Raw genomic sequence first — 57,671 nt, forward strand, 5'->3', positions numbered from 1 at the left:
CTGCTGCACCAGCGGCGGCAAAGCCGGGTGCCAAGCCAGCTGCACCGTCCCGTTCGCCGAAGCCGGGACAAGAAATGCCACGCCCGCCGAAGCCTGCTGGCCCGAAGCCAGGGCCGAAGCCAGGCGCACGCGCACCGCGTGTGGCGAACAACCCATTCTCGACCGGCGGATCCTCCCGTCCGGCACCGCGGCCGTCCAACATGCCGCGTCCGCAGGGTGGAAACGGCCGTCCGGGCCCGAAGCCGGGAGCACGCCAGGGTGGCCCTCGCCCGCAGGGTGGAAACGGCCGTCCGGGCCCGAAACCGGGAGCACGCCAGGGTGGCCCTCGCCCGCAGGGTGGACAGGGCCGCGGTAATAAGCCGAGCGGCAATCGTCCGACTCCGGCAATGATGCCTTCGCACCCGAACCCGGGGCAGATGCCTGCAAAGGCAAGCCGCGGTGGCGGTGGCTTCGGCGGCCGTGGTCGCGGCCCGGGTGGCCCGGGTGGCGGACCGCGCGGTGGTCGCGGCGGACGTCGCGGTGGAACTGCAGGTGCATTCGGGCGACCAGGAGGCGCCCCGCGTCGCGGACGTAAGTCGAAGCGTCAGAAGCGCAACGAGTACGAGGCAATGCAGGCACCATCCGTGGTAGGCGGCGTTAAGCTGCCCAACGGTAAGGGCACGACCATTCGCCTCGCACGTGGTGCATCCCTGTCTGACTTCGCTGAGAAGATTAACGCCGATGCAGCATCGCTGGTCCAGGCGTTGTTCAACCTCGGCGAAATGGTGACGGCAACTGCATCGGTCTCCGACGAGACCCTGCAGCTGCTCGGCGACGAGATGGATTACAAGGTCCAGGTCGTCTCGCCTGAGGATGAGGACCGCGAGCTCCTCGAGTCCTTCGACCTCCAGTTCGGTGAGGACGAGGGCGACGATGAGGACCTGGAGCAGCGCCCGCCAGTGGTAACTGTGATGGGTCACGTCGACCACGGTAAGACGCGCCTGTTGGACACGATTCGTAAGGCCAACGTCGGTGGCCACGAGTCCGGTGGTATTACCCAGCACATCGGTGCCTACCAGGTGCCGGTGGAGCTCGACGGTGAGAAGCGCAAGGTTACCTTCTTGGATACCCCGGGTCACGAGGCGTTTACCGCCATGCGTGCTCGTGGTGCCAAGTCGACCGATATCGCGATTCTGGTTGTTGCAGCTGATGACGGCGTCATGCCGCAGACGGTTGAGGCTATTAACCACGCCAAGGCCGCTGATGTGCCGATTGTCGTTGCAGTCAACAAGATTGATAAAGAAACTGCAGATCCGCAGAAAATTCGTGGTCAGCTGACTGAATACGGTCTCACTGACGAAGAGTGGGGCGGCGACACTATGTTCGTCGATATCTCCGCTAAGCAAGGTCTCAACATCGATCAGCTTCTCGAAGCAGTGCTGTTGACTGCCGATGCTTCGCTGGATCTGCGCGCCAATCCGGATATGGACGCTCAGGGTGTCGCCATTGAGGCTCACCTTGACCGTGGCCGTGGTCCGGTGGCAACCGTTATCGTTCAGCGCGGTACGTTGCGCGTCGGTGATTCCATCGTTGTCGGTGACGCATATGGTCGTGTTCGCCGCATGGTCGATGAGTACGGCAACGACGTCGATGAGGCCGGTCCTTCCCGTCCGGTTCAGGTGCTCGGCCTGACCTCCGTACCGGGTGCTGGTGACAACCTCCTGGTTGTTGACGAGGATCGTACGGCCCGCCAGATTGCAGACCGCCGCGACGCACGTCGTCGTAATGCGCTGCAAGCACGTCGTCGCAAGCGCGTCTCCCTGGAGAACCTGGACGAGATCCTGAAGGAGACCAACACCCTCAACCTGATCCTGAAGGGCGACAACGCCGGTACCGTCGAGGCACTGGAAGAAGCCCTGCTCAAGATCGAGGTCGACGACGAGGTCGCACTGAACATCATCGACCGTGGTGTCGGTGCTGTTACTCAGACCAACGTCACGCTGGCTGCTGCGTCTGACGCCGTCATCATCGGCTTCAACGTTCGCTCCGAGGGTAAGGCCACAGAGGTTGCCAACGCTGAGGGCGTTGACATCCGCTACTACACGGTGATTTACCGTGCTATCGAGGATGTTGAGGCTGCTCTGAAGGGCATGCTCAAGCCGGTCTACGAGGAGAAGGAGATTGGTCGTGCAGAGATTCGCGCCATCTTCAAGTCCTCCGCAGTTGGCCTCATCGCCGGCTGTATGGTCGAGTCCGGCAAGGTCCGCCGCAACGCGAAGGCTCGCCTGGTTCGTGACGGCAACGTCATTACGGATTCGGCGACTATCGAGTCGCTGAAGCGAGAGAAGGACGATGCTACCGAGGTCGCAGCCGGTTACGAGTGCGGTATGGTGCTGTCTTACCCGGACATCCAGGTGGACGACGTTATCGAGGTCTACGAGATGGTCGAGGTTCCGCGCACGTAGCAACGTAAGCTAAACACTGCGTGAACTTTGATAAGGCGCTCCCTTCGGGGAGCGCCTTTTTGCGTATCGTGTTCGTTATGGGCTTCAAAACTAATCTCTTTGCACTCTCAGATGAACTGCCGCGAACGAATATTTTGAATTATCCTCCTGCGAGCGCAGAGGAGACTCTTGCGCAATTGGACAAGATTTGGCCAGGGAAATTCGCCTTTGATTCCGAAGAAACCATTGAGGATGGTCATAATTGGTACTTCCACGCGGTAGCGTTTGGGCCAACGCTGCTTTTCGGGACCGACGACGTATACGACCTTATTGAGGACCCAGCGTTGGCGAACGATCCTCGCGAAAGTTGGTCACTGTGCATCAATAGTGTTGTCGATTTCTGCCACTATAAGACTCCTACCAGGGAATTAGAAGCAAGCTGCGAAGACTATGATTTTGACATGCAGCGGTTTTTCAGCTCTGGACGACTGTTGGATTTTGAGGTACCGTTCGCTAACGGTGAACACGTCGAGGTACTACATCCGACGGATGTGGCTGAATGGGAACAAACCCATGGCAGTGTGGCGCCCAAGGATAAAAATGGTGAGGTAAGTTACCTTTTCCATCCGCTGGAGCTAGGTAATGCTGCGGTTAAATGGATTTTCGGCATCGAGGGAGAAACACCATTGCAGGATAGTGTGATGGATTCACTGCCTGACTGCTCCCATGTTAATGGGTTACCGATGTACAACTTCGTGGAGCGCCGTTAAGAGCGTACGGGTAGGCTGCGTTTCAGCTGCGCAATTCCGTAGTAGCGACTCCCCATGCCGTCGATGACATCGATGGTGGTGGCAGTGTTGTCGTGATGATTAATGGGTTAATAACAAAGGGCGAGCGTGCGGCGAAGCAATTGACTGCACTCGGTAAACGGGTGCGGGCGAAGTCGCGAAACATGCGGTTCGAAGTTGAGTAGTGTTTTGCGTGTTAGTATTAGCAGTCCTTTGTATTGAACCGTTTTGCCGGATCCCAAATGGGTCTTTGTCAGCGAAGGGGCACTTCAGGCCCCACGCTAAATGGGGTCTAGCTACGAATCGTTACGCACAGGTAGAGATAGATAGGGAGTAGCCAAAAATGGCAGATCCAGCACGCGCGCGCAGGCTGTCCAAGCGTATTCAGGAGATTGTCGCCAGCGCAATTGAGCGTGAGATTAAGGACCGGCGGCTGGAGTTTGTGACTATCACCGACTGCCGCGTCACCGGCGATTTGCACGACGCCACAGTTTTCTACACTGTGCGCGGACGTACGCTCGACGAGGAACCGGACTACGAGTCGGCAGCAGCAGCGCTGGAAAAGGCGAAGGGGCAGCTACGTTCCCTGGTCGGTCGTGGCACCGGTGTGCGCTACACACCGACGCTGGCTTTTGAGGTTGACACGGTGCCGGAGATTTCCGCGCACCTTGAGGAGCTGCTCGATAAGACTCGCGCACGCGACGCGGAATTGGCTGAGCAGGCGAGAAACGCAAAGCCCGCAGGCGATGCCAACCCATACCGCGACGAGGAGTAAAACTCTCCACCGGCCACATCTATCGATGAAAGGGGCACCCACGTGACCACTTCTCCGCAGGCTCAGGAGCAGGCAGCTCACCAGCTTTCCCAGGCGATTAATCGCCGCATGTCCAAGCCGATTCAGCAGATGCAGGATATGCTTGCCGACGCCAAGAAGGTCGGCGTCATTGCCCATGTTCACCCCGATGCGGATGCGATTGGTGCTGCATCTGCGATGGTCATGGCACTTGTACAGCGTGGCATTTCGGCTGTAGCCAGCTACGGTGAGAGCGATTTGCCAGCCAAGTCGCTGTTGACCATCCCCGGATGGGAGCGATTTGTCGAGTACACGGACTTGGATGAAGACATTGACACGTGGGTGACTGTCGACTGCGCAAGCCCGGGGCGCCTCGGTGCGCTGGAAGATCGCGTGATGGCCTCCGACCGCGTTATCAATGTTGACCATCACGCGACCAACACTCGCTTTGGGTCCGTCAACATGGTTGACGAACGCGCAGAGTCCTCGACCATGGTGCTCCTGGACTTCTTTGGTGTCTGGGGTATCAAGCTGACCACGCCGATGGCTCATGCTCTCTATGCAGGGCTGTTGACGGACACCGCATCGTTCCAGTTCGGCCATTCCCGCATGCACACTGCAGCGGCGCGCCTGCTGGATAAGGGGCTCAATCCGCGCACGATTGGTGCACAGCTGCTGGAAGAACATCCGTTTGCCTACCTTCCATTCCTGGGCAAGGTGCTTTCCACCGCGACATTGGTGCCCGAGTGGGGCGACGGCGCTGGCCTAATCCACGTCGTCATTGAGCACGACCAGACCGCCGAAGTTGGCCACGATGAGATTGAATCGGTCGTGGACATTGTGCGTACGACTAATGCGGCCGACGTCTGTGCCGTGCTTAAGGAGTATGAGCCAAACCAGTGGGCAGTCTCGCTGCGTTCTCGCGAGCTTGTCGATGTCTCCCAGGTCGCCCTGGAAATTGACGGCGGTGGCCACGAGCGTGCCGCCGGTCTGACTCGGGAGTGCAGCAAGGATGAGCTGCTGCAGGCCATCCTGGACACCAGCGATGTCGCAGCCCAGGCACGCCGAGGCACGAGCGAGGCCTAGGGGATTGTCGGACTCGCGAGAAACTCAGGAGCACACTGAGATTGAGCACACTGGCATAGAGCGAACCGGGCACAGTGCGAAGTCAGATGTCAGCCTTCGCGCAATCGTTTCGCTGGCGCTGCCAGCGTTGGGTGTTCTTGCCGCGCCCGCACTCTATGTGCTGCTGGATACGGCTGTCATTGGTCGGCTTGGAGCTGTCCAGCTTGCGGCGCTTGCCGCTGGTTCGACGGTATTTTCCGTGGTAACTACGCAGCTCACTTTCTTGGCTTACGGCACGACCGCCCGATCAGCGCGAGCCTTTGGCAGGGGCAACGTGGACGAGGCGGTTGAAGAGGGATTGCAAGCGACGTGGGTCGCCATCTTTGTGGGCCTTAGCCTCTTTGCCATCATCGTGGGGTTGGCACCAGTATTTACCGGTTGGTTAGCTCCTCATCCGGAGGTCGCTCATGATGCCGGGCAGTGGTTGCGAGTTGCTGCCTTCGCCATTCCGCTGACGTTGATTGCGCAGGCTGGAAATGGTTGGTTGCGCGGTATCCAAAACACCCGCGCGCCGCTGCTATTTGTGCTCTCAGGCCTTGTTCCGGCCGCCATTGTGATTGTGCCGCTGGTCCGCGCCTTCGGCCTCGAGGGCTCTGCGCTGGCCGTTCTCTTCGGCGAATTGATTACCGGCGGACTGTTCCTCCGCAGTCTTTTCAAAGAGTGCTCTAGCCGCAAGCTTTCCATGCGCCCGAATGGCGCCATTATCAAAAGCCAGCTGGTCCTCGGCCGCGATCTCATCGTTCGCTCCTTGTCCTTCCAGGTAGCGTTCCTCTCCGCCGCAGCGGTTGCTGGCCGCGTTGGGCCGACCACGCTCGGTGGGCACCAGGTCATGCTGCAACTGTGGAACCTGATTTCGTTGGTGCTCGACTCGCTAGCGATTGCTGCACAGACGCTCGTCGGTGCAGCGTTGGGCGGTAGCTCCACGGCCGTTGCCCGCTGGACTGGCAAGCGCGTGACTGTCTGGTCAAGCGTCATTGCCCTCGGCCTAGCGGCTGTTTTCGCAGTAGGTAATGCCAGTATCGTCCGCATTTTTACCGACGCCACAGGCGTGATTGACGCAGTCACCGCTGGACCATGGTGGATTCTCGTCGCAATGATTCCTATTGGCGGTGTCGTCTTCGCGCTCGATGGCGTGTTGCTCGGCGCCGGCGACGCAGCCTTCCTCCGTAACGCCACCGTTAGCGCGGTCCTGTGCGGATTCCTCCCACCGGTCTGGCTGGCGCAGGCATTTGGCTGGGGGCTGACCGGCGTGTGGTGCGGTCTCTTGGCCTTCATGATTCTGCGACTCATCTTTGTCGCTACCCGTTTCCGTGGAGAGAAATGGTACGGCATCAGCTCATGAGTGTGCTTGCCGACGTCCAGGAGTACCTGGCCAGGCATTTGCCCGCCGGTAGCCGGCTGGTTATTGACTCCAATGCCGAGCGTCCGTTTAGTGATGCGGAATTGCAGCAGCTCCGTAGCGCTGAGTTGAGGCTGTCTGATAGTGCAGCACCTGCTCGAATCCGTGATTTCACCCGAGGGCGCCTCGCTGCGCATGAGGCGGTGCAACGGCTAGGAGAGCCTGCCCCACATGGGATTGGCATGTCGGCCACCGGAGCGCCGCTGTGGCCACAAGGGATCGTGGGGTCAATTAGCCACTGCGGCAGGGCCGTGGCAGCCGTGTCCGCGAGCGCTGAACAGCTGCAGGGGATTGGCATCGATGTCGAGGTCGAGCAGACTCTAGAGTTAGGAATCATCGATGCAGTCTTGCTCACTGACGAAGCACGCCTTGACCCGCTGGTGCAATTTAGCGCCAAGGAATCAATGTACAAACTCTGGGAGCCGATAGTCGGGCAGTGGCTGGACTTCGACGAAGTCTCCGTGCAACCGAGGAAGAAACGGATAGCAGCGCGAGGTTTTTCCCGAGGACTCACAGGGGGACCTTTACAGCTAACGTTTCACCGTGAGATTCCCGGCGCCTTCCGCGGAGTAAAGGGCTTCTGGGCTCGCGGTGCAGGCATCGTTGCAACCGCGGTGTGGCTCGAGCAGTCTTAAAATCCTTGAGAGGTAGTCATAGCGTGGCCGGGCGCACCACGAAGACCGTCTTAGCCCGTTTGCCAGATTCTGTGAGTAGCGCCGGAACCTTTCCCGTTGGTGACACCGCCGCATAGACTCCAGGTTTTCCGATCGGCTCCAGCCACTTGCCCTGAGCCAAATCAGCCGCCTGCTGTTCAGTAATTTCGCGGGTATCAAAGCAACGCAGGCAGGCCTCGTCCAGACTCATCGGCAGCAAGGAAGCGGCGCGCTCCGGGACTGGGCGTCGCATCTCCGCAATTTCTGGATGGGCGGTGTCGAACTGCTCGGCCTTCGCCGTGAGCTCGTCGATAGTCAACGCCTCATCAATAGTGAAAACGCCGGCGGCAGTACGCCGCAGAGCAGTGAGATGACCACCGACTCTCAGTGCATCCCCCAAGTCACGAGCTAGGGCGCGGATGAAAGTGCCGGCAGAGCAGTCGACCTCCACGTCGATATCGATGCACTCCCCGGGGCGCGAAGGATCGGAGTCGTGGCGGATGTCCAGAACCTCATAGCGGGTGATTGTCACTGGGCGCGCAGGGATATCGACCTTCTCACCACGGCGGATGCGCTCGTAGGCGCGGACACCGTCAATCTTCACCGCTGATACCGCCGCGGGTTTTTGCATGATTGTGCCGGTGAACTTCGCAATTTCCGCTCGAACCATTTCATCAGTCACCGATGCCGCCGAGGATTCGGAGAGCAACTCGCCCTCGGCGTCGTCGGTAAGCGTGGCAGCGCCGAGTCGAATGGTGGCTTGGTAGGACTTCGTGTCGGCGTGGACATGTGGCAGGAAACGGGTGCCGCGGCCGATGCCGAGGACGAGCACACCGGTGGCCATTGGGTCGAGGGTACCGGAGTGGCCGACCTTCTTGGTGCGGAAGATGCGACGGAGTTTGCCCACTACATCGTGGCTTGTCCAGCCTTGGGGCTTGTCGACGATAACAATGCCGGAGTCTGCAATCGGATCGAAGTCGGTCATAGACGCAATCCTATGTTGCGCTATATGCGGTGTGTTAAACGGTGACCAGTTACACTGGCTCTTTGTGGAGATTTGGTATGGCTTGGACAATGCACCCGAAGACCTGGGGGACACGGTCGTAACCATCGGAGTGTTCGATGGTATTCATCTTGGGCATAAGCGCCTGATAGCTGCTGCGGTCAGTGACGCTCGCGCTCGTGGCGTGAAGTCGCTGTTGATGACTTTCGATCCCAATCCCGTAGCGCTGTTTGCCCCGGATAAGGTGCCGCCGGCACTGTCCACCGTGTCCCGTCGCGCCGAGCTGGCAGAAGCGGAGGGAATCGATGCCATGCTTGTCGTGCCTTTCGACAAGAACTTCTCCAGCATCCCCGCAGAAGACTTTGTACGCACCGTTGTCCGCGACAAGCTGAATGCACAGGCCGTCTTCGTTGGCCAGAACTTCACCTATGGGCAGAAGGCCGCAGGTACCGCCGAGACTATGCCGGAGCACGGCTGTAAGTGTGGGGTCGACGTCACCATCGTCGACCTTCTCGACGTCACTGCCGCGGACTCGACCGAACGTGTTTCGTCGACACGTATTCGCGGTTTGCTTGCCGACGGTGCGGTGTCCGCAGCCGCCTCGTGTCTCGGGTACTTCTACCGTGTCGATGGTGATGTTATTCCAGGTCAGGGGCGTGGAGGAGCGCAGCTGGGCTTTCCGACCGCCAATATTGACTTCGCTGAGGGCCTGGCAATCCCGGCTGATGGTGTCTACGCGGCATGGTTCACGGTTCAGCCGACGGCAGCCCGCCCGGAGCCGGACCCGAAGGGCGATATCGAGTTTGGGGTGCGCTACCCAGCGGCCGTGTCGGTGGGCACTAATGTGACCTTTGGAGACACTGATCGAACGGTCGAGGCCTACGTGATTGACCGTCATGCGGACCTCTACGGCACCGCCGGGCAGGTTGAGTTTGTCGACCGGATTCGCGGCATGGAGAAGTTCGACTCGGTCGAGGAGCTCATTGACCGGATGAACCAGGACGTGGCAGACACCGAAGCCATTTTGGCTAAGACCGATTAGCTGTTAAAGTAAAACGTCGGCTGTGACTGCGGTCCACAAGCAGTTGCGAGGAACCAGTTGCCAGACGCTGTTTGGTTCCGGGAAAGCCGAGAATGTGGACTGAAAAAACGACCATAATTTGATTCAAGGAGTTAGATTTACATGGCTTTGAACACTGCAGAAAAGGCTGAGATTCTCAAGGAGTTCGGCCTGCACGAGACCGACACCGGTTCCCCGGAGGCTCAGGTTGCACTGCTGACCGCACGTATTCGTCAGCTGACCGAGCACCTGAAGTTCCACAAGCACGATCACCACTCCCGTCGTGGTCTGCTGCTGCTGGTCGGTCGCCGCAAGGGCCTGCTGCAGTACCTGCAGGACAACGACGTTGAGCGCTACCGTAAGCTGATCGAGCGCCTGGGTCTGCGTCGCTAAGGTTCTCCCTAATGTCTTGTTTGTCAGAGCTTCATTGGTGTAAGTTGCTCTGTTAATTCAAGGCTTTTAAGCTTTTTAGACTCGCCGTTTGGGTTTCCATTGGATGGAAGCTCACGGCGGGTCTTTTTTTGATCACTTGTCGTTGTGGTATTCACTCATCGATGCGCTGTAGCGTGGCCACAAGTGAATCCCTCATCGACATGTGGAGGGGCTGATCGAAGGCGTGCGCATAAGTGCCGGGGCCCCATCGATAAGACACGGTAATTCGTCGATAAGACACGGTAAACCATCGATGAGTCAAGAAAAGTCATCGATAAGTGCCCCCGCCCCGCAAACTCCTAGAACCCCGCGTAGGTGCAAGAACCCAGATGCAGTGAGAGATCTCCGATCCGTCCAATACGAGAACTTTCCGCGTTAGCTGGTAGAATGCGTGACGCAAACGAAGTTCATTCGATCTTTTACAGGCGACATCGATGATCGCCGCTATTTCTAGGAGTAAGAAACCTATGGCCAACAGCAAGGCTGTTGAATTTTTCTTTGATGAGGATTTCGGTATTACCGAGGCCGTTGCCACCATCGACAATGGTGATTTCGGCACCCGCACCATTCGCTTTGAAACGGGCCAGCTGGCTCGTCAGGCCGATGGTTCGGTGACCACCTACTTGGACGAGGAGACCATGCTCCTGTCCACCGTCACCGCTTCCAACCAGCCCCGCGAGGGCTTTGATTTCTTCCCGCTGACCGTCGACGTTGAAGAGCGTATGTACGCTGCGGGCAAGATTCCGGGTTCGTTCTTCCGCCGTGAGGGCCGCCCGTCTACCGATGCCATCCTGGCATGTCGTCTGATTGACCGTCCGCTGCGTCCGACCTTCGTCAAGGGCCTGCGCAACGAGGTACAGGTTGTTGTCACCGTCATGTCCTGGGATCCGAAGGACCGTTACGACGTTGTCGCAATCAACGGCGCGTCAGCTGCAACTCAGCTTTCCGGGCTGCCGGTCTCCGGCGCTGTCGGTGGCGTCCGCATCGCGCTTGTTGCTGATGACAAGCACCCAGAGGGTGCATGGGTCGCTTTCCCGACCGAGGAGCAGCACGAGCAGGCTCTGTTCGAGATGGTCGTCGCTGGCCGTATCGTCACCCGCAAGCGTCGCGGCAAGAACGTCGAAGATGTCGCCATCATGATGGTGGAGGCCGGAGCAGGGGAGACCGTCGTCAAGCGTATTGCTGACGGTGCACCGGCGCCGACCGAGGACATCGTCGCCGCTGGCCTCGAGGCAGCAAAGCCGCACATCAAGGTTCTGTGTGAGGCACAGAAGGGTCTGGCTGAGCGCGCAGCGAAGGAAACGCAGGAGTTCCCGCTGTTCCCGGCATACAGCGATGAGATTTTTAACGCAGTCGAGAAGAAGTCCGCTAAGAAGCTGGCCAAGCTGCTCACCATTCCGGGTAAGCAGGAACGAGATGACGCCACCAATGAGTACATGGAGGACGTCGAGGGGCAGCTGCTGGAGCGCTTCGTATCCGATGATGTCGACGAGCAAGCTGCATCTAAGCAGATTCGCGCTGCATACAACGCAGTGATGAAGCAGATTGTCCGTGAGAAGATTCTGGCTGAGGGCTTCCGCATCGATGGTCGCGGTGTCACCGACATTCGTGACCTGGGCGTTGAGGTCGGTCTGATTCCGCGTGCCCACGGCTCTTCGCTGTTTGAGCGCGGCGAGACCCAGATTCTGGGTGTCACCACTTTGGATATGCTGAAGATGGAGCAGCAGATTGACTCGCTGACTCCTGTTACCTCCAAGCGCTACATCCACCACTACAACTTCCCGCCGTACTCCACCGGCGAGACCGGTCGTGTTGGCTCTCCGAAGCGCCGCGAGATTGGTCACGGGGCACTGGCTGAGCGCGCTCTGCTGCCGGTCGTGCCGTCCCGCGAGGAATTCCCGTACACCATTCGCCAGGTCTCCGAGGCTCTTGGATCCAATGGTTCGACCTCCATGGGCTCGGTCTGTGCTTCGACTCTGTCGCTGTACAACGCCGGTGTGCCGCTGAAGGCTCCGGTTGCCGGTATCGCCATGGGCCTGGTTTCCGGCGAGGTTGACGGTGAGAACCGCTTCGTCGCACTGACCGATATTCTCGGTGCCGAAGACGCATTCGGTGACATGGACTTCAAGGTCGCTGGTACTGCGGACTTCATTACCGCACTGCAGCTGGACACCAAGCTCGACGGTATTCCGTCGAAGGTTCTGGCCGATGCTCTGTCCCAGGCTCGTGATGCACGTCTGGCCATCCTGTCCACCATGGCTGAGGTCATCGAGTCTCCGGACGAGATGAGTGGTCTCGCTCCGAAGATCACCACCGTTAAGGTTCCGGCTTCGAAGATCGGTGAGCTCATCGGTCCGAAGGGCAAGACCATCAACGGCATCACCGAGGAAACCGGTGCTGATATCTCTATCGAGGACGACGGCACCGTATTTGTCTCGGCAACTTCCGGTAAGGCCGCGGACGCTGCAATCGAGCAGATTAATGCCATTGCTAACCCGCAGCTGCCGAAGGTCGGCGAACGCTACCTGGGCACTGTCGTGAAGACTGTCGCTTTCGGTGCTTTTGTCTCCCTGACTCCGGGCCGTGACGGTCTGATCCACATCTCCAAGCTCGGTGGCGACAAGCGCATCGAGAAGGTCGAGGATGTCATCAATGTCGGCGACAAGATTCAGGTCGAAATCGCTGATATCGACAACCGCGGCAAGATCTCGCTGGTTCCGGTCGAAGACGATTAATGCTTGGCGACGGAGGATGTGCTTTAGGTAGCCTCCAACAACGCGTGTAGCGATGGCGCGGTTAGGTCACAAATTGACCTAACCGCGCTTTTGTTTTGGGTTAATCTCGGGTTTCGAAGGGATTAATTTTCGAACCCACGTGGAAGGTAATTTGCGCATGCAACTTGTCGCGCACGATCATGAATTCATCGACATTGCGGCCGGTGGCTATGTCGCAAGTATTTCCCAGTTCGGTGGTGGACCGAGATCACTGGAGTACTGTGGCCTGCCACTGCTGACTGACTATCCCAAAGGGTTCAATCCACCGTTGTCCGCAGGTACGCTCCTGGCTCCGTGGCCGAACAGGGTCGCTGACGGAGTATTCATCTTTGATGGGGAAGTCCATCGACTAGATATTTCGGAGCCGTCCCGGGCGAATGCTATTCACGGATTTGTTGCAGATCGCGTTTGGTCTGTGGTCGATTCTGATGACAGCAGCGTCACCTTGGGCGTGGAAGTTGAGCCGCAACCGGGCTGGCCTTGGGAACTCGGTATGACCGTGCGCTGGCAAGTCACGTCTGCAGATGGCCTATCGGCGGAGTTCACAGTGCATAATCGCAGCGATAGGGAGTGCCCGTTTGGTCTGGGCTGGCATCCCTATTTAAGCGCGTTGGGCGCTGACTTCGGCAGTTGCACACTACGGTTGCCCGTTGATAACAACCTGCCACTGGAGCCAATTCGAAACTTGCCCGCCGGCCCAGCGGTGCCAGCGGAGACAGTGGTTCCCAGCCTTCGAGAGGGGGTATCCCTGGATGGACTGTGGCTGGATCACTGCTTCTTTGCTGCCGCGGAGGCAGCGGGGAGTCACTCACCGTGCCGTCGTGAAGCACATTTGGTTGGACCAAATGGCAAGGGTGCTGTGCTCTGGGCCGATGATGAATTCCGCTTCTTCCAGGTCTATGTTGCCGACGCTGGACGACGAGAAGGATTTCCTGGGCACGGGAATGCGATTGCGGTGGAGCCAATGACATGTCCGCCGGATGCGCTACGCTCCGGTACCGGTTTGCTGCGAGTTCAGGCTGGAGAGACAACAACTCTTGCCATGGGACTGCGCGCGGAAACGGGCGGAAAATAGTTTTCCCAGCGCAGAAGAGTGCAGCCCCCTCAATCGGGTTAAAACCTTCTTAATTAATTCACCTGGAATTAAGAATGGAAAATACACTTGGGGACGAATGTAAAAGAATAGGTCTTCCTTTTGTTCCGGATAGTGGCTATCTGGCCCCACACTTCGGGGTAGGTCGAGCCACTTTCACGGCCTTGATGGGCGTGCACCAGCCAGGTGCCGAGAAAAAGAAATCCCAATTCGTGCATTTCCTGAATACGTTTTGACTCCCTAATTGTGAGGAGGCCGTCGTGATAGTGGCGCAATCAGCCCTACGGCTCGAGGCATCATGGGTGGATTACTCCATTGTTGCCCTATACTTCCTATTCGTCCTAGGCATTGGCTGGGCTGCACGAGCCAAAGTGTCCAGCTCCATTGACTTCTTCCTCTCTGGGCGCTCACTGCCGGCTTGGGTGACAGGGTTGGCGTTCGTCTCAGCCAACCTAGGCGCAGTGGAAATCGTCGGTATGTCCGCAAATGGTGTGGAATACGGTTTCCAGACCATGCACTACTTCTGGATTGGTGCGGTTCCCGCCATGGTGTTCCTGGGCATTGTCATGATGCCCTTTTACTATGGCTCCAAGGTTCGCTCAGTACCAGAATTCATGCTGCGTCGTTTTGGTCCCGGAGCGCACCTTGTCAACGCGATTTCATTCGCCGTCGCGCAGCTGCTCATCGCGGGTATCAACCTTTTGCTGCTGGCCAAAGTGGTCAATGCGCTACTCGGCTGGCCACTGTGGCTGACATTGGTCGTCGCTGCAGTCATTGTGCTGTCCTACATCACGTTGGGCGGACTGTCCGCAGCGATTTACAACGAGGTACTTCAGTTCTTCGTGATTGTCGCAGCTCTAATGCCACTGACTCTAATCGGTCTGCACAGCGTCGGCGGCTGGTCGGGGCTTAAGGAAAAAGTTGCCACTGAATCGCACTTCCACACCTGGCCGGGCACGGATATTTCTGGTTTTGACAACCCGGTAGTTTCAGTCATCGGATTGGTATTCGGTTTGGGATTCGTGCTGTCCTTTGGCTATTGGACAACGAACTTCGTGGAGGTTCAGCGATCCATGGCAGCCGATTCGCTGTCGGCCGCACGCAAGACTCCAATTATCGGCGCGTTTCCAAAGATGTTCATTCCGTTCATCGTGGTGCTGCCGGGCATGATCGCCGGCGCGACTGTCGCACCCATCATGGATCAGACTGCCAAGCCTAACGACGCAATTCTGTACCTAATGAGAGATTTGCTTCCCAACGGCCTGCTGGGCATCGCTATTGCAGGGCTACTAGCAGCCTTTATGGCAGGTATGGCGGCGAATATCTCCGCGTTCAACACAGTCTTTAGCTACGACATTTGGCAGACCTACGTCGTCAAAAATCGAGCAGATGATTACTACCTCAAGGTTGGTCGTATCGCTACCATTGGCGCGACCGGCATCGCAGTGTTCACCGCATTGATTGCCGATAATTTCGGCAACGTCATGGACTACCTGCAGACGCTATTCGGCTTCTTCAACGCACCGTTGTTCGCTACCTTCCTTATCGGTATGTTCTGGAAGCGCATGACGCCGACAGCAGGTTGGACGTCTCTGCTCGCAGGAACGGGTGCTGCGATTTTGTACTGGTACATCTCCGAGTTCACGTCGGCAAGCGCAACCATCTTTGAGCTGCCGGGGCAAGGCACTGCGTTCGCTGCCGCCTCCGTGGCATTCGTCGTCGATATTGTGGTGGCTGTGGTCGTTTCGCTCATGACAACGCCGAAACCCGATGAGGAGCTGGTGGGCTTCGTCAAGTCCGTCACGCCGAAGGCTCACTTCACAGACGCTGCTGAGGCAGAGCTGCCATTGTTACAGCGAACTGTTCCGCTGGGTATTTTGTGCCTGGTGATGGCCGTAGTTCTTAACATCGTTTTCGCATAGGAGCTAGTGAGAAATCATGTCACGGACACACAACAATTCAACTGTAGAAGCGACTATCAGCACCGGTAATAAGAAAGCAGGTGCCTTTGACATTCGCAATGTCATTGGGGCGCTGCTTGGTCTTTACGGCATCATTTTGCTGCTGTCGTGGCTGTTCCTCGATCCTGGAGTTAACCCGGAGACCAGTGTTGCCAAAGAGCCGATGTATAACCTGTACAGCGGCATAGCCCTGCTTCTCTTTGCAATCGTTTTCTATGCCTGGGCAAAACTGCGCCCAACGGTTGTCGAAGAATCATAAGGAGTAAAAATGACAACCGATGACCAGCCTTCTCACGCTTTTTCGGTAACGCGCACTACGCTTGCCGACGGTCGCGAGCTAATCTACTTCGACGATGAACCGGACTATGTCTCGGGCAAAAAGACTCGAAAGTTAACCGACGAACGTGATTTGCCACAGGCGATTACGGAGTCGGAGCTGCGCCAAGATCCGCTGACAGGTGATTGGTACTGCTACGCGGCGCACCGCATGAACCGCACCTTTATGCCTCCTGCTGGTGAGAACCCACTAGCTCCGACGCTGCCGGAACAACTTCCCACAGAGGTGCCTGCCAGTGACTACGACGTGGTGGTTTTTGAAAACCGCTTCCCTTCGCTTTCCATGCACATGGAAGTTCCGGATGACTTTGCCCAAACTGTCGACGGCGCCGAGATTTTCCCGCGGAAGCCGGCCTTGGCTCGGTGCGAGGTTGTCTGCTTTACCCCGAATGTTTCGGACTCCTTCCGGGATCTGACCTTTACTCGTGCTCGCACCGTTATTGAAGCGTGGGCGCACCGCACTGCGGAACTCAGCAAGCTCGAAGGTGTGAGGTTGGTGTTCCCCTTTGAAAACAGGGGCAAGGAAATTGGGGTAACGCTGCAGCATCCTCATGGGCAGATTTACTCGTACCCGTATCTGCCCCCACGTGCGGCAGCCATTGTTTCACGCGCGAAAGCCCACTTCGAAACCACCGGTCGTGACCTCTTTGAGGATGTCCTGGAGGCCGAAAAGGCTTCAGGTCGACGGATCATCGCAGAAGGGGAGTACTTCACCGCATTCGTCCCAGCTGCAGCTAAGTGGCCAGTCGAAGTCATGATTATGGCTAACCGCGCTGTCGGTAGTTTTCAGGAGCTGACCGATGCGGAGAAGGACGAACTGACAGCAATGTACCTTGACCTGCTGCGACGTATTGACCGATTCTTCCCCGGCATCGACAAAACGCCGTACATCGCAGCATGGAACCAAGCTCCGGTAGGCGAGGATCACCAGTTTGGCCGCCTCCACCTGCAGCTCTATTCCATGATGCGCTCTGCAGGACGCATGAAGTTCCTCGCGGGTTCAGAGTCCGGGCAAGGAGCCTGGATTTCGGACACGACCCCGGAGGCAATCGCTGACCGCTTCCGGGAAGTTGGCCAGACTCGCTGGCTTCCCACTCGCTCCCATAAACAGGCGGTATCTGACGTAACTGAGCAATTCCGCCGCAGTTTCGGTTCGGAACCACAGGGCGTCTTCCGCGCCCCAGGCAGAGTCAACCTGATTGGCGAGCATGTCGATTATGCCGGTGGTATCTGTCTGCCATTCGCGTTGGCACAGAGTACTTTCGCAGCGGTGGGTGCCCAGGCTGCTGGTGACTCGTGGACAGTGCGAGTTGTTTCGGACTTGATGGACAAGGACGACGCCGCAGACGGTGACAAGCCGGTTGCTATCGCAATGTCCGATGTCGGTCCGAACTCTCCTGCAAATTGGACGGGATACGCAGTTGGCACTATCTGGGCTATGCGTGAGGCAGGGCTGTTGCCCGCGGATTGTCCAAGCCTTGACATTGCGATTTCCTCCGATGTTCCGATCGGTTCCGGGCTCTCCAGCTCCGCCGCTCTGGAGTGTTCTGTCGGCGTTGCAGCCTTTGAGCTCGTCCACGGGCGCGCACCAAACGATGAAGAGCAGCAGGGAATTGTTGAGGCGGCTATCCGCGCAGAAAATGAGGTCATTGGTGCCTCTACCGGCGGTCTGGATCAGCGTATTTCCATCAAGGGCAAGGAAAACCACGCACTGGTCATTGATTTTGCGAAGAGTTCTGACCAGCTTGTAAAGGCTGCTTTCGCAGACGAGGACCTAGAGGTTTTGGTAATCAACACCAACGTTCGGCATAGTCTCTCGGATGGTCAGTATGCGACGCGTCGCGGAATCATCGATGCCGTGACAAATGGTCTTGGGGTATCTGATTTCCGCGGTCTGGATGATGCAGTTGGTGCTGCTATCAATTGGGCGAAGGAGAACGTCCCAGCTGAGGCAGATAGGGATCAATGGGTTGATACCGTGGCGCGCCGAGTACGTCACGTTGTTACCGAAATTGACCGGACGGCACAGGCGATTGAAAAGCTTTCCGAGGGGGACTTCGAGGCCTTTGGCACGTTGATGGTGGTAAGCCATCTTTCGCTGAGGAATGACTACGAAGTTTCCTGTCCAGAGCTGGATCTTGCTGTGGACGTAGCGCTTGAGCAGGGGGCGCTTGGTGCCCGAATGACTGGCGGTGGCTTTGGCGGCAGTGCCATTGCGCTGCTGCCACACGACCGTGTCAGTGCTGCAGCGAATGCAGTTGCGTCGGCCTTCCGTGACAGAGGAATGCCGGAACCGGAGTTTTTCGTTGGAAATCCCGGGCCGGGAGCAAGCCGCCTAGTTTAGGCGGTATTCCCCCCCCGGTCTTGGGGGGGGCTACTGTAATGCAATCTTCTTCCGCTGCGGCTTGAGCAGCGTGGTGAGGAAGATTAGCACCACGGCAAATCCCGCGGCGGTAAACATCGCAATGCTATAGCCACGAATCAAGTCGTCGGCGGCAGGAGCTGCTGCACCAGTGCCGGACAGGCCAGTGGCAATAACAGCTGACAGCGCCACAAACAGTGCGGTACCGACAGCGCCGGCAACCTGCTGTAGCGTGTTCATGATTGCTGAGCCATCCGGGTAGAGGCGCTTCGGAAGATCACCAAGACCGAATGTGAACAGCGGAGTAAACAGCAGCCCCAGGCCAATCTCAAGGACGATGTGGCAGGCGACAATCCACCATAGCGGAGTCGATGCTGAGATGAAGCCGAGCCCGAAAAGACCGAGGGCAAGGACAATGGAGCCGGGAATTGCCAGTGGGCGCGGACCATAGCTGTCAAAGAGCCGGCCGACAGCCGGTCCCATCAGACCCATAACCAGTGGACCAGGCATCACAATCAAACCAATAGTCTTGACGTCGACACCTCGCAGATTGAGGTAGAGCGGCAAAATGATGATCACACCGAACATCAGCATGAAACCAATGGTCAGAATGATTGTGGACAGCCTAAAGCTCTTTGTGCGGAAGGTTCGAAGATCCAGCAGAGCTCGGTTGTGCGGTGCCAAACGGCGCTGGCGCATGATGAAGAACACCAACAGCACGATGCCGACTGCGCACAGGATTCCGTCGATAAGCGAAAACTCTGCGCCTACGCGGCTCAGCGCGTACACCAGCGGGCCGAATGCGCCGGCACTGAGGAACACCGAGAGGATATCGATGGGCTTCGCGGAGTTTTCCTCAATATTGGGAACGAGGATGACGCCCACTACCAGCACAATTAGGCCGAGCGGCAACATCGTGTCGAAAAGCGCATGCCAATTGTTATTGGCAATCTCCAGAATGAGACCGGAGATGGTCGGTCCGATAGCAGGCGCGACAGCGATGACCACGCTCATTCGTCCCATCATGCGCCCGCGCTCATGCTCCGGTACTACGTTGAGCACCGTGGTCATCAGCAGCGGCAGCAGCACTGCGGTACCGGACGCTTGGACAATGCGTGCGAGCAGAACGATCGCGAAGTTTGGCGCGAAAGCACCGATGAGAGTGCCCACGACGAATAGTCCTTGACTGACCGCGAAAAGAATGCGGAACGGCACTGCCGAAATGAGAAATCCAGTGACCGGAATGACAACTGCCATGGTCAGTAGGAACGATGTTGTCAGCCAGCCTGCGGTAGCTGCGCTGATTCCGAGGTCCGCCTTGACGACGGGAATTGCGACGCTCATGACCGTCTCGTTCAAGATAGCCATGAATGCCGCAGCTAGTAGCACGTAAATGGCCATATAAGCACTTTTGGGCGCATCGGCCTGTGGTGCCTCCGAACTTGGGCTGAGTTCGGAATCTTCAGATTCAGAAACCAATTGAAGTCTCTTTCTATATATCGGTACAGAAATAGGTAATTGTCGAAGATATGGAATCTTAGCGCAACAAAAACCCCGTCGTAAGTCGACAAAAAGGCAAAGCGGACGGGGGCATTGGCACACAAGTTGGCCAACACATTCTAAGGTAAGGGAGAAAGATAAACCCGTTGGGAAAGGACAATAGCTGTGAGCAATATCAAGGTCGGCGTACTTGGCGCCAAGGGCAAGGTAGGGTCCACCATCTGCGAGGCAGTCGAAGCCGCCGACGATTTGGAGCTGGCAGCGGGTCTCGACTCTGGCGATGACCTGAATGAACTTGTCACCGCTGGTGTGCAGACCATTGTTGACTTTACTCAGCCCGACGCTGTGATGGGCAATCTTGAGTTCTGCATTAAGAATGGCATCAACGCCGTCGTGGGTACTACGGGTTTTACCAAGGAGCGCCTCGATCAGGTGCAGCGCTGGCTTGACGACGCCGCCGGTGAGGCCAATGTTCTTATTGCACCGAACTTCGCAATCTCCGCGGTACTGACGATGAAGATGGCGGAGCTAGCCGCTCCGTACTTCGATTCCGCTGAAGTTATCGAAATGCACCACCCTTTTAAGAAGGATGCCCCCTCGGGCACCGCTATCCACACTGCTGAGGCTATTGCTCGTGCTCGCAAGGAAGCCGGCATGGGGGAGCAGCCGGACGCCACTGAGCAAACTCTCGATGGTGCTCGCGGTGCTGAGGTCGAGGGCATTCCGGTGCACGCAGTCCGTATGACCGGTTCGGTGGCTCACGAGACCGTTATCTTTGGTGCAGAAGGGCAGTCGCTCACCATCAAGCAGGACTCCTACTCGCGCACCAGCTTCGTACCAGGCGTTCTGCTGGGTGTGCGCAAGATTGAGGATTTTCCGGGCCTGACTGTGGGACTGGAGCCGTTCCTGGGACTTTAATGGCCGGGAGTTAACTGAAAATGTCTGAAAATGTCACTCTCAAGGCGCAGCTAATCGCCGCGACCAACTTCTTCCCGCCGGAGGACATCGACTTTGATACCGATGCCGATGGTGGGGAAGCATTGATTGAGTTCTCCGGCAGGGCTTGTTATGAAACGTGGGACAAGCCCAATCCACGAACGGCGACGAATAGGGGATATCTGCGACATGTGCTTGAGGTAGGCCACACCTCACTTTTTGAACACGCAAGTGCAAGCATCTATGTTCGTGGGCTGTCGCGCTCGTGTGCACATGAACTCACACGGCACCGCCACTTTTCCTTTTCGCAGTTGTCGCAGCGGTTTGTGCCGGCCAGTTCCAACAATGTTGTGGTTCCTCCCGCAATTGCGGAGGACCCGGATCTGTTGCGAGTTTTCGAAAGCGCGGTTGATCAGTCCCGTTTCGCCTATGGTGAGTTATTAGACGCACTGGAAGAGAAGTGGGCCGACGAGCCCAACGCTATCTTGCGGCGAAAGCAGGCACGCCAGGCAGCCCGGGCGGTTTTGCCCAATGCCACCGAAACTCGAATCGTGGTTACTGGTAATTTCCGGTCTTGGCGCCACTTCATTTCGATGCGTGCGACTGAGCATGCCGATGCTGAAATTCGGGAGTTGGCAGTGGCTTGCCTGCGGGAGCTGCAGCGCTGTGCTCCTGTTGCTTTTGGGGATTTTGAGATTAACACTCTGAAGGATGGGTCGGTCGTCGCGTCGAGTCCTTACGCCTTCGAGGGGTAATCGCACGTACAGTGTGAAGATATAGTCGATTGAGATTTTTAAGAAAAGGTAGTCAACAATGAGCACAGGAATTGCGTCAACTCGCGGTGCTGACATTTTCGGCACCGTCGCCGTAGCTATGGTGACCCCTTTTGATAAGGACGGAAACCTCGATGTCAAGGCGGGTGTGCAGCTCGCTGGTCATCTTGTAGACGGTGGCTGCGATGCACTCATTCTGGCCGGTACTACCGGCGAGTCGCCTACTACGACGGTTGAGGAAAAGCTTGAGCTTCTCCGAGCTGTCCGTGCAGAGATGGGTGACGAGGTTAAGCTCGTGGCCGGTGCCGGCACCAATGACACGGCCGGGTCCATCGAGCTGGCAAAGGCTTCTGTGGAGGCGGGCGCGGATGCGCTGCTCGTCGTCACGCCGTATTACTCCAAGCCGTCCCAGGAGGGGCTGTACCGTCACTTTACGGCAGTGGCTGACGCAACCGAGGCGCCGGTGTGTCTGTATGACATTCCACCGCGTTCGGTTATTCCGATTGAAGTTGATACCATTTACCGGTTGGCGGAGCACCCGAGAATCCAGGCTGTTAAGGACGCCAAGGGGGATTTGGGAGCTGCCGCCGGCATTATCGCTAATACTGATTTGGCGTGGTACTCCGGTGACGATGTGCTGAACCTTCCGTGGCTGTCTATTGGCGCCACCGGGTTTATTTCCGTTATTGGACATGCAGCCCCGCAGCTGCTGGCTGAGGTGCGCTCTTGCTTTGACAAGGGAGACCTTGCTGGTGCGCAGGCTGCCCACGCGAAGATGACTCCGCTGTTTGCCGCTCAGGCTGCACTTGGCGGTGTAAGTTTTGCTAAATCCGCTCTGCGTCTGCAGGGCATTGAGATAGGAGATCCACGCTTGCCGCAAATTGCAGCAAATGACCAGCAGCTTGAGGTGCTTGAAGAAGCTATGCGGAAGGCAGGTGTTCTGTAGTGGCTGAAGGACGCAATCGCGCCCGCAAGGTAACTCGTAAGGCTGGTCCGCCTTCCGAGTCCGACGTGGCTGCAGCAGAGCAGTCCAATAACTCTGCATCCAAGGGTTCCGACAAGGGTGGAGCTAAATCCAACGGCTCGAAGTCCTCGCAGCGTTCCGGTGAGCGTAAGAACTCCGGTAACGCTAAGAAGTCCCAAGGTTCCTCGAATTCTTCCAACCGCGGTTCCCGCGGTGGTCGCGGTGGCCGTGGAGGTAATCGCGGAAATAGTTCGAGGGGTGGCCGTGGCGGACGCGGTGGCAACCGTCGTAACGTAGTCCAGTCGATGCAGGGTGCGGACTTGACCCAGCGTCTTCCTGCACCGCCGAAGGCCCCCAAGGACGGCCTGCGCGTGGTTGCACTGGGCGGTATTTCCGAAATCGGTCGCAATATGACCGTGTTGGAGTACAAGAACCGCCTGATCATCGTCGACTGCGGCGTGCTGTTCCCGAGCTCGGATGAGCCGGGTGTTGACCTGATCCTGCCTGACTTCTCCTACATGGAAGACAAGTGGGATCGCGTGGAAGCTCTCGTGGTCACCCACGGTCACGAGGACCACATCGGTGCTATCCCTTGGTTGCTCAAGCAGCGCGCGGACATCCCGATTATTGCTTCTCGCTTTACCCTGGCACTGATTCAGGCCAAGACACAGGAACACCGTCAGCGCCCGAAGGTCATCGAGGTCAACGACACCAGCCACATTCAGCGTGGCCCGTTCGATCTGCGTTTCTTCAATGTCAACCACTCGATTCCGGAGTGCCTTGGCATCGTCATTAAGACCGGAGCCGGCATGGTCGTCCACACCGGTGACGTGAAGATGGATCAGACCCCGCCGGACGGAAAGCCGACTGACCTGCCGGCGCTGAGCCGCTACGGTGATGAGGGAATCGACCTCTTCTTGTGTGAGTCCACCAACGCTACGATTCCGGGCTTCTCGGGATCCGAGGCGGAGCTGGCTCCAACTCTGCGCCGTCTGATTATGGATGCCAAGCAGCGCGTTATCGTCGCGGCCTTCGCATCGAATGTTTACCGCGTGCAGGCGGTCATCGACGCAGCTGTTAAGGCTGGCCGCAAGGTTGCCTTCAACGGTCGCTCTATGATTCGCAACATGCGCATCGCGCAGGAATTGGGGCTGCTGACCGCTCCGGAAAATACCATTGTGGAAATGAACGAGGCCGCTCGCATGGCGCCCCACAAGGTCGTGCTGGTGACTACCGGTACGCAGGGTGAGCCAATGGCTGCGCTGTCTCGCATGGCCCGCCGTGAGCACCGTCAGATCACCGTCCGTGATGGCGACCTGATTATCCTCAGTTCTTCGCTGGTACCCGGTAACGAAGAGGCAGTCTTCGGCGTTATCAACATGCTGGCCCAAATTGGTGCCACGGTTATCACCGGTAAGGATGCGAAGGTTCACACCTCCGGTCACGGCTTTGCCGGCGAGCTGCTGTTCCTCTACAACGCAGCTCGTCCGTCGAACGTCATGCCGATTCACGGTGAGTGGCGCCACCTCCGTGCCAACAAGGAGCTGGCTGTGTCCACTGGCGTGAAGCCAGAGAACGTTGTCCTGGCTCAGAACGGTGTGGTAGTCGACCTCGTTGATGGCCGCGCTCGTGTAGTTGGCCAGGTTCCGGTCGGTAACCTCTACGTCGATGGCGTCACCATGGGTGACGTCGACGCTGACGTGCTGGCAGACCGTGCTGAAATGCGTGAAGGTGGTCTTATCACCGTCACAGCCGTCATTGATAACCGCACTGGCCGCCCGTTGGAGAAGCCACGGGCTCAGGCTCGCGGTTACTCGGACGACGCCAAGGAAGTGCTCGAAACCGTCGAGCAGGTCGTTGACGATACTCTCTTTGACCTGGCTGGCAGTGGCGAGAACAACCCGTACCGTATGGCTCAGGAAGTTCGTCGCCGCACCGAGCGTGTCATTAACCAGAAGTGGCGTCGCAGCCCGATGGTTGTTCCGACAATCGTGCCGATGTCCTCTGAGGCAGCCGAAGAGGTTACCGATGAGGAAATCCAGGAGTCGCGCGAAAGTATCTAAATTTCTAGAGCGTCTTTTAGCGTAAGAGCCCGCATCCACCTACAACCGTGTGGATGCGGGCTTCTCCGTGCCTGGTCTAGGCTGGAGCTATGACTTTTGCTGAACGGGAACGTGAAGACCTAGCTAATCTACTGCTCAGCGTCGGCCCCGACGCCCCGACCTTGTGCGAGGGGTGGACGACCCGGGATCTTGCCAACCACCTGTACATTCGTGAAAACCGTCTGGATGCCGCGGGCGGGATGTTCGTCAAGGCGCTTTCGGACCGCCTCGATGCTGTTACCGCTGAGGTCAATCGAATGCCCTACGTCGAAGTGGTGGGGAAGTGGGGTAGTGGTGCTCCGCGATGGAATCCAATGAACTGGGCAGACCGCTACGTCAACGCTGCGGAGAACTTCGTCCATCACGAGGATGTCCGTCGTGCCCAGGAAGGCTGGACCGTTCGTCAGCTGCCGCCCTCCGGAGTGTCGGACCTGTGGCGTCTGGTCACTACTGCCGGCCGTATGATGTTGCGCGGTTCGACCTCGACCGTGGTGCTAATGCGTGACGACGGAGTTGCGGTGACCCTAATCGACAACAGTGCTAAAGGTGCTCCAGTTGTGACTGTCCGCGGAAGCGTCGGGGAACTGGTGCTGTGGCTCTATGGCCGTGACGAGGTACGCGTCACCATCGACGGTGACGAATCGGGCATCAAGCGCAACAGTCTTTAAAATCACGTTCTCAGTTCTGGACGGTCGCGACAGCACGCCTGTTAAACAATGACACGCGTGTGACTAATGTGAAAACGATCCGGTGTTAGCTGTAAGGTAATGGTCATGTCTGCGACCAGCCGAACCAGAACTGACAATCGTCGTGGATCTTCCCGCTCTGCGGAGACAGATGCCACGCGGCGATACCCCGTGCACAGCGCCACGGAGGAATTCGAGCGCACTCCTAGCGCCATGTCGTTCGTGGCCAATAGCTTGGCCAGCGCCTGGACTGAAACTGCCCGCGGCGTGGCCGGTCTTGCCCGGCGGGTCAGCGGTCGCAAAAATAAGCGAAACGAAGAGGAGAATATGTCGCGGCGCGAAAGAGACGCCGATTTTTCGACGAAGCCCCGTAGGAAGCGTCGTAAAGCAGCTAGCGGCTATGACGATGTAATTGAACCGCCGGCACCGGCCTCCGTGCCAGCTGACGAGTTCGACGCAGACTTCGATGAGGGTGGCGAACCGGGATCGAAGGATGGCCTCGCACTACTCGTGCTGGCGTTGGCGATTGTGCTCGCTGGCTCGACATGGTTCCACCTGGCAGGGCCAGTGGGGGAGTTCATTGAAACGGCAGTGCGCACGCTCATTGGTATCGGCGCTTTTGTACTTCCGGTGCTGCTCGGTGTTGTTTCCGTATTAATGATGCTGGATGCTATGCCGCGCCGTGAACGTCTGACACCTACCATCACTGGAGCTTCGCTGATCGTGGTGGGGCTGCTCGCAATTGTGCATATCGGCTCGGGTCGTCCTGCGGACTGGCAGGGGCGACGTGCAGCTGGTGGCGCAATTGGTGGTTATATCGGTTCGCCGCTAGCAGCCGGGTTTACCTCGTGGGTCGCCGTGGTTTTGTTGCTGGGTATCGTTTTTTACGGCGCTCTGGTGCTCTCTGGCGCGACGGTGCGCCAGCTTATCGATGCCACTAAGGAATACTTCAACTTTTCCGAGTGGTCTTCGCGTCGTGCCGGCGACGAGCCGGAATCGGACGATCCCTACGGCAATGTCGATGACATGCTGGAACGTCGTGCGAGCTGGGATTCCGATACCGCATATGCCGATGAGGACTTTGACCAGCCGACGCAGCTAATTGAGCGTCGCCCAAGCCACAGCAGCCGCACGCAACATTCCTCGTCTCGTTCGACCGGTCGCCCTGCTTACCGAGCGTCCCGCCGTGGCGCGGATAGCCGTATATCCGCACCCGAACCCGCGCCTTACGACGAACCGGATACTGACGGTAACCTCTACGATCTTTTGGACGAAGAGCCGCAGAGGAACCGACAGGCTCCGCGACGTGCCCGTCAGGTTGAGGATGTCGACTACGATTCGGCAAAGACCACAGTGTTCGATGTCCGGAATGGGGCACCGCACTCCAATCGAGTTTCCCCAGTGGAGCCGGCGTTTCCGGCAGCTGAGTACGTGGAGGAAGCTCAGTCGGATGCAGTACATCGCGACACCGCTGAGACAGAATCGACTATTCCAGCTGTCGGGGGCACGAACTACCACGCTGTCGACGAGGATTATGACGAGTACTCCGAGTACCCGACGCAGGAGGCTGCTGCAGCTAATAACAGCGAACGGAATTGTGTTTCCGATTCCCGAGCTCCGAAACAGCCCGCTGTTCAACCTGAGGCCGTAGAGCCGGCGAGCGCGCCGCAGGGCGAGTCGTCTGTCGATGATTCGCGGGATGCAGTGTCTGAGGCTACCCGCCGCACAATGGATGCCATTGCCGCTCGTTCTGGTATCGATGCCTCTAAGATTCCGGCCACAACTCCGAAGTCTGAATTGGAAAAGGATGCCGAGGGTACTTCCGGTTCGTCGGCACGCACGCCGGAATCTGACTACCACCTGCCATCGACTAATTTGTTGATTCCAGGTGAGCGTCCCAAGACACGTACGGCGACGAACGACCGCATGATTGAGGCGATTACTGAAGTATTCGCAGAATTCAAGGTCGATGCTGCGGTGACTGGTTTCTCTCGCGGTCCGACGGTGACTCGCTACGAGGTCGAGCTTGGCCCGGGCGTGAAGGTCTCGAAGATCACGAACCTGCAGTCCAACATTGCCTACGCGGTAGCGACCGACAATGTCCGCTTACTGACTCCGATTCCGGGAAAGTCGGCCGTTGGTATCGAGGTGCCGAACAACGACCGTGAGATGGTTCGGCTTGCCGACGTACTCAACGCGCCCAAGACCGTTGCGAACGATGACCCGATGCTGATCGGTCTCGGTAAGGATATTGAGGGCGAGTTTATCTCGCACTCCATCCAGAAAATGCCGCACCTTCTCGTTGCCGGTTCGACCGGTTCGGGTAAGTCCGCGTTCGTAAATTCGATGTTGGTTTCGCTGCTGACTCGTGCGACCCCGGAGGATGTCCGCCTGATTCTGGTGGACCCGAAGATGGTCGAGCTGACTCCATATGAGGGGATTCCTCACCTGATTACGCCAATCATCACTCAGCCGAAGAAGGCCGCGGCGGCTCTGCAGTGGCTGGTTGAAGAGATGGAACAGCGCTACATGGACATGAAGGCCGCCCGCGTCCGTCACATCAAGGACTTCAACCGTAAGGTCAAGTCCGGTGAGATTACGACCCCACTTGGCTCGGAGCGCGAGTACCGTCCGTACCCGTACATTGTCTGTGTCGTTGACGAGTTGGCAGACCTGATGATGACCGCACCCCGCGATATCGAAGATGCGATTGTGCGCATCACGCAAAAGGCCCGTGCTGCCGGTATCCACTTGGTGCTGGCTACGCAGCGTCCGTCTGTGGATGTGGTCACCGGCTTGATTAAGACGAACGTGCCATCGAGACTGGCATTCGCTACCTCGTCGCTCACGGACTCCCGCGTCATTCTTGACCAGGGCGGTGCTGAAAAGCTCATTGGTATGGGCGATGGCCTGTTCATCCCACAGGGTGCAGGCAAGCCGCGACGTCTTCAGGGGGCCTTCGTCACAGACGAAGAGATTCAGGCAGTAGTCGATGCAGCTAAGGCGCAGGCCGAGCCGGATTACACCGAGGGTGTCACGGAGGATAAGAGTGCTGAGGCTGAGCGCAACATTGACCCCGATATCGGAGATGACCTGGAAGATTTGCTTCAGGCAGTCGAGCTGGTGGTCACCGCACAGCACGGATCGACCTCGATGTTGCAGCGCAAGATGCGAGTCGGTTTCGCCAAGGCCGGTCGACTGATGGATCTGATGGAAACTCGCGGAGTGGTTGGACCGTCAGAGGGATCTAAGGCACGTGAGGTGCTGGTCAAACCAGAGGAGCTCGAAACCATTAAGTGGATGATCAAGGGCGCAAACCCGGAGGATGCTCCTAAGGAAGAAGTAAACGTAGTCGACGCTGATCCGAATCAGTCTATGGCGTAGGACGACCCAGCCTTACCGCCGTTTCTGATTGCGTGTATAGTCGGCACACGTGGAGGGGAGTATCCCCGGTAAAAGTGGATGTTTTCCGCTAGCCCGTGACGGTTATCGTCAGCACGGATTGGACGCACAGACTCGTCTTGCGCACATCGAATCCCGGTGCCGTCACTTTTGCCACTATGGCAGAAGCAGGAGAGACCTCCGGTTCATGTTCGCACGACCGGAGGTCTTTTTTTAATATGCATGTCCCCGCATTGGTATGGATTATCACCATTGTGGTCGTCATGGGTTTTATCGCCTTTGACTTCTATGCACACGTTCGCACGCCGCATAACCCAACTATGAAGGAAGCCGGCATCTGGACCGCTTTCTACGTAGTCTTGGCATTAATTTTCGGCGGAATGGTGTGGTTGTTATGGGATCACCACCGAGGCATTGAGTTTCTATCGGGCTATATCACCGAAAAGGCGCTCAGCGTAGACAATCTATTTGTCTTTGCACTCATCATCGGCGCATTCAAGATTCCGCGCCAGTACCAACAAAAGGTTTTGCTGTTCGGTATTGCGATGGCGCTGGTATTCAGAGGCCTGTTCATTTGGGCTGGTGCGGCAGTTATTGCCAAGTGGTCTGACGTTTTCTACCTGTTTGCAATCTTCCTGATTTACACGGCTATCAAGACGGTGTACGACGAAGCCGTCGATAAGCCGGAACCCGATCCGTCGGATATGAAGCTGATTCAATGGCTGCGTCGAATCGTCCCAATTTCGGACCATTACAACAAGGACAAGCTGACCGTTAAGGAAAACGGCAAGCGTTACTTGACTCCACTTGCCATCGCGCTGGTGTCCATCGGTTTTATCGATGTGATGTTTGCGTTTGACTCTATCCCGGCTATCTACGGCCTGACGGATGAGGCATATATCGTCTTTACTGCAAATGCCCTTGCTCTCATGGGGTTGCGACAGATGTACTTCCTGCTCGACGGTCTGCTGGATCGCTTGGTGTACCTGGCTTATGGCCTGGGTGTCATCCTGGCCTTTATTGGTGTGAAGTTGCTGTTGCACGCACTGCATGAAAACAACCTGCCGTTTATCAACAGCGGTGAGAACGTGTCGGTGCCTGAAGTATCGACCTGGGCGTCGCTGGCGGTCATCGTCATCGTTCTGGTGGTGACTGTCCTGGCATCGTGGCTCAAGAGCAAGCGTGATGAAAACATGGGTGCGATTGCCCTTCCGCGTGTTCACCACGATGATGATGGAAGCCGCGATGGCCTCGGCTCTCACGCCTCCTCTACTTCTGTCAGTGAGGGGTCAACGTCGGCCGGAAGCGAAACTAACGGTTCACACACCGGTAAGAACGAGCCTGGGCGTTAATCGAACACGATTGTGAGATAAGGTAACAACTGTGACTGCTCCAAGTGCTGATACAAGCCGTGTTTCCAACTGGAACTTGCCCAATTTCCTGACCGTGCTTCGCATCCTCGGAGTACCGGTGTTCCTGTGGGTACTTCTTCAGGAGGGCGGCGAAGCCACCAATTGGCGCTGGTGGTCGTTTGTCGTATTCGCGCTTCTGATGGCGACTGACAAGTTGGACGGGCACCTCGCACGTAGCCGTAACCTCATTACCGACTTTGGCAAGATTGCCGATCCGATTGCCGATAAGGCTCTAATGCTGGCTGCGCTGATTGGTATGAACATCATCGACATTCTGCCGTGGTGGGTGACTGTCATCATCGTGATTCGCGAAGGTGGCATCACCATCTGGCGTATGTTCGCCCTGCGTCAGGGGCGTGTTGTTCCGGCTTCTCGGGGCGGCAAGATAAAGACGGTCCTGCAGTCTGTAGCAGTGGGGCTCTTCCTGATGCCAGTGGACTGGTTGTTCTGGCCGTCCTGGATTGTGATGGTTGCCGCCATTGTCGTCACCGTCGGTACTGGTATCCAGTACATTGTGGATGCGCGAAAGGTCTCGTAGAGAAATTAAGTGGAGGGTAAAGCTGTGAACACAGTCGAACGCCTCGCCCAGAGCGACGAAAACGCTGACGGTGTCGATGGCGTTTCGCTTCAACTCGTCCAAACGCTTACGGCTCGTGGCGAGACTTTTGCAGCCGCAGAATCACTTACCGCAGGTCTTCTCTGCGCTACAGTTGCCTCCGTACCGGGAGCCTCCGCCGTTCTCCGCGGTGGCGTGGTCACTTACGCCACTGACACGAAGGCGTTGCTTGCCGACGTGCCAAAGGATGCTTTGGCCGCATATGGCCCCGTGTCCGAGTTGACGGCCCGGTATATGGCACTTGGAGTGGCAAATAAAGCAGTGGCGGACTGGGGGATTTCGCTAACTGGCGTTGCTGGTCCAGCGATGCAGGATGGGCACCCAGTAGGTGAAGTCTGGTGTGGTCTGAAACCGCCGGGAGTTTCGTACCTTGATGGGGTAACTGCTGTTAGGTTGCCGGTGAATAAAGAGGGGTCGCGCGCGGAGATTCGTCGTCAAGCAGTGGTATTGGCGTTAGAACTGTTGTTGCAGAATCTCGACGGTGAGTAGAATTTTTGAAAATTGGGAACAGGTCGGCCTTCTAAAGCGTTAGAGAAAGTGATGACCAACAATACTGCACTTATGACCATTCGCTACCCAGAGGTAGATAGCGCTGCCGCTTTCGAAGCTTCCATGGATGCCACAGCACCGTCGGCGCGGGTGGCTGTAGGGGAGCAGCCTGGATCGGTTGCAAAGTTAACGGCACAGGATTTGGCGGAACGGGGAGAATCCCGTGAGCCACTCCTGCGAGAGGCACTGGGGGAGACGCTGCGTGATATCCGTTCGCGCAGTGGACAGACGCTGCGTGAGCTTTCTGAAAATGCGGCTATTAGCCCTGGTTATTTGTCTGAGCTTGAGCGTGGACGGAAAGAAGTCTCATCTGAGCTGCTGGCGTCGGTATGCGCGGCGCTTGGTGTGACGGTGTCGGATTTGATGATGGAAGCAGCCACAGCGATGGCCCTGCATTCGGCGAGCCCAGAATTGGCAGCGATGTAGAAATTGGTTGCGGCGGTGGAATTTCATTCCATTGCTCCGGTACTTAGCACCCGAAGACGCTCGGCTTTAGTTAAGATTGGGTGCGCGATAAGCACAGACCTGCTTTGAGGTAGTTGCAATAAGAAAGGTGTATGGGACGCTATGGCTAATCCATTTGTAAAGCTGTGGAATTACTTGATGGCCGCTTTTGATTCCAAGATTGAGGAAAACGCTGATCCGAAGGTGCAGATTCAGCAGGCTATCGAGGATGCCCAGCGGCAGCACCAGGAACTATCGCAGCAGGCAGCGGCGGTGATTGGTAATCAGCGCCAGCTGGAAATGCGCCTTAACCGTCAGCTCGCTGAGATTGAGAAGCTGCAGGGGAACACTCGTCAGGCATTGCAGCTCGCTGACAAGGCTCGTGCTGAGGGGGATACTGCCAAGGCTACGGAGTATGAGAACGCAGCTGAGGCTTTCGCAGCTCAGTTGGTTACTGCTGAGCAGTCGGTAGAAGATTTGAAGGCTCTGCACGATCAGTCGCTGCAGCAGGCGGCTCAGGCTAAGAAGGCCGTCGAGCGTAATTCCATGCAGCTGCAGCAGAAGGTCGCGGAGCGCGCAAAGCTCCTCAGCCAGCTGGAGCAAGCAAAGATGCAGGAGAAAGTCTCTGAGTCCCTGCAGTCGATGAATCAGATTTCTTCGGGGGCTACACCTAATCTGGATCAGGTTCGTGACAAGATTGAGCGTCGTTACGCTAACGCTCTTGGTCAGGCCGAGCTAGCTCAGAACTCGGTTCAGGGGCGTATGGCTGAGGTAGAGGCCGCAGGCGTTCAGCTTGCTGGGCACTCTCGCCTGGAGCAAATCCGCGCAGAAATGAACGGTGGCAACGAGCTCTCTGGTGGCGAGGCTCAGAAGTCCATCGAGGGAAGCGCTGCCTCCAACGTTGACCCTGCTGTTGCTGAGCGCATGCGCCAGCTGCGTGAGGGCAATTAATTCTCCTACTCACCTTCACCACGTGCGATTAGCGAATCACCCATTGCCTTCGAGCGATTAATGGTTCGGATGACCACAGGTACGCCGAAGGCAATGATTGAGCCGGCAGCCCCTCGTGCTTTTCGAGCCTCCAGTACCTCGGCAGCGGCCATAACCTGAAGCGGAATCATACGCAGCGTCAGCGATAGTGCGAGCGCGATGGTGTCGACTGGTAGGCCGAAACGGGCGAACGGCTGCATCGCAGTGGTCAAAGTATCCATGATGTCGCTGACGCGGGTCGTCAGCGTTAGCAATATTGCCGCTGCGATTGCGGCGAGAAGCGCGAGGAAGGTCGTCAGCGCTTGCTCACCCCCGGCGCGCCACCACAGGAGAAGCGAAAGCAGCGCCAAAATGACTACGGCTCCACGGAGCTGTCGGAAAGCAACCATTGGTGGCACCTTGGCCACCGCATAAGCGAGGGTGACAATTGCCAGGGCAATCGCCCCGCCTAGCCAGGTATCCACGAGAATCCCGGTGAGCAATAAAAATGCGATGACAATGATGAGTTTGGGGGCCGTCGGGAGCCTGTGCACAGGCGACTTATGGTTTAGGTAAAGCCCTAACGGGACATCGGCTGGATGAATCATGAGCGGCCTTCTTCCGCACGAGTCATATCGCTGACGTATCGGTCAATAACTTCCTTCGGCGCACCGTCGTCGACGATTTCTCCTGCGCTTACACGGATAACTCGGTCGAAGTCCATAAGAAAATCCAGATCATGAGTGACCACGATAATTTGCTGCTCAAGCTGGGCGAAAATACTCCGAATGTGGAGACGATTGCGCAAGTCGAGGAGCGTAGTGGGCTCATCGGCAATAATGGTCGTGGGATTAAGAATTAACACTGCCGCCAGCGCCAGTAGCTGTTTTTGTCCACCCGAGAGCAAGTGTGGCGAGGCGTCAGCATGATCGGCAAGCCCAAACCGCTCGAGGGCTTCCTGCACCAGCTGGTTGCGCTCATCCTTTGGTAGTTTTCGCTTGCGTAGTGAAAAGGCAATGTCCTCTGCGACTGTAGGCATCACAATTTGATTATCCGCATCAGAAAAGATGAAGCCGACATTCTTGCGAATTGCCTTTGCCTGCTTTGCGACATTCATGCCCTCATACGTGACCGTGCCACCAGTGACCGGGCCCAGGCCGTTAATGAGTCGCACCAGCGTGGACTTACCGCCACCGTTTTCGCCGATAATGCCAATGCGCTTCTCTGTGAGAGTTAGCGTGGTCGGCTTCAGTATCTGGCGTCCCGAATAGGTTGCGGAAGCGCGGTCAAAAGCGATGGTGGGCATAGTGCGACTCGAGACCCTTTCTAATTCTGTGGGGTTAATTGCCCGAGGTGGCTGCTTCCTTAACCAAACGACTTTGCTTACGGTTGGCAGCGTCGGGAAGCAAATCAGGGAAAGCCTGCAGTACTGCAGTAGCAATAAGCGCGGCTACGACAACCTTTGCCACGTCGCCTGGGATAAACGGGACGTTCGTAATCAGTGCGTCGGTGAAGCTAAGTCCCATACGCCAAGCCAATCCGACAGATCCGAAGAAGTACTGTAGTAGAACTCCAACGAGGCCCGCGCCGATGAAGACGCTGATTCGTGAAACTTTCGCCCGTGGTGCTTGCTGGGCAATCGCGCCGATTGCGAAACCTGCAATTAAGTAGCCGACAATGTAGCCCACGGTAGGGCCGGGAAGTGCGGCGAGAAGTGGTTTCCAGCCCGCCATGTTTGGGACGCCCACGAGACCAACAGCCAGGAACAGGGTAGTGGCGAGGCCACCGCGTTTGAATCCGAGAATCATCCCGGCCAGTGCGATGCCCATGTTCTGTAGCACGATTGGCACGCCGAGGCCGCCAACGGGAATGGCAATGCCGCCGAGCACGATGATCAGTGCTGCGAAAGCAGCGATAAGAGTGAGGTCATACACCTTGGAATTATTCACAGCTCTCATCTTAAACCCATGAGTTGAGCACTGTTCAGGCAGGGGAGCGGGGATTAGGTTATGAAAAGAGGGTGGCCAGGTAGGTATCAGTGACAGGTATCTTGTACGTTGGTCTCATGCGATTGGCCGATTTTCACAACTTCGTCAACCACGAATTTGGGCCTCAGCACGGCCCGTGGCTGTTGCATTCCCACGTACTGATGGAATATGGAAAAACTCCCGCGGAATTGCTCGAGGACGGGGTCGAACCTCGGGATATCTGGTGGGCGCTGTGTAGGGAACACGATATTCCCGAAGACCGCTGGTACGGTCCTGACGAATAGGTTCCGGCGTAGACGACGGTGAATGCTTGCCGACGGCTCTTGCGTGTCGTTGCCATTCGAACAGGGTTTCGCATATTATCGAAAGTGCTGATGAAGTCAATCCGTCTGATTCGGTATAACTTCCGGGTGTAACCGGCAGTAGAGGTGTCGCGGACCAATTTGGAACCGGAACGGCTAGTTTCGCGCCTAATTAAGTGTGAGCGAAGTTTCTGTTTTGGATGAAAATCGGGAGACACATTCTCTGAGTACGGCTCCAGAACCCGATACCGTACGCGACAATGACCGCGACAATGACAATGAGGAAGAACAACGAACTATGGCTCGTAAGAAGGCTACGGCTTCGAACCAGGGCAATGATCGCCTGAAGGCGCTCGATGTAGCTCTGGCGAATATTGAGAAGGACTTTGGTAAGGGTGCAGTTATGCGCCTGGGGGACGACAATCGTCCTCCAATTCAGGTTATTCCCTCCGGCAATATCGCTATCGACGTGGCCTTGGGCCTGGGCGGGTTCCCGCGTGGTCGTATCGTAGAAATCTATGGTCCAGAATCCTCGGGTAAGACCACAGTCGCACTGCATGCTATTGCAGAGGCGCAGCGGCAGGGCGGTATTGCCGCATTTATTGATGCGGAGCATGCGCTGGATCCGGTTTATGCGCGCAAGCTTGGAGTAGATACGGACAACCTTCTGGTATCCCAACCAGATACCGGTGAGCAGGCACTTGAGATCACAGATATGTTGGTGCGTTCCGGTGCTATTGACATCATTGTGGTTGACTCGGTGGCCGCGTTGACTCCGAAGGCTGAAATCGACGGTGAAATGGGCGATTCCCACGTTGGTCTGCAGGCGCGGTTGATGAGTCAGGCGCTGCGCAAGATGACGGGTGCGCTGTCCCACACCGGTACCACTGCCATCTTCATTAACCAGCTGCGTGAAAAGATTGGCGTCATGTTCGGCTCTCCTGAGACCACCACGGGTGGTAAAGCACTGAAGTTCTACGCTTCCGTTCGCTGTGACGTACGCCGAATTCAGACGTTGAAGGATGGCCAGGATGCGGTGGGTAACCGCACGCGCTTGAAGGTAGTCAAGAACAAGGTGTCGCCGCCGTTCAAGCAGGCAGAGTTTGACATCATCTACGGCGAGGGCATTTCGCGTGAGGGCTCGTTGATTGACATGGGCGTTGATAACGGCATTGTCAAGAAGTCCGGTTCGTGGTTTACCTACGAGGGCGATCAGTTGGGGCAGGGCAAGGAAAAGGCTCGTATGCACCTGCGCGAGAATCCAGAAATTGCCCAGGAAATCGAAGTCAAGATCAAGAAGAAGCTCGGCGTCGGGGAATTCGCGGAGGTCGAGGACGAGACCGATATCGATGCCCCTGTCGATGTCGTGCCGGACATCGACTTCGATGATTTGGAAGACTAGCTAGCTCGAGGCGTAGTGCCGCGACACACGAAAAGTGAGGACCGTGGAGGATCGTAACGGCCGCGATGTGCGGGAGACTATCGAAAAGCTTGCTCAGCAAATTGCGGAAGCTGACGGTAGTTCGCTCTACGATGCGGGTCGTGAGGAATCCAAGGCCCCGATTCGTGCTAAGGCACTGCGCTTGCTCGATCAGCGAATGCGTTCCCGCAAGGAACTCGTAGAAAGGCTCGAGGCAGTCGAGGAGTTTCCAACCTCGATGATTGAAGAAGTCGTTGATGACCTGACCCGAAGTGGATTGGTCAACGACGAGCTTTTCGCATCCGAATGGGTGCGGCAGCGCTTTGCCAGTCGCGGCAAGTCGAAGATGGTTTTGAACCGGGAGCTGCAGGAAAAGGGCATTGATGTTTCACTTCGTGCAGATGCGTTGGAGCAGATTACGCACAACGCGGAAGAAGAAGTCGCCCGGAAGCTAGCGGCGAAGAAAGCGGCCACTATTAAAACAGTGGCACCTGACTTCAACTCCAAGCAAAAGGATTTACGCAAAGTCGTCGGTGTGCTGGCGCGGCGTGGTTTCCCCTCTGAATTGTCCATGAGCATTGCTCGGGATCAGTTAGAAGAGCGATACCGGGAACTCGAAGAGGACACAGATTAGCGCCGGTGCCACCGCACGCCGGATTAGCACGCCGGCTGCGGACCCGTCAGGTTTAAAGGGGTCGCTGATTGGGGAAATGGGCCATAAACAGCTAACCTAAACTGCCGTGACTACCCCTTCTTTGAACTCTCAGCAGCAGTCTTCGCCTCGCACATATGAGGTACGTACGTTCGGTTGTCAGATGAACGTCCATGACTCGGAACGACTGTCTGGCTTGCTGGAAGAAAACGGTTATGTAGCGGCTGCAGAAGGCGATAATCCTGATCTGGTCGTTTTCAACACCTGTGCCGTTCGAGAGAATGCGGACAATCGCCTTTATGGCACGTTGGGACAGCTCAAACCAGTCAAGGATGCTCACCCAGGCATGCAGATTGCCGTCGGTGGCTGCTTGGCCCAGAAGGATAAGGACGTCGTCGTAAAGAAGGCCCCATGGGTGGACGTTGTCTTCGGTACGCATAACTTGGGTTCGTTGCCAGCACTGTTGGAACGCGCCGCTCATAATGACCGGGCTGAAGTCGAGATTAAGGACGCGCTGGAAGAATTTCCCTCGGTGCTGCCGGCCAAGCGTGAATCCACTTACGCAGGTTGGGTGAGTATCTCCGTAGGCTGCAACAACACGTGCACCTTCTGCATCGTCCCCAGTTTGCGTGGTAAGGAACGCGATCGTCGTCCAGGCGAGATTCTCGCTGAGGTGCAGGCACTCGTGGAGCAGGGCGTTACTGACGTCACCCTCCTTGGACAGAATGTCAACGCCTATGGTGTTAACTTCGCCGACCCTGACATGGAACGCGACCGCTCGGCTTTTTCCAAGTTGCTGCGCGCCTGCGGCCAGATTGAGGGGTTGGAGCGCGTGCGCTTTACGTCTCCGCACCCAGCTGAGTTCACCGATGATGTCATCGACGCCATGGCGGAGACACCGAACGTGGTTCATCAGCTACACATGCCACTACAGTCCGGTTCCGACCGAGTGCTGAAAGACATGCGCCGTTCCTACCGCACCAAGAAATTCCTGGGAATTCTGGAGAAGGTTAGGGAAAAAATGCCGGATGCCGCCATTACCACTGACATTATTGTCGGTTTCCCAGGCGAGACTGAAGAGGACTTCCAGCAAACTCTCGACGTGGTGGAAAAGGCTCGTTTTAGCTCGGCGTTCACCTTCCAATACTCGCCCCGCCCGGGAACTCCGGCGGCAACCATGGCGGATCAGGTTCCACCACAGGTTGTGAAGGAACGCTATGGTCGGCTGCTAGCGCTTCAGGAGCGTATTTCCGAGGAAGAAAACGCTAAGCTAGTCGGCCGGGAAGTCGAGCTGCTGGTCAGCCAGTCCGATGGCCGTAAGAATGCGGAGACTCATCGCATGTCTGGTCGTAGTCGGGATGGCCGCCTGGTGCACTTCAGCCCGTCGGAAAGCGAACCAGGCATCGTCGACCGCAAGATTCGCCCAGGTGATTACGTGACAGTACGCGTGACCGACTCCGCACCGCACTTCCTCATTGCTGACTCCGGTGTGCTCACACACCGCCGCACTAAGGCGGGGGATAATGTAGAGGTCGGCCAGACTCCGACGACCGCGCCGATCGGAGTTGGTCTGGGCTTGCCAAAGATTGGGCGCCCGGAGAAAACGAGTGTAAGTGAGGGATGCGGCTGTGAGTAGTGACAAGGCTTCGCCGGAAAGTGATATGGAATCCACTAGCGAGCAGTCGGTGGAATCCGCGCAGGCGTTGCGGGTTCAGGAGCGCAAGGCCGCTGGCGAGCTGGATCTCGGCCGTGCGGTGATTCCGATGATGGTTGCCGTCATCGGCCTCATTACGAGTTTCTTCCTTCCGCACTCTGGCGTCGTTTTGGGCTTTGATGTGTTGCTGGATACGGATGTTGCGCATCAGTACTTCACGACTCGACCGGAGCGAATTTACTCCATTCTCGTGGTGGTAGGTGTCTTGCTAGCTATTGCCACGCTGATTACGCGGACGACGATTCTCGCATTCGTCACCTGGTTTTTTGCCTGTATTCAGATGGTCTACTCAGTCTTCGCTGGCTGGATGCGTCAGTCTCGTCCACAGGAACTGGCCGGCGAGGGTATTTCTTTCGGCCTGATGCTCGGTATTTTCTGCAGTTTTCTACTGGCCATCTCCGTGACTTTCATCGCTTTCCGACGTAGTAAGGAGCAGCTCGCAATCGCGACGAAACGTCGCAAGCACGCTGACACCGATCCGGTACTGCGCGCGCAGCAGGTTTACCTGCGGGCGGGCCTGACACCGAATACGACAACGGATGTTGAGGTCGTCGACGACCGCCGTGAACGTGCTCGCCGACGCAATCGCGGCCAGCAGGGCAGTAGTGCGGACAATGTCTCTCAGCAGACCGGCGAACAGGACGAACAGGTCAGCGACGAGTAGTGAGACTTTTTAACTAGCGCAGTAAGTAAGGGGCTCTCTTCCACTCCGGAAGAGAGCCCCTTACTTTTAACCATCGACGCGTTGCCAGCGCGTAGCTGAGCCAGGATTCTGTTGCGGACGCCGGAGAGCGAGAACATGCTTCCCCGACACACAACTAGCTTCTGTTAGAGCTCCTTGAGAGTCTCCGCGGCCTGCTCTGCCCACTGTCGCCACTGTTCGGCCTGCTCCCGAGCCTTGGCTGCCTGAGAAGCCTTGCCCTTCGCCTCGAGTTCGGCGGCCTTCTGCTCAAACTCCGCTGCGCGGTCGGCGAACTGCTGGACGCGAGCCTGTGCTTCGGGGTCGGTACGGCGCCACTGCGAATCGGCAGCATCGGAGACGCGCTTTTCCAGTGCGCCAATGCGGTTTTCATACTCACGCACACGACCACGCGGCACAAAGCCGATGGCCTCCCATTTCTCCTGCAACTGACGCAGTTCGTTGCGAGCGTGATCGAGGCCCTTGGACGGATCAATGCGGTCTTCGTATTCAGCCAGCAGTGCGTCCTTGGCCGCAGCGTTTTCCTCGAACTCCCTGTCTCGAGCTTCGTTGACCGCGTTGCGAGCACCAAAGAACTCATCCTGGGCGGCCTTGAACTGCGCCCACAGCTTGTCATCGACCTCGCGCGGGGCTCGACCAGCGGCCTTCCACTCAGCCATCAGGTCACGGAAGGCAGCAGCGGTGCCACCCCAATCAGTGGAGGTCTTCAGGGCCTCAGCTCGCTCAATGATGTCCTCCTTAACGCGGCGAGCAGCCGCACGGTTGCGGTCCAGTTCCGCAAAATGGGCACCGCGGCGGCGGTTGAAAGAATCACGCGCGCGGGAGTAACGGCGCCAGAGCTGATCATCAGTTTTGCGGTCGATGCCGCGAATCTGCTTCCACTCCGTGAGAATCTCGCGGATACGGTCGCCGGCGACCTTCCACTCGGTGGAGTTCTCTGCGAGCTCTTCGGCCTCTGCGGCGAGCTCTTCCTTACGTGCGATGGCGTTCTTACGGCGCTCTGCCTTGTCGTGAGCGACTTTTTCCTCTGCGACGTGGGAGGTGGCAATGACCTCTGCAAGGCGCTTATCCAGCGCATCGATATCGCCGAGGACCGTGGCGGTGGCAAGGCTCTCACGCAGTTCAACTGCGTTGTGAGAAATGGTCTTTGCCTCCTGCGGGTGGGAGACTACACGAGATTCCAGTAGCTCGACCTCGGTGGCCAGATCCTCGTAGCGCTTGCCGTAGTGGGCATAACCCTCTTCTACGGTGCCAGCCTGCCAGGAGCCAATATTGCGTTCGCCGGCGCTGGTGACCAGCCAAACAGTGCCGTCTTCGTCAATGCGGCCAAACTTCTTTGGATCATTGTGGACGGCATGTGCCACAGCGGCCGACCCCGCAGGCGCTGGAGTAGCTCCAGGGGCCTTACGATGAGCCGGCATTGAGCCTGGTCGAGGTCCCGGACGTGGACCCGGGCGTGGACCTGGCTTAGGGGAATTGCTGGTACCGGTCATAGTGGGTAAACCTCTTCCAATCTTCATGCAGAACTGCCGCGCGACACGGCTGCCATCAAACACTTACGGTATGTGCTCGAGTATCCCAAAAATTTTGGCACAGCGCGCGTAACACCGCCGGAATAAGGCATCGACTAGCCCCTCACGGTAGCGTTGAGGACGTGAATTCGCGTTTGCCTCGGCTTGTTATCGTTCCGCGTGCGCTCCTCATCGTCGAGGAGCTGGGTGGTTTTGCACCTATCGCCACGGAATTGCGCCGTCATGCCCGTGAAACCGTCGCGACGCTGTGGACAGATGACGAACCCGGGGAGCCCGGCGCGGTCGCTATTATCACTGGCAGGATGCAGGCGAAGTCCCCGCACCAGACCAGCGCACCCGGCAGTTTTTCTCCGTATGGGGTTGATGTCACGGTGTCAGGCGGAACCGAATTACCTGAGCTGCTGGGACGCTGGCTTATCGAAGACTACGCGCGACGGAATTCTGAAGGACCCACTGGCCGCGTCATTCAGGCAACGTGCTTCGACTCTATCGCTGAGGCACTCGCTGCCGGTCACACGCGTCTGCTTGTGCTTGTCGACGGCGCATTCGGCCTTGCGGACGATTCCCCGGTCGGCGTAATTGAAGGTGCAGCGGAGGTTGATGCGCTGTGCAGTCTGATTGCTGGTCAGGACTGCTCAAGTATTAACGTGGAAAATATTGTGTTTCCAGCTCCCGGCGCGTACGCAGCCGAGTTATGGCAGCAGCTGAGTAAAGCTGCTGAAAGCTGGAAGGGGTCTGGATTGACCGTCGTAAAGCGTTCTTACTATGACGGGGCGCCTTATGGAATCGGCTACCACATGGCCAGCTGGCGGTGTGTTGCGAAGTAAGAGCGCGCGTTTTTAGTTTTTGTGCAGGAGTGTGAACTGGGTAGTGACGGCTTTCGAGAGTGAGAGCTTGCCGGTGCCGATTGCGGTGGTAGGGCCGACGGCGTCGGGAAAGTCGGATTTGGGGCTGGTACTTGCGGAGCAGCTTGGCGGTGAGGTCGTCAATGTTGATTCGATGCAGCTCTATCGAGGAATGGATATCGGAACAGCGAAGCTGTCGGTGGACCAGCGGCGGGGGATTCCGCACCACCAACTCGATGTGCTGAACGTGACGCAGCCGGCGAGTGTGGCGACGTATCAGCGTGAGGCGGTCGCGGATGTTGAGGCCATTCGCGCGCGGGGGAAAGTCCCCATCCTTGTCGGCGGGTCGATGATGTATGTGCAGGCGTTGGTGGACGACTGGCAGTTCCCACCTACGGACCCTGAGGTACGTGCGAAGTGGGAGGCAGTGCAAGACGAGATTGGTCCGGCGGCGTTGCACGATCGGTTGGCAGAGATTGATCCGGATGCGGCGGCAATTATTGAGACCAACGACCCGCGGCGCACTGTCCGGGCTTTGGAGGTCATCGAGCTGACAGGTAAACCTTTTGCAGCGTCGAAGCCGTCGATTGATAAGCCACCGCGGTGGAACACTCGCATATTGGGGTTGCGCACGCAGGCGGAATGGCTAAATCCGCGGATTGAACAGCGTACGCGGGGCATGTTTGCCGCTGGCCTGGTGGAAGAAACTGAGAGTTTGATTGCGCAAGGGTTGCGCGAAGGTGTGACCGCTAGTCGCGCGATCGGCTATGCGCAGGTGCTGGACTACTTCGATGGGGTTTACGACCTGGATACGGCTTGTGAACGCACGATTACTGGTACGCGCAGGTATGTGCGACGTCAGCGCTCCTGGTTCAACCGTGATCATCGGATCATGTGGCTAGACGCTGCCGGTGACGTGCCGGGACAGGCGTTTTCCGCACTTGGTCTGTAAGAGATTCGGACCTCCCGCTAGCATCAAGGGCATGGTTTCATTTGCCAAAGGCCACGGTACGCAAAACGATTTCTTGATTTTTCCAGATGATTTGGTGTCGATTGATTTGACCGAATCACTGGTCGCAGCAGTGTGCGATCGACAGCGAGGTCTTGGCGCTGACGGCGTCCTGCGGGTTGCCCGTGCGGGGAAACTCGTCGATGCCGGTGTTTTGGCGGCATTGCCGGAGGGCGTTAAAGCCGACGATTGGTTTATGGACTACCGCAATAGTGACGGTTCTATTGCCGAGATGTGCGGGAATGGTGTCCGCGTCTTTGCACACTATATTGCCGCGATTCACAGCCCGGACAGTGTCGTCGACGGAACTTTGCGGGTGGGCACTCGAGCAGGGCTGCGCGCTGTTTCGATTGATGAGCACAGCCGCAGGCACGCGGTCGTTGGGGTGGATATGGGCCAGCCGGAAGTCCTCGGCCTCGCTACTGCGTTCATTGGTTCGGGCAACAATGCCCAGAAATTCGCCGGGATTGGTGTCGACGTGGGAAATCCGCATTTGGCCTGCGTCATGCCTGGCCTAAATGCCGCCGCTCTGGCGGAGCTGGAATTGGAAGCGGCGGGTAGTGTCGCGAAGCCAGTGCGTGCCGACGAAGCCATGTTCCCGAACGGCCTCAATGTGGAAATTGTCACCCCGCTGGATGCCTGTGATTCGGTGTCCATGCGAGTAATTGAACGTGGAGTTGGTGAGACCCGCTCGTGTGGCACCGGTACGGTTGCGGCAGCTATTGCCGCGCTGGCCGATGCCGGCCGGACTGAGGGGGTTGTGACAGTCAAGGTGCCCGGCGGTGTGGTGACTGTGGATGTCCACAAGGCCAGCAATGCGGATGGGGACTTCTCGGCGACCTTGACCGGACCGAGCGTGATTCACACGCTCGGCGATATTGAGCTGGAAGCCCTGTGACTGGTAGCTATTGCTGCAGGAGCACTAGCGGGGTAGTGGAAGCGGTGGGGAATCAGCGGACTAGTGTCCGCCGCAGCCACCGTCGCCACAACCACAGCCGCCATCGCCACAGCCGCCTCCGCAACCTTGAGGCGGAATGATCTCACCGGTCAGTGAGAAAGTACCGGAAACGACCATGCCTGGCTGGGGAGCTTCGTCGCCGCCGGGGACAAGTACGTCCATAGGAGTCGGCAGAGCAAGGTTGAGCACCCAGAACTTCTTGCCGGTTAGCTCATTGACATGCTTGCGGGAGTTATTGATAACACCAGCCAGTTTCACGGTTGCGCTAGGCGATGCCTTCCCGACCTGATCTCCGACAATTGCCTTAGCACCTTCGAAGTCCAATGTTGTCGGGGTTGCCCCGGTGCGCTTCTCGTACTCTTCGATGGATGCGTCGAGGGTGAAATCAGTTGCTAGAGCTGATAGCGCGACATGCTCAAAAGTCTGAGTTCCGGCATCAACAATCATTGGCCCCTGTGACAGCAGGCAGGTAGCGACCTCGATGACCTTGTCAAAGTTATCCGAGGAGGGATCATCCTCGACGATTTCCACGAGCGCCAAGACATCGTCCACGCTGGATACATGGGCAGTGACGGTCGGGCTGCCCGCGAAGCCGGCGTAGGTAGAAAATGGTTCAACACCCAGGATGTGCAGACGCGCACCAGAGGAATCTTCGAAACGGACCAGCTGGCCACCGCGGACCTCGCCGATGACCGACAGATTGTCACTAGCGATCGCGGCTTCCATCGCGTCTCGCCAGCTGGGGTAGTCCATGCCAATGCTTCGCAAGTCAGTAGTCATACTTTTCGATGATACTTCCCACATCTTCATCTGCGAACTAACGAATCGCACGTGAGCACATTGTGCTCTGGGGTACCTAGAAGCATTCCTGCACGCCGCGGCAACTATTCGGATGGGACTAACAATTCTGCCACGCTAAATAGGTAAAGGTTAAGTGTGGCATAAATAACTTTCCTTAGGTGTGCCGGGTTTATTCCATTTAGGCATGCCTAAGAGTAAGCTCATCTCTGTAAACACGATTTGCTTAGCTTAATTCTTATCTATATAAGCGAGGTTTCTCATGCTCGGATTGCGGTCTCGAAAACAGTCGGATGACATTCAGTCGCTTGCCGACGTCCCGGTGGGGGTAACCGTCACTCTGGGAGCGTCGCATGTGGATGAGCGCCTGTGCCGCAGGCTTTCGCAACTGGGGCTTCGCCCTGGAATGAGTGTCACTGTGGGACGGAGTACGAGCGGCGGTGGGCGAATCGTCCATGCTGGCGCAACGCGCTACGCCATCGATGCCAGCACGCTGCACAAGATGTCCGTCGTGGGTTAGGTCCCCTACATCTCTTTTCTCACCTCCCTTCTGAAAGTAAACAATGACAACACCTATGGATTCCTCAACGCGAAAATTCGCATCTACGCCCAGCTGCCATGCTTGCAGTGGCGGAGCGCCAGCAAAGGATGGTGCACCTGTTGTCGCAGTGGTCGGCGCACCGAACTCCGGTAAGTCAACACTGTTCAATAGTTTGACTGGTGCGAAAGCGCAGATGGGCAATTGGCCTGGTACGACCGTAGAGGTCAGCCGCGGCGCGTGGAAGACCGATGCCGCTGAGTACGATGTCATCGATTTCCCGGGTGCTTACTCGCTGGATGCCATGAGCCCGGACGAAGAGCTCACTCGCGAGATGCTCATCGAGAAACCGGAAGAAGAACGCCCGGATCTCGTCGTTGTCGTTGTCGACGCCACGGCACTGGGCCGTGGTCTCTACATGGCCGCGGAATTGGCGGAACAGCCCCAGCGCATCGTTCTGGCTCTGACCAAACTAGATGTTGCCAAGGCCAAGGGCATCGATGTGAATCCGGACGCATTGCAGTCAGCTATGGGGATGCCGGTGGTGGCGCTGGATCCCCGTCGTAAAGCGGGAATGGCGCGGTTGGCCGACGCGGTAGCAGCGGCTCTGGACGGATGTAGTTCGGTGTCGTCACCGATTCGCCAGGTCGATGGTGAATCGATTGAACGCCGGGACGACGCACGCTTTGCCGCGATTGATGCGGCGGTTGCGGCATCTACGGGCGGGGTGGAAGATCGCCAGACTTTCTCCGACCGCATTGATAACGTGGTTCTTCACCCGGTGCTCGGACCGATTGTGTTCCTGGCAGTTATGTGGGCAGTCTTCCAAATCACGACGACGGTAGCAGCACCGTTGCAGGACGGTTTGGAAACCCTTATTACCGGTAATTTCGCAGATTTGGTTACCCGTGGATTAGAAGCGGTGGGATGGGACCATCCGATTGTCACCGGGCTGCTTGTAAACGGCATCATCGGTGGTGTCGGCATGGTGCTGACCTTCGTTCCGCTGATGGCACTCATGTTCCTGTGTCTCGCAGTACTCGAGGATTCAGGGTATATGGCGCGTGCAGCCGTGGTGGCTGACCGTGTCATGCGAGCAATTGGTCTTCCGGGTAAGGCATTTATTCCGCTCATCGTCGGCTTCGGGTGTAATGTGCCAGCGATTTCGGCGACACGTGTGCTGAGTAATCCGCGCCACCGCATTTTGACGGCATTACTGGTTCCGTTTACCTCCTGCTCGGCGCGCCTAACCGTGTATGTCATGTTGGGTGCGGTGTTCTTCCCGGAACACGCGGGCACAGTCGTTTTCGCTATGTACGTGATCTCGATTCTGCTGATCGTTCTGACCGGCCTTGCACTGCGTAAGACCCTGTGGCGCACCATGCCGTCGGAACCGCTGGTCATTGACCTGCCAACCTACCAGCTACCGACCGCACGGCTGGCACTATCGGTGATGTGGATGCGTCTGAAGGGCTTCCTGCAGACCGCTAGTGGAATCATCGTCAGCACCGTCATCGTCGTATGGCTTTTGATGTCTATCCCGGTTGTCTCCGGGCACTCCTTTGCCGATGAAAACCTGGCACCGCAGGACTCCGCATACGGTGCAGTCAGCGAAACTATTGCTCCTGTGTTTAACCCGGCAGGTTTCGGTACATGGTCTCTGACAGGTCCGTTGGTGACGGGCTTTGTGGCCAAGGAAGCCGTCATTTCTACCTGGGCACAGACCTATGCAGTGGAGGACGTCACCGATTCCGATTCGAGCGAACAGGCCTCCAGCCCGCTCGCGGAGAATATTCGACGTGACTTTGACAATGCATCCGATGGACATGGATTGGCAGCAGTCTGGGCCTACATGATCTTCCTGCTGGCTTACACACCGTGCGTGGCTACGCTCGCGGCACAACGCCGCGAGATCGGCTTGAAGTGGACGGGCTTCGGTTTGCTAGCGCAGCTGGTCGTTGCATGGGCACTGGCCGTGATTGTTTTCCAAGGGTTAAAGCTGTTCCTGTAAAGCCTCGTTGATTCCTAGTAGCTTCGGCAAAGCTACTAGGGCACACTTGCGAACTAGAAATCAGATCCAACAAGAATCGCGATACGGAAAGGAGCTATCGCCGTGGGACTCTTTAGAGCCAGGAAGAATACGACGGTTACTCGTCGGCCTTCAGAAGCCGTTCAGGATGCAATCGCGCAGGGCATTAGCTCCCGACGCAAAATCTGCGAAATCACCGGCCTCCAGCGAGCAACGGTAGACCTCATCCTTGACCGCATGGAACACACCGGCCAATTGCGACGGGAATCCCTCGGTGGCATGTGCCCAGGCGGAGGTTGTTCCAACTGCGGGATGTCCGACAGCGGTACGTGTACTGGTGGTAGTTCTAACAGTGGTCCGGTCGCGCTGGTTCTGACACGCAGGCCACCTTCTGCAGCCTAAGTCTTGAGCTTCGGCTCGGTATTCTCCGTGCACAATGCGGAGAATTTGGCTTGTCATGCGACAATAGCAGCTAGTATGACGAATTTTTCCAACAACTTTGATGAGGTCAGCGACGAAACGTCGCAGCAAGCTCGCACCTCGCACGAGATGGACGATTTTTTCATCGACGCTAATGATGCTGGCGAGAACGCCGATAGTGCCTCCGGGGATGCGTTCGCAACGAACGTCGGCACGCAAAGGGAACCTACCGTCGGTGATTTGGATTTGGAGGCGCGTTCCTCACTGCGCCGGCTGACCAGGTCAGTAGCACATACTGAATCCGAAGAGGTGATGGTCGAGTACCGTCAGCTCCGACTGGAGCGCGTTGTGTTGCTCGGTGTCTGGACATCCGGGACCCTTCAGGAAGCCGAAGTGGCGATGGAGGAGCTCGCCGCACTGGCAGAGACTGCAGGTTCGGAAGTTTTAGAGATGGTGCTGCAGCGTCGTGATAAGCCGGACCCTGGTACTTACGTGGGATCCGGCAAGCTCAACGAGCTTCGCGATATTGTCGCCTCCACCGGCGCAGATACAGTTATTTGCGACGGTGAGCTGTCTCCCGGCCAATTGGTGGCGCTGGAGGATCGCCTTGACGCCAAGGTTATTGACCGCACCATGCTGATTCTGGATATCTTTGCTCAGCACGCGAAGTCCAAGGAGGGCAAGGCGCAGGTCTCGCTGGCACAAATGCAGTACCTGTACACGCGTCTGCGCGGCTGGGGCGGCAACCTATCGCGTCAGGCTGGTGGTCGCGCGGGCTCCAACGGCGGCGTGGGTCTGCGTGGTCCGGGTGAAACTAAGATCGAAACCGATCGTCAGCGCCTACGCCAAGATATGGCGCGAATCCGCAAGGAATTAGCTGCCATGAAGACTGCGCGTGAGATTAAACGCGCACGTCGTAAGGCTGGACACCTGCCGCGCGTGGCAATTGTCGGCTACACCAACGCGGGTAAGTCTTCGTTGCTCAACGCACTGACAGGCGCTGGTGTGCTGGTGGAAGACGCGCTGTTTGCGACGCTGGATCCGACGACTCGTCGCACCAAGCTTCGCGACGGTCGCACGGTGATTATGACCGATACGGTCGGATTTGTTCGCCACTTGCCGACGCAGCTCATTGAAGCTTTTCGCTCGACTTTGGAAGAGGTGCTTGAAGCCGACGTCATCATGCACGTCGTAGACTCCTCTGACCCATTCCCGCTGGAGCAGATTAAGGCTGTCAACAAAGTCATCACCGAAATCGCGGAGGAAGAAAAGGCCGAGATTCCGCCCGAGCTGTTGGTAGTCAACAAGGTGGACAAGGCCGATGGCATTACCCTGGCGCAACTGCGCCACCAGCTCGATGATGCGGTCTTTGTCTCTGCGCGAACGGGTGAGGGGATTGGTGAACTGGAGACCCGACTCGAGCTTGCTCTCAATGAGTTGGAGTCTCACGTCCATATGTTGATTCCCTATGACAAGGGCAATATTGTCTCCACGCTCCACGAAGATGCGACTGTGCTGTCGGAAACATGGACGGAGCAAGGCACCCAGATGGATGTGCGTTTGCCCACTAGCCTCGCGGATGAACTGTCGGCATACCGCATCGAACCTGCAGCGGATCCTCACTTCACGGCGGATGCGAATGAGGATAGTAGCAACGACGCCTAGTCGGAATAGGGAGAGCGGAGTTGGAATAGGGAGAGCGACAAAGAGCTCCGGCAGTCCTGGGTTTAATGCGGTATCCGTGGCGTGATCTGCGGTGGGCATCCACTAGCATTACAACCATGAATTCTACTTCTGACGCGGAGACCCAACAGGGAACCTCCGCAAATCCGCCTGCTGAAAACGCCGAACGTGGCCGTCTTTTCGGTTGGGATATTCACGGTGACGGTCGAAAGATTGCACCGGGAGCCGTGGTGGCTCCCAACGAACGCCTCGATTGGCCTCGTACAATTGGCATTGGCGCACAGCACGTCATTGCCATGTTTGGTGCAACTCTTCTGGTGCCGCTGTTGACTGGTTTCCCAGTCAATACCACATTGCTGTTCTCGGGTATCGGCACGATTGTCTTCCTGCTAATCACCCGAAACCGCTTGCCCTCTTACCTGGGCTCGTCGTTTGCCTTCATCGCACCACTGACCGCGACACAGGCGCAGGGTATTGGTGTTCAGCTCGGTGTCGTGCTCTGCGCCGGCATCGCGCTCATGCTCGTTGGCTGCGTTGTAAAGTTCGCCGGCAAGCGTGTCCTCGATGCAGTGATGCCACCTGCAGTAACCGGTGCCATCGTCGCTCTCATCGGACTTAACCTGGCGCCTGCCGCCACGGAGAACTTCGCCACTCAGCCGTTGGTCGCATTTGTCACGATGGCATCCATTGTCTTCGCAACCGTCGCTGGCCGCGGTATGGTCAGCCGTCTGGGTGTCCTTATCGGCGTACTAATCGGTTGGGTCTTCGCCGCTGCCACTGGAAATCTCTCGCCCGAGGCTACAGAAACTGTCGGCAATGCCGCCTGGATTGGTCTGCCCGCATTCCACGCGCCGGAGTTCCACTTCAATGCGATGCTGATTGGTCTGCCCGTCATCGTAGTACTCATCGCAGAGAATGTCGGTCACGTCAAGGCTGTTGCTGCCATGACCGGCCGAAACCTCGATGACATCGCTGGCGATGCTCTTATTGCAGACGGTCTAGCCACCACCATCGCCGGTTCAGCTGGTGGTTCTGGTACCACTACCTACGCTGAAAATATCGGTGTTATGGCCGCTACCCGTGTCTATTCGACCGCAGCTTACTGGGTGGCAGCTTTCACCGCCATTGCACTGGCTTTCATTCCAAAGTTCGGCGCACTCATCTTGACCATTCCTACCGGCGTGCTCGGTGGGGCAACGATGGTGCTCTACGGCCTGATCGGTTTGCTCGGTGTGCGCATCTGGATGGACGAAAAGGTCGACTTCAACAACCCGGTTAATCTCACCGCTGCCGCCACCGCGCTGATCGCGGGTATCGGTAACCTCACCCTCGACATTGGTTCGCTGACGCTGGAGGGCATTGCTTGGGGGTCGGTCGGCATTATTATCGGCTATCCAATTTTGAACTGGCTCTACAATCGCATCGGCGAGAACCGCTCGTAGGCCACCCGTCCAGGGTAGAATCTCGCACGAATGCTTAACGACGGACCCCGTGACCGTTGCCACGATGTTTCCTCGTTAAGCTGATTGCTTTTAATCGCTCAGGTCTTGGGCGATGAGTTCGGCGATTTTCTCTACCGCAACCGCGTTGCTACTGGTCACAGTGACTTCATCGCCGAATTCGGCACCGAGTGCCATGAGCATCAACGAGGATGAAGCATCGGCCGGTTCGTTGTCGGGCTCGTCTGAGTCAAGGAGCTCGACCAGAATTTCTTCCTGAAAACGGGAGGCACGCTCAGCGATGACCGTTGCAGGGCGGGCATGAATACCCACCTTGGAGCCGACGTGGACATGTTGAGTAACCATGCGAGCGGCATCCTGCCTTTCTGCTTCTCGATTTCCTCGATGCCATTTCTGAGCTTAATAGGTTGCCCGGATGGGTTGGGGAATGTTTGCTGAAAATCGTAGAAATGCTCGTTGGGATGAACCAGCCGGTGCGGTAAAAACTACGCTTCCGCTGAAATGTCTGCTTCTAGGTTTTGATTATCGGTGCTGACTTGCCGCGGCCACAGGCTTTTAGCTGCCACAACGAGAATTGCTGCCACTATGCTGCCCAAGACGATTGCAGCAAGCCATGCGACAGGGTTGTCGATTGCAAACAGCACAAAAATACCTCCGTGCGGAACACGTGTGGCCGCACCCAAAGCCATTGAGGTGCCACCGGTGACGGCACCGCCAATCACAATCGACGGAATCACACGTAGCGGATCTGCGGCGGCGAAGGGAATCACTCCCTCTGAAATGAAGGCCGCACCGAGCACCCAGCCCGCTTTGCCGTTTTGACGCTCCGCCGAACTGAACAGCTTTGGTCGGAGTACAACTGCCAGAGATGTAGCCAATGGAGGTACCATGCCCGCCGCCATCACAGCGGCCATGACCTTCCATGATGCGGGATCTGCTGAGGCGATGTTTGCGACGGCAAAAAGATAAGCAGCCTTGTTGATCATTCCGCCCATATCCACGCACATCATTGCGCCGAGAAGACCACCGAACAGGAACGCCGCCGTCGTATCCAGTGATTGCAGCCACTGCTGCAGAGCCGTCATCAGCCACGCCAGCGGCATCCCGAGCAGCAGGTACATGGTGAGCCCAACGGACATAGCGCCGAGCATAGGAATCACGACAACCGGCATCAGCGGTCGCAGCCAGTCCGGGACTTTCATCCTCAACAGTAGGGCTACAACTAGTCCCGCCAGGATGCCTGTCACCAGGCCCCCAAGGAAGCCGGCGCCAACCGTGACCGCGATGGCACCGCCAATAAAGCCTGGTGCAATGCCGGCTCTGTCAGCCATGCCAAAGGCGATATAAGCACTCATTACAGCCACAATGACCTGCATGCCGTGGTTGCCAATGGCAAAAAGCGCCGAGCCGAGATACAGCCACAGCCCACTACGATCAATTAGCACGGTGCCGAGATCTTCTGTCGGCACAGCAATCGGGGCATCGAGTCCGATAATCTCCGGCAGCCGCAAATCCCTAGTCACGGCGTCAGCTACTACACCAACCTGATGACCGCCGACGAGGAATCCCAGCGCAATCAACAACCCCGATGCGGCCACGAACGGCACCATATAGCTGACACCGGTCATAATGGCATCACGAACCCAGTGTCCGAAGGCTTTGTCACCGCCTAACGATGATTTATGTGCCCCCACCTTCGTAGTTGCTTGTACCCTCTCAGATGAAGGGTCTGCGCCTGTAGTACCGGTTTGCGAACCGGCCTCCTTGTCGTGGTCATCCTTAGGTTGCGGCGCCTTTCGGTCGTAGGCGCGAACCCGTGATTGTTCTGCTTTTGCCTTCGCTTGTTTAATAACCGCAGTAGGTTCATTGACTGCCTTACGAATTGGCACTTTGACCTGTGGTTTATCGCTGAAGCGCTTAAGCCCCGTAACCCCAATATCGGCTGCGATTACTAGCACGTCGGCCCGGACAATTGCCTCTGCGGGGGCTTCCTGGGTTCCTGCCGAGCCCTGCGTCTCTACAGTTAGTGTGACATCAGACATGCTTTCTGCCGCGCCAGTAAGCGCTTCGGCTGCCAAATAAGTGTGTGCGATGCCCGTGGGGCAGGCCGTGATGGCGACGATATTGGTCTTCGCCGGAGGTTTTTTCGCTTTCCGACGAGGCGCTTTGGTGACGTGCTCGCTAATGATCCGGGCAGTCTCTTCATCGCTTTCAGCACCGCGAAGAGCTGCGCGAAACCCCTTATCGCGAAGTGCTTTTGCGAGTGCGGCCAGAATATCGACGTGGACATCGCTGTTACTAGATGGGACACCAATGAAAAAGAGCAGGTCCGCCGGCCCATCTGGTGTGGTGAATTCTGTAGCGCTGGTTAAGCGGGCAAACATCAGGGTCGGCTTCGACCAGTCCTCATGGCGGCAGTGGGGGATGGCTATCCCTCCCGACAGACCTGTCGGGGCCTTCTCTTCGCGTTCGAGGGCTGCTGCGACGATGCCGTTGCTGTCGGTGGCGCGGCCGGTCTCTACAGCTTTAGCGATGAGATAGTTAAGGATCTTCTCCTTTTGCGGACCGATATCTAGGTCAAGGAACACTGTCGACTCATCGGCTAGGTCTGATGCAATAGCGGAAAAATCTGCCGAAGAAGACATGGTTTTCTAATGCTCCTTATCTAGGCATCGAAAAGCTAAGTGTCGAGCTGCCATAACCGGCCGGCCTCGGGGTGAACCTGTTCTGGATAGGGGATGGTCGTACCGGGAAGACTGGTTGCCGCCGCCCCATAAGCTACGGCGGTGGTTAGTGCATCTTGGTAGCTATCACCGCGTTCGCGGGACATAACGTAGCCGGCCAAAGCACAGTCTCCAGCACCGACCGTCGACTGAGCGACTATCGAGGGGGAGGTAGCAGCGAAACAACCGCCTGACTTCACTGAAAGCACCGCCCCTGCTTCGCCGAGAGTGGCCAGGACTTCGGAAACGCCAAGCTCGTTCAGCGCACGAGCAGCCTGCGCTACGGGAAGATAGTTCCCTTCGGCTGCAGCGGCCTCAAGTTCTTCGCCGTCCTGATCAATGATTTGACCAAGTTCGTAGGCGTTCGGCTTCATCAAAAAAGGTCGCACCTTTGGAAATGCGCGAACGACCTCAGTCAGTGGGCCGTCGCTCGTATCCATAGCAACACGAATATTCGGGTTGACCGAATACACCGCCTCGGTGCATTGAACGTAAAAATCCCTGGGGACACCAGGGGGCAATGAACCTGCGAAAACTACCCACGTGGCGTGTTTAGCATGGTGGATAAGTTTCTCCAGGACACGCCTACGGTGCGCTTTCGTCAATGTCATGCCAGGGGAATTGAGCTTGGTGGTCGTCCCATCTGGCTCTGCGAGTGTGAGATTAACGCGGGCTTCGTTAGTCGTGTTGATGGCTTCATGGGGTATGCCAGAGACTTCCAACAGGCGCGTGAATTTTCCGGAGTCCGATGCCGGGTAGAGCGCGAGCGTCTTTTCTCCGGCGTAGTGCAACGCCTTGGACACATTAATTCCCTTGCCACCAGCCATGTCCTCAGCCATTGGTAGGCGGAACACGCCACCTCGCTTGAGCTCCGTATCGAGTCGAGCAAGTCGATCGATTGACGGATTTACAGTCAAGGTCAGGATCATGAAGCAACCACAACCTCGACACCTTGCTCCCTGAGATCGTTGACGAACTGTTCCGGGGCAGAGGAATCTGTAATCACGACGTCGATATCTTCCAATGCTGCAAAGCTGACGAGAAAGTCGCGGCCAAGTTTCGTCGAGTCCGCCATAACGATGACCTTGCGCGCATTCGTAATCATCGCGCGCTTTACCGCCGCTTCCTGCGGATCAGCAGTAGAAAGACCGTGGTCAATTGTCAAGGCATTAGAACCAATGAAAGCGACATCGGCACGCATAACCGCGAGAGTGCGGAGTGCCGTATCGCCAGCAACCGCCTGAGTAATGACGCGAACTTGGCCGCCAAGGAGTTGAAGCTCAATGCGGTTCGATCCTGCGAGTGTGATGGCGTTGGGAAGAGAGTTTGTGACAACCGACCAACGGCGGTTATCAGGGGAGTGGACCATCAGCTCTGCAAGAGCCTCGGTGGTAGTTCCAGCATCGAGAAAAATTCCACCACCAGAGTCAGGCAGAAAATCCGCAGCACAGCGGGCAATAGAGAGCTTCGCGTCCTTTTGCGCGTTCTTTCGAGCGGCAACTGAAAACTCAACAGTCTGAAAAGAACGAGTAGCCACAGCGCCACCGTGTACGCGGTGAACTGCGCCCTCTGCATCCAACTGAGCTAGGTCACGGCGAATCGTCTCTGCTGTGACATCGAAAGCTTCCGCAAGATCAGCGACCGTCACGCGCCCTTCGACTGCTGTCAAAGACGCAATCTTCCGGCGGCGTTCCTCTGCGTACATTCCCCGCTCCTTAGCTGTTAAGAAATTTCAGCTTTACTATCTGTTCCCAGTATGCCCGTTTATGTCTGTTTCGGGCAACGAAAATGTGGGAAATTAGAGGCTGCGTAGGACGCTGACAATCTTGCCGAGGATTTTGGCGTGCTCCGCGGGGAGTGGGTCAAAGGCGCGATTATGGGGCATGAGCCACTTGCCAGCAGCGTCTTCGTGCCATTCCTTGACTGTTGCTTCATCTTCAAACAGGGCTGCAACGAAATCTCCCTGTTCGACCACGTCTTGGGAACGGACTACCACCCAGTCTCCGTCGAGAATGCCCGCGTCAACCATGGAATCACCCACGACCTTGAGTAGGTATAGCTGACCAGAGCCCGTAATCTCCATCGGAAGTGCCATGTGACTTTCCACATGCTGCTCCGCCAAAATAGGGTTGCCAGCCGCAATCTGTCCAACGATAGGAACGAAGATTGGCTCTGGCATGTCCTCTGGCATCTCGGGAGTTTGGGTGGTGCCAGTAGCCTTTGGCCCAGGCTTTACCGGAGTGAAAGTGCCAGCGGAGGACTTCGAATCCCTTACGTTTACCGCGCGGGGTTTGTGTGGGTCGCGGCGGAGAAAGCCCTTCTTCTCCAACTCCTTGAGTTGGTATGCCACCGACGAGGTGGAATTCAAGCCCACAGCATCCCCAATTTCTCGAATGCTCGGTGGGTATCCGCGAAGTACGACGGCATCCGAAATGACGTCAAGAATCCGACGCTGCCGATCGGTGAGTGTTTTAGGGTTCGCTTTCTTCTTTTGAGCCATGGAACATCCCTTCTCAAACTCTTTCGAATGAATCATAACTCAAAACTGTTCGAATCGTCGAGCATCGAACACTGTGCGCCCTTGAATTCTTTAGAAAACGTGTACATTATCCGTGCTCGGAGGCGGTGATGATGTCGAAAATCGAAAATAAATCCGGATAGCAGTAGACAATATTCGAACATGGTGTTATAAATCGAACATGACAAGTTACTCGAACAGTCGTTTGATGAAAGGGTCTAGACGGATTCTCCGCATCCGCCCTTGGACATAGTCTCCACAGCGTCGGGAAACGGTCGTACAACTCTTATTCTCTCCAGGCCGGCAACGGTGGGAGAGTCAACGTTGGAAAGGGAGAAAACATGATGTCTACGGTTTCAACCGCACTTGGTGTTAGCAGCACATCTGATATTGACTTTTCTCAAGTTTCCGAGCTCCCTGCTCGGACGACACGGAAAGCCCCGTTGGTGTGGGGTGAACGTAGTGCGTCTTGCACACAGCACATCGTTCGGCCCGGTCAGCGTGCACGTATTGCACAGCGCAATCGAAATGGGGCTTCATCGGCGCGAATGCGGAGGGACAGGTCGCGGCCCAGTCATGTCTCGGTCAACTACGGGCGTCCGTCTCTATCCGTTAGCAGGGCGCAGCAGTCCAATCGTAGTGATGTATCCGCAGGCACTAACCTGACTCGCCTGATGGCGGTATGGGCTCTAGGGCTTGGTGCTTTCTTCGGAGTTTTCGGCAGCATGGTCTTTGAACAGGGACAAAGTGAGGCGGTCGAAAGCACCTTTACGTCTACGTACGCTTCCTACTCCGCGCAATAATCATTCCAGTTTCCGGTGTTGGGGTGGGACGTAGACTGGAGACCGTGTATTGCCAGTTTTGTCATCATGATCAGACACGAGTCTTGGACTCACGGTTGATAGATAACGGTATGGGGATTCGTCGCCGAAGGGAATGCCTGAATTGCGGCAAACGTTTTTCTACGATTGAACGCTCGCAGCTGATGGTCGTTAAACGGGATGGAATCCCTGAGGAATTCAACCGCGAAAAGGTTATCCAGGGTGTTCGACGTGCGTGCCAGGGGCGCGAAGTATCAGAGTCTCAGCTGAAGAAACTTGCACAAAAAGTGGAGGAGAGCCTCCGCGAGAAAGGCACGCCCCGGGTGGACTCAAACGATATCGGCCTTGCCATCCTTGAGCCGCTCAAAGAACTGGACGAAGTTGGCTATCTCCGCTTCGCTTCGGTGTACAAGTCCTTTTCCTCCGCGGACGATTTCGCGCAAGAGATTGCCAGCATGCGCAAGGGGAAAGGACCGCAGGCTAATGGCAACGAGGTTAAAAAGAACTAACGCAGTTTATCCACACGTTTCTTTATTCGAGTCAGGGATACGCTCTGGGCGGTACCCAGCCGTTGTGCGAAAAGGCTGACGCGCAGCTCTTGAATGAGCCACTGAATATCCCGTACCTCCGCGGAATTCGAACGTGCCTTAGGCAGCTGCTGAAGCTTTGCCGCCAAGTATTCGCGGGCCTCAGTCACCTCATCTTCACGTTCGGCATCACGGTCCGGGTCACGGTTCATTTCCTCAAGCCGAATCTCCATCGCTTGGAGATAACGTGGCAAATGTCGTAGGTGCTGCCAACCGTGCCTTGCCACAGCGCCCTTAGGGAACATGAACTCCAGCTGGCGACGCATATCGTCAATAGCATCGCCTTCCCACTTGTTTAGCTGATTTACCACCGAGACATAACGAGGCATTGCCTGGGCAACGCCGACGACCAATTGGCGCACCTCTGAGGCGACTCCAGAACGAACGTGTTCGAGTAGTTTGTCGAATTCCTTCGGATC

Annotated in this window: 51 protein-coding genes (1 of these 51 running past the window's edge); 37 read left to right on the top strand and 14 right to left on the bottom strand. The window is 57.1% G+C overall.

The features are described from left to right. The 6 genes from infB to ADM64_RS02015 form a co-directional block, all read left to right on the top strand. Window positions 1-2,444: translation initiation factor IF-2 (gene infB, locus ADM64_RS01990; protein ID WP_049193009.1), on the top strand; the 2,444-nt coding region annotated here is incomplete at its 5' end. Between the two features lie 20 nt (window positions 2,445-2,464). Further along, on the top strand, window positions 2,465-3,193 hold the full coding sequence (locus tag ADM64_RS01995) for a hypothetical protein (protein WP_048733528.1): 729 nt from the start codon (window positions 2,465-2,467) through the stop codon (window positions 3,191-3,193). A 361-nt stretch (window positions 3,194-3,554) separates the two neighbouring features. Beyond that, window positions 3,555-3,986, top strand: a complete 432-nt coding sequence (gene rbfA / locus ADM64_RS02000) for a 30S ribosome-binding factor RbfA (RefSeq protein WP_016422588.1) — start codon at window positions 3,555-3,557, stop codon at window positions 3,984-3,986. 42 nt (window positions 3,987-4,028) lie between these two features. Next, window positions 4,029-5,090 (top strand): DHH family phosphoesterase, encoded by a 1,062-nt coding sequence (locus ADM64_RS02005; protein WP_049193010.1) that lies wholly within the window; start codon window positions 4,029-4,031, stop codon window positions 5,088-5,090. 4 nt (window positions 5,091-5,094) lie between these two features. Beyond that, a complete protein-coding gene (locus tag ADM64_RS02010; RefSeq protein WP_080985594.1) occupies window positions 5,095-6,471 on the top strand; it encodes an MATE family efflux transporter in 1,377 nt (458 codons plus the stop codon). After that, entirely contained in the window at window positions 6,450-7,163 is a 714-nt protein-coding gene (locus ADM64_RS02015; RefSeq protein WP_049193011.1) for a 4'-phosphopantetheinyl transferase family protein, read from the top strand. Before ADM64_RS02010 ends, ADM64_RS02015 begins: the two co-directional genes overlap by 22 nt. Window positions 7,164-7,179: 16 nt before the next feature. Here the strand turns inward: ADM64_RS02015 and truB are convergent, their stop codons facing one another. Further along, complete coding sequence (truB, locus tag ADM64_RS02020) at window positions 7,180-8,166, bottom strand: tRNA pseudouridine(55) synthase TruB (protein WP_016422592.1); 987 nt, start codon at window positions 8,164-8,166, stop codon at window positions 7,180-7,182. A gap of 64 nt (window positions 8,167-8,230) precedes the next feature. Between truB and ADM64_RS02025 the strand changes: the two genes are divergently transcribed. From ADM64_RS02025 to galK, 7 genes are all read left to right on the top strand, one after another. After that, entirely contained in the window at window positions 8,231-9,226 is a 996-nt protein-coding gene (locus ADM64_RS02025; RefSeq protein ID WP_049193032.1) for a bifunctional riboflavin kinase/FAD synthetase, read from the top strand. 141 nt (window positions 9,227-9,367) lie between these two features. Continuing rightward, window positions 9,368-9,637: a 30S ribosomal protein S15 gene (rpsO, locus tag ADM64_RS02030; RefSeq protein WP_016422594.1), complete on the top strand. Its 270-nt coding sequence runs from the start codon at window positions 9,368-9,370 to the stop codon at window positions 9,635-9,637. 506 nt (window positions 9,638-10,143) lie between these two features. After that, window positions 10,144-12,411, top strand: coding sequence for a polyribonucleotide nucleotidyltransferase (locus ADM64_RS02035; protein WP_048733516.1), 2,268 nt, complete (start codon window positions 10,144-10,146; stop codon window positions 12,409-12,411). Window positions 12,412-12,568: 157 nt separating this feature from the next. After that, a complete protein-coding gene (locus tag ADM64_RS02040; RefSeq protein ID WP_049170826.1) occupies window positions 12,569-13,525 on the top strand; it encodes an aldose 1-epimerase family protein in 957 nt (318 codons plus the stop codon). A 278-nt stretch (window positions 13,526-13,803) separates the two neighbouring features. After that, window positions 13,804-15,465, top strand: coding sequence for a sodium:solute symporter family protein (locus ADM64_RS02045; protein WP_172954607.1), 1,662 nt, complete (start codon window positions 13,804-13,806; stop codon window positions 15,463-15,465). 16 nt (window positions 15,466-15,481) lie between these two features. Then, window positions 15,482-15,763 (top strand): hypothetical protein, encoded by a 282-nt coding sequence (locus ADM64_RS02050; RefSeq protein ID WP_049170832.1) that lies wholly within the window; start codon window positions 15,482-15,484, stop codon window positions 15,761-15,763. Window positions 15,764-15,772: 9 nt separating this feature from the next. Continuing rightward, window positions 15,773-18,184: a galactokinase gene (gene galK / locus ADM64_RS11210; protein ID WP_080985596.1), complete on the top strand. Its 2,412-nt coding sequence runs from the start codon at window positions 15,773-15,775 to the stop codon at window positions 18,182-18,184. A 30-nt stretch (window positions 18,185-18,214) separates the two neighbouring features. Here galK and ADM64_RS02060 read toward each other — a convergent pair whose 3' ends face one another. Beyond that, window positions 18,215-19,603 carry an MDR family MFS transporter gene (locus tag ADM64_RS02060; protein WP_224433133.1) on the bottom strand — a complete coding sequence of 463 codons (1,389 nt, stop codon included), beginning with the start codon at window positions 19,601-19,603 and terminating at the stop codon, window positions 18,215-18,217. A 264-nt stretch (window positions 19,604-19,867) separates the two neighbouring features. Between ADM64_RS02060 and dapB the strand changes: the two genes are divergently transcribed. The 11 genes from dapB (at window position 19,868) to ADM64_RS02115 (ending at window position 32,537) form a co-directional block, all read left to right on the top strand. Then, complete coding sequence (dapB, locus tag ADM64_RS02065; protein ID WP_049170836.1) at window positions 19,868-20,620, top strand: 4-hydroxy-tetrahydrodipicolinate reductase; 753 nt, start codon at window positions 19,868-19,870, stop codon at window positions 20,618-20,620. A 20-nt stretch (window positions 20,621-20,640) separates the two neighbouring features. Then, window positions 20,641-21,393, top strand: coding sequence for an FAD-dependent thymidylate synthase (thyX, locus tag ADM64_RS02070; RefSeq protein ID WP_049170838.1), 753 nt, complete (start codon window positions 20,641-20,643; stop codon window positions 21,391-21,393). Window positions 21,394-21,451: 58 nt separating this feature from the next. Beyond that, window positions 21,452-22,357, top strand: a complete 906-nt coding sequence (gene dapA / locus ADM64_RS02075; RefSeq protein ID WP_049170841.1) for a 4-hydroxy-tetrahydrodipicolinate synthase — start codon at window positions 21,452-21,454, stop codon at window positions 22,355-22,357. After that, window positions 22,357-24,438 carry a ribonuclease J gene (locus ADM64_RS02080; RefSeq protein WP_049170842.1) on the top strand — a complete coding sequence of 694 codons (2,082 nt, stop codon included), beginning with the start codon at window positions 22,357-22,359 and terminating at the stop codon, window positions 24,436-24,438. Before dapA ends, ADM64_RS02080 begins: the two co-directional genes overlap by 1 nt. An 89-nt stretch (window positions 24,439-24,527) precedes the next feature. After that, window positions 24,528-25,145 (top strand): TIGR03085 family metal-binding protein, encoded by a 618-nt coding sequence (locus ADM64_RS02085; RefSeq protein WP_049170848.1) that lies wholly within the window; start codon window positions 24,528-24,530, stop codon window positions 25,143-25,145. A gap of 105 nt (window positions 25,146-25,250) precedes the next feature. Further along, window positions 25,251-28,547 carry a DNA translocase FtsK gene (locus ADM64_RS02090; protein ID WP_049193034.1) on the top strand — a complete coding sequence of 1,099 codons (3,297 nt, stop codon included), beginning with the start codon at window positions 25,251-25,253 and terminating at the stop codon, window positions 28,545-28,547. Window positions 28,548-28,783: 236 nt separating this feature from the next. Then, the gene (locus ADM64_RS02095; RefSeq protein ID WP_016422604.1) at window positions 28,784-29,917 is read left to right on the top strand and encodes a TerC family protein; all 1,134 of its coding nucleotides are present in this window, start codon (window positions 28,784-28,786) and stop codon (window positions 29,915-29,917) included. 31 nt (window positions 29,918-29,948) lie between these two features. Beyond that, entirely contained in the window at window positions 29,949-30,515 is a 567-nt protein-coding gene (gene pgsA / locus ADM64_RS02100) for a CDP-diacylglycerol--glycerol-3-phosphate 3-phosphatidyltransferase (RefSeq protein ID WP_016422605.1), read from the top strand. 24 nt (window positions 30,516-30,539) lie between these two features. After that, a complete protein-coding gene (locus tag ADM64_RS02105; RefSeq protein WP_016422606.1) occupies window positions 30,540-31,082 on the top strand; it encodes a CinA family protein in 543 nt (180 codons plus the stop codon). Window positions 31,083-31,133: 51 nt separating this feature from the next. Beyond that, entirely contained in the window at window positions 31,134-31,568 is a 435-nt protein-coding gene (locus tag ADM64_RS02110) for a helix-turn-helix domain-containing protein (RefSeq protein ID WP_016422607.1), read from the top strand. 141 nt (window positions 31,569-31,709) lie between these two features. Further along, complete coding sequence (locus tag ADM64_RS02115) at window positions 31,710-32,537, top strand: PspA/IM30 family protein (RefSeq protein WP_005509356.1); 828 nt, start codon at window positions 31,710-31,712, stop codon at window positions 32,535-32,537. A 5-nt stretch (window positions 32,538-32,542) separates the two neighbouring features. On the opposite strand, the gene ADM64_RS02120 is transcribed toward ADM64_RS02115, so the two are convergent. From ADM64_RS02120 to ADM64_RS02130, 3 genes are read right to left on the bottom strand one after another with little or no spacing between them, the layout of a single operon-like run. Further along, window positions 32,543-33,163 (bottom strand): energy-coupling factor transporter transmembrane component T family protein, encoded by a 621-nt coding sequence (locus ADM64_RS02120; RefSeq protein WP_049170855.1) that lies wholly within the window; start codon window positions 33,161-33,163, stop codon window positions 32,543-32,545. Then, window positions 33,160-33,861, bottom strand: coding sequence for an energy-coupling factor ABC transporter ATP-binding protein (locus tag ADM64_RS02125; RefSeq protein ID WP_049170859.1), 702 nt, complete (start codon window positions 33,859-33,861; stop codon window positions 33,160-33,162). Before ADM64_RS02125 ends, ADM64_RS02120 begins: the two co-directional genes overlap by 4 nt. Before the next feature lie 34 nt (window positions 33,862-33,895). Next, entirely contained in the window at window positions 33,896-34,513 is a 618-nt protein-coding gene (locus ADM64_RS02130) for a biotin transporter BioY (RefSeq protein WP_049170862.1), read from the bottom strand. 80 nt (window positions 34,514-34,593) lie between these two features. Here ADM64_RS02130 and ADM64_RS02135 point away from each other — a divergent pair, with 80 nt between their 5' ends. From ADM64_RS02135 to ADM64_RS02155, 5 genes are all read left to right on the top strand, one after another. Then, on the top strand, window positions 34,594-34,827 hold the full coding sequence (locus ADM64_RS02135) for a DUF3046 domain-containing protein (protein ID WP_005509697.1): 234 nt from the start codon (window positions 34,594-34,596) through the stop codon (window positions 34,825-34,827). Window positions 34,828-35,143: 316 nt separating this feature from the next. Continuing rightward, entirely contained in the window at window positions 35,144-36,247 is a 1,104-nt protein-coding gene (gene recA / locus ADM64_RS02140; RefSeq protein ID WP_049170952.1) for a recombinase RecA, read from the top strand. A gap of 43 nt (window positions 36,248-36,290) precedes the next feature. After that, on the top strand, window positions 36,291-36,899 hold the full coding sequence (locus tag ADM64_RS02145) for a regulatory protein RecX (RefSeq protein ID WP_049193012.1): 609 nt from the start codon (window positions 36,291-36,293) through the stop codon (window positions 36,897-36,899). A 106-nt stretch (window positions 36,900-37,005) separates the two neighbouring features. Beyond that, a complete protein-coding gene (gene miaB / locus ADM64_RS02150; protein ID WP_049170866.1) occupies window positions 37,006-38,553 on the top strand; it encodes a tRNA (N6-isopentenyl adenosine(37)-C2)-methylthiotransferase MiaB in 1,548 nt (515 codons plus the stop codon). After that, window positions 38,546-39,295 carry a hypothetical protein gene (locus tag ADM64_RS02155; RefSeq protein ID WP_224433130.1) on the top strand — a complete coding sequence of 250 codons (750 nt, stop codon included), beginning with the start codon at window positions 38,546-38,548 and terminating at the stop codon, window positions 39,293-39,295. The genes miaB and ADM64_RS02155 overlap by 8 nt, the downstream gene beginning before the upstream one ends. 164 nt (window positions 39,296-39,459) lie before the next feature. On the opposite strand, the gene ADM64_RS02160 is transcribed toward ADM64_RS02155, so the two are convergent. Beyond that, window positions 39,460-40,824 (bottom strand): DUF349 domain-containing protein, encoded by a 1,365-nt coding sequence (locus tag ADM64_RS02160; RefSeq protein WP_016422615.1) that lies wholly within the window; start codon window positions 40,822-40,824, stop codon window positions 39,460-39,462. A gap of 161 nt (window positions 40,825-40,985) precedes the next feature. On the opposite strand from ADM64_RS02160, the gene ADM64_RS02165 reads away from it, so the two are divergent. From ADM64_RS02165 to dapF, 3 genes are all read left to right on the top strand, one after another. Beyond that, on the top strand, window positions 40,986-41,690 hold the full coding sequence (locus ADM64_RS02165; protein ID WP_049193013.1) for a hypothetical protein: 705 nt from the start codon (window positions 40,986-40,988) through the stop codon (window positions 41,688-41,690). A gap of 67 nt (window positions 41,691-41,757) precedes the next feature. Further along, on the top strand, window positions 41,758-42,660 hold the full coding sequence (miaA, locus tag ADM64_RS02170) for a tRNA (adenosine(37)-N6)-dimethylallyltransferase MiaA (protein WP_049189646.1): 903 nt from the start codon (window positions 41,758-41,760) through the stop codon (window positions 42,658-42,660). 31 nt (window positions 42,661-42,691) lie between these two features. Next, entirely contained in the window at window positions 42,692-43,615 is a 924-nt protein-coding gene (dapF, locus tag ADM64_RS02175; protein ID WP_049193014.1) for a diaminopimelate epimerase, read from the top strand. A gap of 60 nt (window positions 43,616-43,675) precedes the next feature. Here the strand turns inward: dapF and ADM64_RS02180 are convergent, their stop codons facing one another. Next, the gene (locus ADM64_RS02180) at window positions 43,676-44,455 is read right to left on the bottom strand and encodes a hypothetical protein (protein ID WP_049189638.1); all 780 of its coding nucleotides are present in this window, start codon (window positions 44,453-44,455) and stop codon (window positions 43,676-43,678) included. A 280-nt stretch (window positions 44,456-44,735) separates the two neighbouring features. Here ADM64_RS02180 and ADM64_RS10730 point away from each other — a divergent pair, with 280 nt between their 5' ends. Both ADM64_RS10730 and feoB read left to right on the top strand, forming a co-directional pair. After that, window positions 44,736-44,993, top strand: coding sequence for a FeoA family protein (locus tag ADM64_RS10730; protein WP_016422620.1), 258 nt, complete (start codon window positions 44,736-44,738; stop codon window positions 44,991-44,993). A gap of 55 nt (window positions 44,994-45,048) precedes the next feature. Further along, a complete protein-coding gene (feoB, locus tag ADM64_RS02185) occupies window positions 45,049-47,022 on the top strand; it encodes a ferrous iron transport protein B (protein ID WP_049193015.1) in 1,974 nt (657 codons plus the stop codon). 150 nt (window positions 47,023-47,172) lie between these two features. Here feoB and ADM64_RS11190 read toward each other — a convergent pair whose 3' ends face one another. After that, a complete protein-coding gene (locus ADM64_RS11190) occupies window positions 47,173-47,295 on the bottom strand; it encodes a hypothetical protein (protein ID WP_308813173.1) in 123 nt (40 codons plus the stop codon). A gap of 222 nt (window positions 47,296-47,517) precedes the next feature. On the opposite strand from ADM64_RS11190, the gene hflX reads away from it, so the two are divergent. Both hflX and ADM64_RS02195 read left to right on the top strand, forming a co-directional pair. Then, window positions 47,518-49,125, top strand: coding sequence for a GTPase HflX (hflX, locus tag ADM64_RS02190; protein WP_049193016.1), 1,608 nt, complete (start codon window positions 47,518-47,520; stop codon window positions 49,123-49,125). A 116-nt stretch (window positions 49,126-49,241) separates the two neighbouring features. Beyond that, window positions 49,242-50,585 (top strand): uracil-xanthine permease family protein, encoded by a 1,344-nt coding sequence (locus ADM64_RS02195; protein ID WP_224433128.1) that lies wholly within the window; start codon window positions 49,242-49,244, stop codon window positions 50,583-50,585. 90 nt (window positions 50,586-50,675) lie between these two features. Here the strand turns inward: ADM64_RS02195 and ADM64_RS02200 are convergent, their stop codons facing one another. The 5 genes from ADM64_RS02200 to lexA form a co-directional block, all read right to left on the bottom strand. Continuing rightward, window positions 50,676-50,948 (bottom strand): HPr family phosphocarrier protein, encoded by a 273-nt coding sequence (locus tag ADM64_RS02200; protein ID WP_016422625.1) that lies wholly within the window; start codon window positions 50,946-50,948, stop codon window positions 50,676-50,678. A 140-nt stretch (window positions 50,949-51,088) separates the two neighbouring features. Next, window positions 51,089-53,248, bottom strand: a complete 2,160-nt coding sequence (locus ADM64_RS02205; RefSeq protein WP_049193017.1) for a PTS fructose transporter subunit IIABC — start codon at window positions 53,246-53,248, stop codon at window positions 51,089-51,091. Between the two features lie 35 nt (window positions 53,249-53,283). Further along, a complete protein-coding gene (locus tag ADM64_RS02210) occupies window positions 53,284-54,255 on the bottom strand; it encodes a 1-phosphofructokinase family hexose kinase (protein WP_016422627.1) in 972 nt (323 codons plus the stop codon). Beyond that, window positions 54,252-55,031, bottom strand: coding sequence for a DeoR/GlpR family DNA-binding transcription regulator (locus ADM64_RS02215; RefSeq protein ID WP_016422628.1), 780 nt, complete (start codon window positions 55,029-55,031; stop codon window positions 54,252-54,254). The genes ADM64_RS02210 and ADM64_RS02215 overlap by 4 nt, the downstream gene beginning before the upstream one ends. Window positions 55,032-55,124: 93 nt before the next feature. Beyond that, the gene (lexA, locus tag ADM64_RS02220; RefSeq protein ID WP_016422629.1) at window positions 55,125-55,826 is read right to left on the bottom strand and encodes a transcriptional repressor LexA; all 702 of its coding nucleotides are present in this window, start codon (window positions 55,824-55,826) and stop codon (window positions 55,125-55,127) included. Between the two features lie 865 nt (window positions 55,827-56,691). On the opposite strand from lexA, the gene nrdR reads away from it, so the two are divergent. Continuing rightward, window positions 56,692-57,174, top strand: coding sequence for a transcriptional regulator NrdR (gene nrdR / locus ADM64_RS02225; protein ID WP_042388651.1), 483 nt, complete (start codon window positions 56,692-56,694; stop codon window positions 57,172-57,174). On the opposite strand, the gene hrpA is transcribed toward nrdR, so the two are convergent. Continuing rightward, on the bottom strand, window positions 57,171-57,671 hold the 3' end of the coding sequence (hrpA, locus tag ADM64_RS02230; RefSeq protein ID WP_016422631.1) for an ATP-dependent RNA helicase HrpA. It continues 3,519 nt past the right edge of the window; only the last 501 of its 4,020 coding nucleotides appear in the window; its start codon lies beyond the right edge, outside the window — the gene reads right to left on this strand; its stop codon occupies window positions 57,171-57,173. The genes nrdR and hrpA overlap by 4 nt on opposite strands.

The sequence above is a fragment of the Corynebacterium sp. 401_CJEI genome, from assembly GCF_001076435.1.
In the GTDB taxonomy this organism is placed as follows: domain Bacteria; phylum Actinomycetota; class Actinomycetes; order Mycobacteriales; family Mycobacteriaceae; genus Corynebacterium; species Corynebacterium jeikeium_D.

Excerpts from the sequence above, each read along its gene's own strand:
- rbfA (WP_016422588.1), top strand. The coding sequence starts at position 3,555 with ATGGCAGATCCAGCACGCGCGCGCAGGCTGTCCAAGCGTATTCAGGAG.
- ADM64_RS02015 (WP_049193011.1), top strand. The coding sequence starts at position 6,450 with ATGGTACGGCATCAGCTCATGAGTGTGCTTGCCGACGTCCAGGAGTAC.
- truB (WP_016422592.1), bottom strand. The coding sequence starts at position 8,166 with ATGACCGACTTCGATCCGATTGCAGACTCCGGCATTGTTATCGTCGAC.
- rpsO (WP_016422594.1), top strand. The coding sequence starts at position 9,368 with ATGGCTTTGAACACTGCAGAAAAGGCTGAGATTCTCAAGGAGTTCGGC.
- ADM64_RS02035 (WP_048733516.1), top strand. The coding sequence starts at position 10,144 with ATGGCCAACAGCAAGGCTGTTGAATTTTTCTTTGATGAGGATTTCGGT.
- ADM64_RS02040 (WP_049170826.1), top strand. The coding sequence starts at position 12,569 with ATGCAACTTGTCGCGCACGATCATGAATTCATCGACATTGCGGCCGGT.
- ADM64_RS02050 (WP_049170832.1), top strand. The coding sequence starts at position 15,482 with ATGTCACGGACACACAACAATTCAACTGTAGAAGCGACTATCAGCACC.
- galK (WP_080985596.1), top strand. The coding sequence starts at position 15,773 with ATGACAACCGATGACCAGCCTTCTCACGCTTTTTCGGTAACGCGCACT.
- ADM64_RS02060 (WP_224433133.1), bottom strand. The coding sequence starts at position 19,603 with ATGGCCATTTACGTGCTACTAGCTGCGGCATTCATGGCTATCTTGAAC.
- thyX (WP_049170838.1), top strand. The coding sequence starts at position 20,641 with ATGTCTGAAAATGTCACTCTCAAGGCGCAGCTAATCGCCGCGACCAAC.
- dapA (WP_049170841.1), top strand. The coding sequence starts at position 21,452 with ATGAGCACAGGAATTGCGTCAACTCGCGGTGCTGACATTTTCGGCACC.
- ADM64_RS02085 (WP_049170848.1), top strand. The coding sequence starts at position 24,528 with ATGACTTTTGCTGAACGGGAACGTGAAGACCTAGCTAATCTACTGCTC.
- ADM64_RS02090 (WP_049193034.1), top strand. The coding sequence starts at position 25,251 with ATGTCTGCGACCAGCCGAACCAGAACTGACAATCGTCGTGGATCTTCC.
- ADM64_RS02095 (WP_016422604.1), top strand. The coding sequence starts at position 28,784 with ATGCATGTCCCCGCATTGGTATGGATTATCACCATTGTGGTCGTCATG.
- ADM64_RS02110 (WP_016422607.1), top strand. The coding sequence starts at position 31,134 with ATGACCAACAATACTGCACTTATGACCATTCGCTACCCAGAGGTAGAT.
- ADM64_RS02115 (WP_005509356.1), top strand. The coding sequence starts at position 31,710 with ATGGCTAATCCATTTGTAAAGCTGTGGAATTACTTGATGGCCGCTTTT.
- ADM64_RS02120 (WP_049170855.1), bottom strand. The coding sequence starts at position 33,163 with ATGATTCATCCAGCCGATGTCCCGTTAGGGCTTTACCTAAACCATAAG.
- ADM64_RS02125 (WP_049170859.1), bottom strand. The coding sequence starts at position 33,861 with ATGCCCACCATCGCTTTTGACCGCGCTTCCGCAACCTATTCGGGACGC.
- ADM64_RS02130 (WP_049170862.1), bottom strand. The coding sequence starts at position 34,513 with ATGAGAGCTGTGAATAATTCCAAGGTGTATGACCTCACTCTTATCGCT.
- recA (WP_049170952.1), top strand. The coding sequence starts at position 35,144 with ATGGCTCGTAAGAAGGCTACGGCTTCGAACCAGGGCAATGATCGCCTG.
- ADM64_RS02160 (WP_016422615.1), bottom strand. The coding sequence starts at position 40,824 with ATGACCGGTACCAGCAATTCCCCTAAGCCAGGTCCACGCCCGGGTCCA.
- dapF (WP_049193014.1), top strand. The coding sequence starts at position 42,692 with ATGGTTTCATTTGCCAAAGGCCACGGTACGCAAAACGATTTCTTGATT.
- ADM64_RS02180 (WP_049189638.1), bottom strand. The coding sequence starts at position 44,455 with ATGACTACTGACTTGCGAAGCATTGGCATGGACTACCCCAGCTGGCGA.
- ADM64_RS10730 (WP_016422620.1), top strand. The coding sequence starts at position 44,736 with ATGCTCGGATTGCGGTCTCGAAAACAGTCGGATGACATTCAGTCGCTT.
- feoB (WP_049193015.1), top strand. The coding sequence starts at position 45,049 with ATGGATTCCTCAACGCGAAAATTCGCATCTACGCCCAGCTGCCATGCT.
- hflX (WP_049193016.1), top strand. The coding sequence starts at position 47,518 with ATGACGAATTTTTCCAACAACTTTGATGAGGTCAGCGACGAAACGTCG.
- ADM64_RS02195 (WP_224433128.1), top strand. The coding sequence starts at position 49,242 with ATGAATTCTACTTCTGACGCGGAGACCCAACAGGGAACCTCCGCAAAT.
- ADM64_RS02200 (WP_016422625.1), bottom strand. The coding sequence starts at position 50,948 with ATGGTTACTCAACATGTCCACGTCGGCTCCAAGGTGGGTATTCATGCC.
- ADM64_RS02205 (WP_049193017.1), bottom strand. The coding sequence starts at position 53,248 with ATGTCTTCTTCGGCAGATTTTTCCGCTATTGCATCAGACCTAGCCGAT.
- ADM64_RS02210 (WP_016422627.1), bottom strand. The coding sequence starts at position 54,255 with ATGATCCTGACCTTGACTGTAAATCCGTCAATCGATCGACTTGCTCGA.
- ADM64_RS02215 (WP_016422628.1), bottom strand. The coding sequence starts at position 55,031 with ATGTACGCAGAGGAACGCCGCCGGAAGATTGCGTCTTTGACAGCAGTC.
- lexA (WP_016422629.1), bottom strand. The coding sequence starts at position 55,826 with ATGGCTCAAAAGAAGAAAGCGAACCCTAAAACACTCACCGATCGGCAG.